Annotated in this window: 44 protein-coding genes, 1 tRNA gene and 1 pseudogene (2 of these 46 only partly in view); 22 read left to right on the top strand and 24 right to left on the bottom strand. The window is 73.1% G+C overall.

Annotation, left to right across the window (positions count from 1 at the left end; genetic code table 11):
• A protein-coding gene (locus IO29_RS05830) for an MBL fold metallo-hydrolase (RefSeq protein WP_051707310.1) crosses the window boundary here: on the bottom strand, positions 1–284 show its start. Its footprint begins 532 nt before the window's first position; only the first 284 of its 816 coding nucleotides appear in the window; it begins with the start codon at positions 282–284; its stop codon lies beyond the left edge, outside the window.
• An 81-nt stretch (positions 285–365) separates the two neighbouring features.
• On the opposite strand from IO29_RS05830, the gene IO29_RS05825 reads away from it, so the two are divergent.
• The 4 genes and pseudogenes from IO29_RS05825 to IO29_RS05810 all read left to right on the top strand — a co-directional run.
• Positions 366–812, top strand: coding sequence for an Rrf2 family transcriptional regulator (locus IO29_RS05825; protein ID WP_030377675.1), 447 nt, complete (start codon positions 366–368; stop codon positions 810–812).
• Between the two features lie 134 nt (positions 813–946).
• A complete protein-coding gene (locus IO29_RS05820) occupies positions 947–1162 on the top strand; it encodes a hypothetical protein (RefSeq protein WP_030377676.1) in 216 nt (71 codons plus the stop codon).
• A 10-nt stretch (positions 1163–1172) separates the two neighbouring features.
• Complete coding sequence (selA, locus tag IO29_RS05815) at positions 1173–2621, top strand: L-seryl-tRNA(Sec) selenium transferase (protein ID WP_106969702.1); 1449 nt, start codon at positions 1173–1175, stop codon at positions 2619–2621.
• A gap of 5 nt (positions 2622–2626) precedes the next feature.
• A pseudogene (locus IO29_RS05810) lies at positions 2627–4375 on the top strand (SelB C-terminal domain-containing protein); the annotation flags it as partial.
• A 53-nt stretch (positions 4376–4428) separates the two neighbouring features.
• Here IO29_RS05810 and IO29_RS38430 read toward each other — a convergent pair.
• Positions 4429–4521, bottom strand: a tRNA-Sec gene (locus IO29_RS38430).
• Positions 4522–4628: 107 nt separating this feature from the next.
• Between IO29_RS38430 and selD the strand changes: the two genes are divergently transcribed.
• On the top strand, positions 4629–5648 hold the full coding sequence (gene selD, locus IO29_RS05805; protein WP_030377679.1) for a selenide, water dikinase SelD: 1020 nt from the start codon (positions 4629–4631) through the stop codon (positions 5646–5648).
• 28 nt (positions 5649–5676) lie between these two features.
• Here selD and fdh read toward each other — a convergent pair whose 3' ends face one another.
• From fdh to IO29_RS05760, 9 genes are all read right to left on the bottom strand, one after another.
• Complete coding sequence (gene fdh, locus IO29_RS05800; RefSeq protein WP_199806834.1) at positions 5677–8937, bottom strand: formate dehydrogenase; 3261 nt, start codon at positions 8935–8937, stop codon at positions 5677–5679.
• Positions 8938–9021: 84 nt separating this feature from the next.
• Positions 9022–9855, bottom strand: a complete 834-nt coding sequence (locus tag IO29_RS38425) for a hemerythrin domain-containing protein (RefSeq protein ID WP_063738065.1) — start codon at positions 9853–9855, stop codon at positions 9022–9024.
• A 49-nt stretch (positions 9856–9904) separates the two neighbouring features.
• The gene (nrfD, locus tag IO29_RS05785; protein WP_199806835.1) at positions 9905–10948 is read right to left on the bottom strand and encodes an NrfD/PsrC family molybdoenzyme membrane anchor subunit; all 1044 of its coding nucleotides are present in this window, start codon (positions 10946–10948) and stop codon (positions 9905–9907) included.
• Positions 10945–11997, bottom strand: coding sequence for a 4Fe-4S dicluster domain-containing protein (locus tag IO29_RS05780; RefSeq protein ID WP_051707312.1), 1053 nt, complete (start codon positions 11995–11997; stop codon positions 10945–10947). Before IO29_RS05780 ends, nrfD begins: the two co-directional genes overlap by 4 nt.
• Before the next feature lie 126 nt (positions 11998–12123).
• The gene (locus tag IO29_RS05775; RefSeq protein ID WP_234307381.1) at positions 12124–13380 is read right to left on the bottom strand and encodes a ferritin-like domain-containing protein; all 1257 of its coding nucleotides are present in this window, start codon (positions 13378–13380) and stop codon (positions 12124–12126) included.
• Positions 13377–14246: a phosphate/phosphite/phosphonate ABC transporter substrate-binding protein gene (locus IO29_RS05770; protein ID WP_234307382.1), complete on the bottom strand. Its 870-nt coding sequence runs from the start codon at positions 14244–14246 to the stop codon at positions 13377–13379. Before IO29_RS05770 ends, IO29_RS05775 begins: the two co-directional genes overlap by 4 nt.
• Positions 14243–15403 carry an acyl-CoA dehydrogenase family protein gene (locus IO29_RS05765; RefSeq protein WP_051707314.1) on the bottom strand — a complete coding sequence of 387 codons (1161 nt, stop codon included), beginning with the start codon at positions 15401–15403 and terminating at the stop codon, positions 14243–14245. Before IO29_RS05765 ends, IO29_RS05770 begins: the two co-directional genes overlap by 4 nt.
• Before the next feature lie 130 nt (positions 15404–15533).
• The gene (locus IO29_RS38420) at positions 15534–15680 is read right to left on the bottom strand and encodes a TlpA family protein disulfide reductase (RefSeq protein ID WP_158709285.1); all 147 of its coding nucleotides are present in this window, start codon (positions 15678–15680) and stop codon (positions 15534–15536) included.
• Positions 15681–15798: 118 nt separating this feature from the next.
• Complete coding sequence (locus IO29_RS05760) at positions 15799–16647, bottom strand: acetate uptake transporter (RefSeq protein ID WP_078618076.1); 849 nt, start codon at positions 16645–16647, stop codon at positions 15799–15801.
• A gap of 230 nt (positions 16648–16877) precedes the next feature.
• Between IO29_RS05760 and IO29_RS05755 the strand changes: the two genes are divergently transcribed.
• Together IO29_RS05755 and IO29_RS05750 are read left to right on the top strand one after the other, a co-directional pair.
• Positions 16878–17762, top strand: a complete 885-nt coding sequence (locus tag IO29_RS05755; RefSeq protein WP_051707316.1) for a DMT family transporter — start codon at positions 16878–16880, stop codon at positions 17760–17762.
• Between the two features lie 87 nt (positions 17763–17849).
• On the top strand, positions 17850–18317 hold the full coding sequence (locus IO29_RS05750; protein WP_030377690.1) for an ATP-binding protein: 468 nt from the start codon (positions 17850–17852) through the stop codon (positions 18315–18317).
• A gap of 135 nt (positions 18318–18452) precedes the next feature.
• On the opposite strand, the gene IO29_RS05745 is transcribed toward IO29_RS05750, so the two are convergent.
• A complete protein-coding gene (locus IO29_RS05745) occupies positions 18453–19145 on the bottom strand; it encodes a haloacid dehalogenase type II (RefSeq protein ID WP_030377691.1) in 693 nt (230 codons plus the stop codon).
• A gap of 567 nt (positions 19146–19712) precedes the next feature.
• Between IO29_RS05745 and IO29_RS05740 the strand changes: the two genes are divergently transcribed.
• Together IO29_RS05740 and IO29_RS05735 are read left to right on the top strand one after the other, a co-directional pair.
• The gene (locus IO29_RS05740; protein ID WP_030377692.1) at positions 19713–21254 is read left to right on the top strand and encodes an NAD(P)-binding domain-containing protein; all 1542 of its coding nucleotides are present in this window, start codon (positions 19713–19715) and stop codon (positions 21252–21254) included.
• Positions 21247–22695 (top strand): class I adenylate-forming enzyme family protein, encoded by a 1449-nt coding sequence (locus IO29_RS05735; RefSeq protein WP_030377693.1) that lies wholly within the window; start codon positions 21247–21249, stop codon positions 22693–22695. Before IO29_RS05740 ends, IO29_RS05735 begins: the two co-directional genes overlap by 8 nt.
• A 60-nt stretch (positions 22696–22755) precedes the next feature.
• Here IO29_RS05735 and IO29_RS05730 read toward each other — a convergent pair whose 3' ends face one another.
• From IO29_RS05730 to IO29_RS05715, 4 genes are read right to left on the bottom strand one after another with little or no spacing between them, the layout of a single operon-like run.
• Complete coding sequence (locus IO29_RS05730; RefSeq protein ID WP_078618077.1) at positions 22756–24381, bottom strand: MFS transporter; 1626 nt, start codon at positions 24379–24381, stop codon at positions 22756–22758.
• A gap of 52 nt (positions 24382–24433) precedes the next feature.
• Positions 24434–25795, bottom strand: coding sequence for a cytochrome P450 (locus tag IO29_RS05725; protein WP_106969710.1), 1362 nt, complete (start codon positions 25793–25795; stop codon positions 24434–24436).
• Positions 25792–26862 carry an alpha-hydroxy acid oxidase gene (locus IO29_RS05720; protein ID WP_030377696.1) on the bottom strand — a complete coding sequence of 357 codons (1071 nt, stop codon included), beginning with the start codon at positions 26860–26862 and terminating at the stop codon, positions 25792–25794. The genes IO29_RS05725 and IO29_RS05720 overlap by 4 nt, the downstream gene beginning before the upstream one ends.
• Entirely contained in the window at positions 26859–28487 is a 1629-nt protein-coding gene (locus IO29_RS05715; protein ID WP_051707321.1) for an NAD(P)-binding domain-containing protein, read from the bottom strand. The genes IO29_RS05720 and IO29_RS05715 overlap by 4 nt, the downstream gene beginning before the upstream one ends.
• Before the next feature lie 62 nt (positions 28488–28549).
• Here IO29_RS05715 and IO29_RS05710 point away from each other — a divergent pair, with 62 nt between their 5' ends.
• Positions 28550–30085 (top strand): aromatic amino acid ammonia-lyase, encoded by a 1536-nt coding sequence (locus IO29_RS05710; protein WP_030377698.1) that lies wholly within the window; start codon positions 28550–28552, stop codon positions 30083–30085.
• Here IO29_RS05710 and IO29_RS05705 read toward each other — a convergent pair.
• The 3 genes from IO29_RS05705 to IO29_RS05695 form a co-directional block, all read right to left on the bottom strand.
• Positions 29976–31334 (bottom strand): sensor histidine kinase, encoded by a 1359-nt coding sequence (locus IO29_RS05705; protein ID WP_033224619.1) that lies wholly within the window; start codon positions 31332–31334, stop codon positions 29976–29978. The genes IO29_RS05710 and IO29_RS05705 overlap by 110 nt on opposite strands.
• Positions 31331–32002: a response regulator transcription factor gene (locus IO29_RS05700; protein WP_033224621.1), complete on the bottom strand. Its 672-nt coding sequence runs from the start codon at positions 32000–32002 to the stop codon at positions 31331–31333. Before IO29_RS05700 ends, IO29_RS05705 begins: the two co-directional genes overlap by 4 nt.
• 104 nt (positions 32003–32106) lie before the next feature.
• Positions 32107–32568, bottom strand: a complete 462-nt coding sequence (locus IO29_RS05695) for a MarR family winged helix-turn-helix transcriptional regulator (RefSeq protein WP_030377701.1) — start codon at positions 32566–32568, stop codon at positions 32107–32109.
• Between the two features lie 38 nt (positions 32569–32606).
• On the opposite strand from IO29_RS05695, the gene IO29_RS05690 reads away from it, so the two are divergent.
• The gene (locus IO29_RS05690; protein ID WP_234307383.1) at positions 32607–33668 is read left to right on the top strand and encodes an NAD-dependent epimerase/dehydratase family protein; all 1062 of its coding nucleotides are present in this window, start codon (positions 32607–32609) and stop codon (positions 33666–33668) included.
• On the opposite strand, the gene IO29_RS05685 is transcribed toward IO29_RS05690, so the two are convergent.
• Both IO29_RS05685 and IO29_RS05680 read right to left on the bottom strand, forming a co-directional pair.
• A complete protein-coding gene (locus tag IO29_RS05685) occupies positions 33633–35105 on the bottom strand; it encodes a sensor histidine kinase (protein ID WP_030377703.1) in 1473 nt (490 codons plus the stop codon). The two genes, IO29_RS05690 and IO29_RS05685, sit on opposite strands and share 36 nt — an antisense overlap.
• On the bottom strand, positions 35092–35772 hold the full coding sequence (locus IO29_RS05680; RefSeq protein ID WP_030377704.1) for a response regulator transcription factor: 681 nt from the start codon (positions 35770–35772) through the stop codon (positions 35092–35094). The genes IO29_RS05685 and IO29_RS05680 overlap by 14 nt, the downstream gene beginning before the upstream one ends.
• A 129-nt stretch (positions 35773–35901) precedes the next feature.
• On the opposite strand from IO29_RS05680, the gene IO29_RS05675 reads away from it, so the two are divergent.
• Together IO29_RS05675 and IO29_RS05670 are read left to right on the top strand one after the other, a co-directional pair.
• On the top strand, positions 35902–37554 hold the full coding sequence (locus tag IO29_RS05675; protein ID WP_106969703.1) for a glycosyltransferase family 39 protein: 1653 nt from the start codon (positions 35902–35904) through the stop codon (positions 37552–37554).
• On the top strand, positions 37481–38800 hold the full coding sequence (locus tag IO29_RS05670) for a hypothetical protein (protein ID WP_030377706.1): 1320 nt from the start codon (positions 37481–37483) through the stop codon (positions 38798–38800). Before IO29_RS05675 ends, IO29_RS05670 begins: the two co-directional genes overlap by 74 nt.
• Before the next feature lie 73 nt (positions 38801–38873).
• Here the strand turns inward: IO29_RS05670 and IO29_RS05665 are convergent, their stop codons facing one another.
• A complete protein-coding gene (locus IO29_RS05665) occupies positions 38874–40133 on the bottom strand; it encodes an MFS transporter (RefSeq protein ID WP_078618079.1) in 1260 nt (419 codons plus the stop codon).
• A gap of 72 nt (positions 40134–40205) precedes the next feature.
• Between IO29_RS05665 and IO29_RS05660 the strand changes: the two genes are divergently transcribed.
• From IO29_RS05660 to IO29_RS37605, 3 genes are all read left to right on the top strand, one after another.
• The gene (locus tag IO29_RS05660) at positions 40206–40553 is read left to right on the top strand and encodes an ArsR/SmtB family transcription factor (protein WP_030377708.1); all 348 of its coding nucleotides are present in this window, start codon (positions 40206–40208) and stop codon (positions 40551–40553) included.
• 273 nt (positions 40554–40826) lie between these two features.
• Positions 40827–41729 (top strand): amidohydrolase family protein, encoded by a 903-nt coding sequence (locus IO29_RS05655; RefSeq protein WP_030377709.1) that lies wholly within the window; start codon positions 40827–40829, stop codon positions 41727–41729.
• A gap of 59 nt (positions 41730–41788) precedes the next feature.
• Positions 41789–42061 carry a hypothetical protein gene (locus IO29_RS37605; RefSeq protein ID WP_030377710.1) on the top strand — a complete coding sequence of 91 codons (273 nt, stop codon included), beginning with the start codon at positions 41789–41791 and terminating at the stop codon, positions 42059–42061.
• A gap of 406 nt (positions 42062–42467) precedes the next feature.
• Here IO29_RS37605 and IO29_RS05645 read toward each other — a convergent pair whose 3' ends face one another.
• Positions 42468–43091, bottom strand: a complete 624-nt coding sequence (locus IO29_RS05645) for a TetR/AcrR family transcriptional regulator (protein ID WP_030377711.1) — start codon at positions 43089–43091, stop codon at positions 42468–42470.
• A gap of 617 nt (positions 43092–43708) precedes the next feature.
• Positions 43709–44746, bottom strand: a complete 1038-nt coding sequence (locus tag IO29_RS05640; RefSeq protein ID WP_030377712.1) for an amidohydrolase family protein — start codon at positions 44744–44746, stop codon at positions 43709–43711.
• A 937-nt stretch (positions 44747–45683) separates the two neighbouring features.
• Between IO29_RS05640 and IO29_RS05635 the strand changes: the two genes are divergently transcribed.
• The 6 genes from IO29_RS05635 to IO29_RS05610 form a co-directional block, all read left to right on the top strand.
• Positions 45684–49919 (top strand): GH92 family glycosyl hydrolase, encoded by a 4236-nt coding sequence (locus IO29_RS05635; RefSeq protein ID WP_063738067.1) that lies wholly within the window; start codon positions 45684–45686, stop codon positions 49917–49919.
• Between the two features lie 156 nt (positions 49920–50075).
• Positions 50076–53762: a discoidin domain-containing protein gene (locus IO29_RS05630; RefSeq protein ID WP_033224624.1), complete on the top strand. Its 3687-nt coding sequence runs from the start codon at positions 50076–50078 to the stop codon at positions 53760–53762.
• A 333-nt stretch (positions 53763–54095) separates the two neighbouring features.
• The gene (locus IO29_RS05625; protein ID WP_051707325.1) at positions 54096–54677 is read left to right on the top strand and encodes a hypothetical protein; all 582 of its coding nucleotides are present in this window, start codon (positions 54096–54098) and stop codon (positions 54675–54677) included.
• A 1-nt stretch (position 54678) separates the two neighbouring features.
• Positions 54679–56250, top strand: coding sequence for a molybdopterin-dependent oxidoreductase (locus IO29_RS05620; RefSeq protein WP_030377716.1), 1572 nt, complete (start codon positions 54679–54681; stop codon positions 56248–56250).
• Between the two features lie 105 nt (positions 56251–56355).
• The gene (locus tag IO29_RS05615) at positions 56356–56898 is read left to right on the top strand and encodes a COG4315 family predicted lipoprotein (protein WP_033224626.1); all 543 of its coding nucleotides are present in this window, start codon (positions 56356–56358) and stop codon (positions 56896–56898) included.
• Positions 56899–57204: 306 nt separating this feature from the next.
• Positions 57205–57671 carry the 5' portion of an aldo/keto reductase gene (locus IO29_RS05610; RefSeq protein ID WP_030377718.1) on the top strand. It continues 391 nt past the right edge of the window, so only the first 467 of its 858 coding nucleotides appear in the window; it begins with the start codon at positions 57205–57207; the stop codon falls past the right edge of the window.

Genomic DNA, 57671 nt, shown 5'->3' with positions numbered 1-57671 from the left:
GCCGGGGCGAGCGGTGCGTGGCATCCGACGGTGCCGGAGGCGGCGAGGCGCGTGATCAGCTCGCGGTCGTAGTGGTCGGGGTGCAGATGGGTGATCAGGGTGTGGGTTCCGGCGGACGCCTCGACGGGAGGCAACGGCCGCTTGGGCTTCCCGAGGACGGGCTCCAGGGGCTCGACGTTCTCCAGCGGATCGATCAGCACCCGGGTGCCGCTCAGTCGGACCTCCACCCCCGCCCAGCCCAGGCGGCGCAGGCGGAGTGTGTCGGTGGCGGTGTGCGTGGTCATGGGGAGCCTCTAACTGTAATCGTGTTGATTGCGATTTCGATAAGCGTAGCCACGGCGATTACGAAATGGCAAGATGACCCCATGGCCCGATCCACCAACACCCAGTTCGCCGTCGCCGTGCATGTGCTGACGTACCTGGCGGGCGTCACCGAGGGGCACGCGGTGAGCTCCGAGGAGCTCTCCAAGAGCGCCAACGTCAACCCCGTCTACGTGCGCCGCGTCCTCGGTCCGCTGCGCGAGGCGGGGCTCGTGCGCTCGCGCCCCGGCGTCCGCGGGGGCTGGGAACTGGCGGCGGACCCCTCCGCGATCACGCTCGAACGGATCTGGTCGCTGCTCCAGGGCGCCGACCCGGTGCTCGGACTGCACGGACCGGACCCGGACTGCGCGACCGGCCGTCATGTGCAGCGGAGCCTGACCGCGCTCGACCGGACGGTCGCCGACGCGGTGGCGGCCACGCTGCGCCGCTACACCGTCCGCGACGTCCTCACGGGCGCGCTGGGGGACGTGCGGCCCCTGCTCGGCGGCTGACGCCCGGGCACGGCGGCCGACGGGCCCGCCGCGGGGCAGGGGCCCGAATGGCTGTGCCGATTGGCGCCACCCTCGGGGTGCGGCTGGAGTGGACCACAGATCCGCTCTCCCCCGACGCGAAAGCGAGCACCGCTGTGATCGTCAAGAAGCTGCACGAGTCCGGGATCCGCTCCGAGCACGCCTACGCGGCCGGATTCGCCTCCATCGGCCTGACCGTCGTCTCGTGGAGTGTGTCGCTGCGCGTGGAGAAGAAGGGCGAGGAGCGGGCGGACCGCTGGGGGCTCTTCGTCGGGGAGTGGGCACCCACCTTCTTCGCTCTGGGCCTGGCGCTGGCCAACTACGAGAAATAACGGCGCCGGCGTGGACCAGCGGGGCGCGGGCCGGTGGACGCGAGAGGCATCCGGAGCGGGGAAGGGCGCCGGGGCGGGAGCGCCGGAAGCCCTCCGCGACCGCTCCGCACCGGGCCACCGCACCGCCGGACACAACCCGGACGGGAGCGACCGGAACGGGAGCGACGCGCGCCGGCGGATCCCGCGCACGGACGTCCTCCTCGACGACCCGCGGCTGGCGGCCGCGATCACCCGGCTGGGGCCGCGACCGGTGAAGACCGCGGTCCACCAGGCGCAGCGGCGCGCACGCCACGGCACCGTCGCCCCCGAGGAGGTCGCGGACACGGCGGTGGCCCTGCTGCCGCCCACGGCCGGCGGGCTCCGCCCGGTGATCAACGCCACCGGGGTGCTGCTGCACACCAACCTCGGCCGGGCCGCGCTGTCGGGCGCGGCCCGGCAGGCGGTGCGGGACGCCGCGGGCCCGACCGATGTCGAACTGGACCTGCGCACCGGCGTCCGCGCCCGTCGGGGCCGCTCCGCCCTGGCCGCGCTGTGCGGACGGGTGCCGTCCGCCGCCGCGGCGCACGTCGTCAACAACGGTGCCGCCGCCCTCGTCCTCGCCGCCACCGCGCTCGCCGCGGGCCGGGAGATCGTCATCGGCCGCGGCGAAATGGTGGAGATCGGGGACGGCTTCCGGCTGCCGGACCTGCTCGTCTCCACCGGGGCACGGCTCCGTGAGGTGGGTACCACCAACCGTACGAACGCCGCGGACTACGCCGACGCGATCGGCCCGGAGACCGCGTTCGTCCTGAAGGTCCACCCCTCCAACTTCCGTGTCACCGGCTTCACCCGCGCCGCCCCGACCCGTGAACTGGCGGGGCTCGGCGTGCCCGTCGTCGTCGACATCGGTTCCGGACTGCTCGGCCCGCACCCGCTGCTGCCCGACGAACCCGACGCGGAGACCGCACTGCGGGACGGCGCCGCGCTGGTCACCGCGAGCGGCGACAAACTGCTCGGCGGACCCCAGTGCGGACTCCTCCTCGGCGACGGCGGCCTCGTCCGCACCCTGGCCCGGCACCCCCTGGCCCGCGCCCTGCGGGTGGACAAGCTCACCCTGGCCGCCCTGGAGGCCACCCTCACGGGCCCCGAAACCCCGACCGCCCGGGCTCTGTCCGCCGACCCTCGCGCACTCACGCACCGCGCCGAGCGGCTCGCCGCCGAGCTGAGCACCACCGGCGTCGACGTCCGAGCCGTGACCTGCACCGCCACCGTCGGCGGCGGAGGCGCGCCGGGAGTGGAACTGCCCAGCGCGGCGCTGTCCCTGCCCGAGCCGTACGCCGCCGCACTGCGCACCGGCCCGGTCCCCGTGGTGGGCCGGCTGGAGGCGGGGCGCTGCCTGCTCGACCTGCGGGCGGTGGAACCGGAGGACGACGACCGGCTCGCCGAGGCGGTGCGGACGGCCGTACCGGGCGGGAGGTGAACGCCATGCGGGTGCTGGCCACCGCGGGCCACGTCGACCACGGCAAGTCCGCCCTGGTACGGGCGCTGACCGGCATGGAACCCGACCGTCACGAGGAGGAACGCCGCCGCGGGCTCACCCTCGACCTCGGCTTCGTATGGACACCCCCCGACGCCGACGGCGAGCACCTGGCCTTCGTGGACGTGCCCGGGCACGAGAAGTTCGTACCCACCATGCTCGCCGGGGCCGGCCCCGTCCCCGCCGTCCTCTTCGTCGTCGCCGCCGACCAGGGCTGGCAGCCCCAGTCACAGGAACACCTGGCGATCCTCGACGCCCTCGGGGTACGGCACGCCGTCCTCGCCGTCACCCGCAGCGATCTCGCCGACCCCGAACCCGTACGCGCGGACGCCCTGCGGCGGCTGGCCGGCACCTCCCTGGGCACCGTCCCGTCCGTCGCGGTGAGCGCGCCGACCGGCGCCGGACTGGACGACCTGCGCGGCGAGCTGAGCCGGCTGGCCCGCGCCCTGCCCGTGCCGCCCGCCGACGCCGACGTACGGCTGTGGCTGGACCGTGTCTTCACCGTCCGCGGGCACGGCACCGTCGTGACCGGCACCCTCGGCGCGGGCACCCTGCGCGTCGGCGACCGCCTGGTGACCGGGGACGGCCCGGCCGAACTCAGGGTGCGCGGACTGGAGTCCCTCCAGGAGCGGCGGACCTCCGTCAGCGGCGTGGCCCGGGTCGCGGTCAACGTCCACGGCACACCGGACGGCGCACTGCGGCGCGGCGCGGTGCTGCTGACCCCGGACCGCTGGCTGCGCACGGACCTCGCCGACGTCCGCGTCACCGGCGGACCGGCCGAGGAGCTGCCCCGGACGGTGACCCTGCACCTCGGTACGGCGGCCGTCCCGGTGACCGTCCGCCCCCTGGGCGAGGACACCGCCAGACTGACGCTCGGCCGGCGGCTGCCGCTGCGCGTCGGGGACCGCGCGGTCCTGCGCGAACCCGGCGGCGGGCGCCCGCCCTGCGCCGCGACCGTGCTCGACGTGCGCCCGCCACGCCTGGACCGCCGGGGCGCGGGGCGGGCCAGAGCGGCCGCCCTCGCCACGATGACGGGCCGTCCCGACGGCCCGGCCGAACTGCGCCGGCGCGGTCTCGTCCGCCGCTCGGAGCTGCTGGCGATGGGCGTGCCCGCGCCCGCCGAGCCCGTCACCGGCGACTGGCTGGCCGACGCCCGCCACTGGGCAGGGCTGCGCGAGCGGCTGGCCGCCGAGACCGCACGCCACGCGCGCCGGCACCCCATGGAGCCCGGCCTGCCCGCCGAAGCCGCCCGGAGACTGCTCGACCTGCCCGACCGGGCCCTGGTGGACGCCCTCGCCCGCACCCCCGGCACGGAGGAACTGCTGTGCCGCGAGGGCAGGCTGTACGGCCCCGACAGTGCCCGCCCCACCCTGCCGCCGTCGCTGCGGGCGGCCGTGGACGCCGTACGGCACGAACTGGAGAAGACGCCATTCCGCGCCCCCGAGGCCGATCGCCTCGCCCAACTGGGGCTCACCCGCAAGGCGTTGGCCGCCGCCGTGCGGGCCGGCGCGCTGCTGCGGATCGCCGAGGCCGTCGTGCTGCTGCCGGGGGCGGACGAACGGGCCGCCGCGGTACTGCGCCGGCTGCCGGGGCCCTTCACGCTCAGCGAGGCCCGCAAGGCCCTCGACACCACCCGCCGGGTCGCCGTGCCGCTCCTCGAGTTCCTCGACGCCCGCCGGCTCACCGAACGGGTGGACGACCAGCGCAGACGCTGCCGGCCGGAACGGGAGGCACGGGAGGAGAAGGCGGACGGAGGCGGACGGGAATCGAACCCGCCTGCCCGAGATCCTCGGGCACCTCGGTTTTGAAGACCGGGAGGGCCACCAGGCACCCACACGCCTCCACCGCCCGTCACGGTACCGGAAGGTCTTATTCGTGCCGGTATCGGTCGCCGCCCCGCGTGCCGCACCTCACCGGCCCCGCACGACCCGTCCCCCGAGGAGTCCCGGCATGACCACCACCCGCGAAACCCCCGTACGGCTCACCCAGTTCGCCCACGGCGGCGGCTGCGCCTGCAAGATCCCGCCCGGTGAACTGGAGGACATGCTCGGCGGGTTGTCCGTGCCGCTTCCGGCCGGGTCGCCCCTGCTGGTCGGGGCGGCCACCGGGGACGACGCCGCGGTCGTCCTCCTCCCCGCGCCCGGCGGCGGGCCCGCGCAGGCGATGGTGTCCACCGCCGACTTCTTCACCCCGGTCGTCGACGACCCCTACGACTGGGGGCGCATCGCCGCGGCCAACGCCCTGTCCGACGTGTACGCGATGGGCGGCCGCCCCGTCCTCGCCGTCAACCTCCTGGCCTGGCCGCGCGACGTGCTCCCGCTGGACCTGGCCCGCGAGGTGCTGCGCGGCGGTGCGGAGACCGCCGCGGAAGCCGGGTGCCACGTCGGCGGCGGGCACAGTGTGGACGACCCCGAACCCAAGTACGGGATGGCCGTCACCGGGCTCGCGGACCCCGCGCGGCTGCTGCGCAACGACGCCGGCCGGCCCGGCCTGCCGCTCTCCCTCACCAAGCCCCTCGGACTCGGTGTGCTGAACAACCGCCACAAGGCCACCGGTGAGCGGTTCGCGCAGGCCGTGGCCACCATGGTGGCCCTCAACCGGGAGGCGTCCGAGGCGGCCCTGGCCGCCGGGGCGGCCTGCGCCACGGACGTCACCGGGTTCGGGCTCCTCGGCCATCTGCACAAACTCGCGCGGGCGTCCGGCGTGAGCGCGGTGCTCGACACCGCCGCCGTGCCCTACCTGGACGGGGCGCGGGAGGCCGTCCGGGACGGCTATGTCAGCGGCGGCACCCGGCGGAACCTGGACTGGGTGGCGCCGTTCACCGACTTCGGCGGGACGGACGCCGGCACCCGGCTGCTGCTGGCCGACGCCCAGACCTCCGGGGGCCTGCTCGTCGCCGGGGAGATCCCGGGCGCCCCGGTGATCGGCGAACTCGTGCCGCGCGGGCCCCACTCGATCGTCCTGAAGTGAGGCCCACGCGCCGGGCGCCGCCCGCGGATCACGGCTCGGTACCCGTGTGTTCGTCGATGCCCGCCCGTGCCCGGTAGGAGCGGACCAGCTCCACCGAGGCCGGGCCCCGGGGGCGGCGGCCCGGGCGGATGTCCACCGCGAACGCCTTCGACTCCTGGATGTGGGTGTTGGGATCGAGGGACAGATGGGTCAGCTCGTTGGCCGCGTCACCCGTGGTGTAGCCGTTGGGCCCCCAGTGGTAGGGCAGACCCACCTGGTGCAGGGTGCGGCCGTGCACGGTCAGCGGTGCCATCCGGTCGGTGACCAGCACCCGCGCCTCCACCACGCCCCGGGCGCTGACGATCGTCGCCCAGCCGGTGTGCTCCAGACCCCGCTCGGTGGCCAGTTCCGGCGACACCTCGCAGAAGAACTCCGGCTGCAACTCCGCGAGATAGGGCTGCCAGCGCGTCATGCCGCCCGCCGTGTGGTGCTCGGTGAGCCGGTAGGTGGTGGCCACGTACGGGAACACCTCCGTGCCCGGCTCGCCCGCGCTGGGCTGGTAGCGGTTGTCCGGATGCGGCGGCATCAACTGCCGTACCGGGTTGCGCTGTTGCCCGTACAGCAGATTCGGGAACGGTGAGTCCTGCGGCTCGTAGTGGGTCGGCAGGGGGCCGTCGGTGAGCCCGGCGGGCACGTACAGCCAGGCCTTGCCGTCGGCCTGCATCACGAACGCGTCGGTGCCCGACAGGGCCTCGGCGGCCCTCGCGTCCGGCGGCGGCCGGTGGTAGGGGGACTTGTCCTTGGAGAAGTCGGCGATGTCGTGGCCGGTCCACTCCGCCTTCTCCTCGTCCCACCACACCAGGGCCTTGCGCGCGCTCCACGGTTTGCCGTCCGGGTCGGCCGAGGCGCGGTTGTACAGGATGCGCCGGTTGGCGGGCCACGCCCAGCCCCACTCGTTGGCCACCCAGTTCTGCTCCTTGCCGGGTCTGCGGCGGGCGGCCTGGTTGACGCCGTCGGTGTAGACGCCGCAGTAGATCCAGCAGCCGCACGCGGTGGAGCCGTCCGGGTCGAGCTGCTCGTAGGAGGTCAGCGGCCGGCCGTCGGCGTCGTAGCCGTTGATCTCGGCGAGCACCGTCTCGGCCTCCGGCTCCGCCTCCTCGCCCTTGGTGGGGTAGTCCCAGGTCAGGTCGAGCACCGGCCGGTCCATCGGGTCCGCCGACCCGGCGAGCTTCTGCCGGATCAGCCGGCCCAGGTGGTACGTGAACCACAGGTCGCTGCGCGCCTCGCCGGGCGGGTCGACGGCCTTGTGGTGCCATTGCAGCAGCCGCTGGGTGTTGGTGAAGCTGCCGTCCTTCTCGGTGTGCGCGGCGGCCGGCAGGAAGAACACCTCGGTGGCGATGTCCTCGGTGCGCAGCTCGCCGGTCTCGATCTCCGGGCCGTCCTTCCACCAGGTGGCCGACTCGATCAGGGAGAAGTCCCGTACGACCAGCCAGTCCAGGTTCGCCATGCCCAGCCGCTGCATCTTCGCGTTGGCCGAGCCGACCGCCGGGTTCTCGCCGATCAGGAAGTAGCCCTTGCACGTTCCCTCGATCTGGGCCATGACCGTCTCGTAGGTGGAGTGCGAGCCGGTCAGGCGTGGCAGGTAGTCGAAGCAGAAGTCGTTGTCCGGGCCGGCCGCGTCGCCCCAGTACGCCTTGAGCAGGCTGACCAGGTAGGAGCGCATGTCTCCCCAGAAGCCCTTCTCCGCGGCCTCCGCCCGCACGAAGCTGTCCAGGTCCTCCTGCTTGTGCGCGTGCGGCATCGGGATGTAGCCCGGCAGCAGGTTGAACAGGGTCGGGATGTCCGTGGAGCCCTGGATGGAGGCGTGTCCGCGCAGGGCGAGGATGCCGCCGCCGGGCCGGCCGATGTTGCCGAGCAGGGTCTGGAGCACGGCCGCGGCGCGGATGTACTGCACGCCCACCGTGTGCTGCGTCCAGCCGACCGCGTAGGCGAAGGCGGTGGTGCGCTCCCGGCCGGAGTTCTCCGTGACCAGCTCGCACACCTGCCGGAACAGCTCCCGCGGCACCCCGCAGATCTCCTCCACCATCTCCGGTGTGTAGCGGGCGTAGTGCCGCTTGAGCACCTGGAACACACAGCGCGGGTGCGTCATGCTCTCGTCGCGCTCGGGCTCGCCCTCGCCGAGGGAGGCGCCGCCGGAACCGTGCGACTCGCCGCCCGCCGCCTCCGACACGGAGGATCCGCCGCCGGTGCGCTCCTCGTACTCCTCGTCCCGCTGGCCGGAGGCGGCCTGCACCTCCATGCCCTCGTACTGCCAGGTGCCGTTGTCGTAGCTGCGGCCGTCCCGGTCGAGACCGGAGAACACGCCGTCGAGGTCTTCGGTGTCCTCGAACTCCTCGGTCAGCACGACGGGCCCGTTGGTGTACGCCACCACGTAGTCACGGAAGTACCTGTCGTTGCCCAGGACGTGGTTGATGATCCCGCCGAGGAAGGCGATGTCCGTGCCCGCGCGCAGCGGCACATGCAGATCGGCCAGCGCACTGGTCCGGGTGAACCGTGGGTCGACGTGGATCACCTTGGCGCCGCGCGCCTTGGCCTCCATCACCCACTGGAACCCGACCGGATGGCACTCGGCCATGTTCGAACCCTCGATGACGATGCAGTCGGAGTTCTGAAGGTCCTGCTGGAAGGTGGTCGCGCCGCCGCGGCCGAACGAGGTTCCCAGACTGGGAACGGTGGAGGAGTGTCAAACACGCGCCTGGTTCTCGATCTGCACGGCACCGAGCGCGGTGAACAACTTCTTGATGAGGTAGTTCTCCTCGTTGTCCAGCGTCGCCCCGCCCAGGCTGGCGACGCCCAGCGTGCGCCGGGTGCGGACGCCGTCGACCTCCCACTGCCAGCCGGCCCGGCGGGCCTTGACGACCCGGTCGGCGATCATGCCCATCGCCGTGTCCAGATCGAGCCGCTCCCACTCGGTGCCGTGCGGACGCCGGTACAGGACATGCTGCTCGCGCGCCCCGCCCGTGGTCAGCTGGAGACTCGCGGCGCCCTTGGGGCACAGCCGGCCGCGCGAGACGGGGGAGTCGGGGTCGCCCTCGATCTGGGTGACCCGGTCGTCCTCCACGTACACGTTCTGGCCGCAGCCCACGGCGCAGTACGGGCAGACCGACTTCACGACCCGTTCGGCCGAGGCCACCCGGGGGGTGAGCCGGGCGCTGGGCCCGCTCTTGGCGGCGGCCCCCCGGCCCAGCGGATCGGTGCCCTTGAGCTGCCGGTAGACCGGCCAGGAGTCGATCCATGTACGTACGCCCATGACGTGACCTTTCACGTTCGCGTGAGCACGCGCGGTGCTGTTCGGTCCTGCTCCTGTGCCGTGCCACCCTCTGGGGGCGGGCGTTCAGGATTCCTCCTGCCCGCCGTCCTCCTGCCGCCGCTCGCGGTCCTCGGCCCGCCAGGCCTCGACGATCCTGGCGCCCAGCCGCTCACGGTCGTCCTGGGAGAGAGTCTGGCGCAGCCGGGCGAAGACGGCATCCTCGAAGGCGACGTGCCGGCGCAACTGCCCCTCCAGCCGCTCGACGAGCCGGTCGAACTCCTCGCTGTGCGGGGAGGCGCGCTCCAGGTCCGTCAGCGTCCGGGTGCCCTCGGTCTCCTGCTCCAGCGCCTGACCGGCCAGCCGGTCGCCGTCGGCCAGCACCGCGCGCACGGTCGGCCACAGGTGCTGCTGCTCGGCCGGCTCGTGGCTCGCCAGTGTCCTGGCGATCAGACCGACGATCGACCGCCTGCGCAGCCGCTCGGACTCCGAGCCGCCCTTGGTGACGCCCGGCAGGGTCTTGAGCTGCTTCAGCAGCGCGGTGACCCGGTCGTGGTCCCGGGTCAGTACGTCGGTGAGCTCGTGCGTGTCACCGGGGGTTCGCTCGCTCCCCGGGGAGGCGTCCCGCGACTCGGCGGCCCGGCGCATCTCCCGGTCGGCGGCGGCCCGGCGCTTCAGCCACCGCAGGGTCTCGTCCTTGCCGGTGGGGTTCTCGGCGGACGGGTTCGACAGGTGCTGGGTGGACTCCCGCGGCATGCCGGGGCGGTGCTGTTCCGCGGTGGTGAGCGTGTCACCGCCGTCGGCCGGCAGACCGGTGGCGATCAGGAAGGCCTGCCCGGCGGGCACGCCGAGCCAGCGCCCGGCCTCCTCGTAGTCGAGGCCGTCCGCGAGCAGACGCCGTACCTGGCTGCGGCTGGGCATCAGCCTCGCCTCCTTCCCGTCCGGCGCCCGGTGGCCGGAAGCCGCGAGGTCATGCGTGGTGGGGGCGTGGAGAACCGCCGTCGCGGGCCGCCAGCCGTTCCCGCTGCGGGACCACGGTGTACTTGGGGTCCTCGGCCGAGTCGACCCCGGCGTGGAACACCGCGAACCGCAGCGCCGCCGAGCCCGCCAGCAGGGCCGCACCGGCCACCGCGGCCGGCGTCCGGCCGCGCCACCGGCCCGCGCAGGCCGCCAGCACCGCACCGCCGCCCGTGAGCAGCTCCGCGGCGCGCGACAGCCTGTGCGGCCTGCCCTGTTCGTACGGTTCGGCCGTCAGCCCCATCCGATGCCTCATCAGCTGGAAGGTGCCCAGCTCCAGCGCGGCCCCGCCGATGGCCATGCGGCGCGCGGGGCCCGCCTGCGCGGAGGGTGTGCAGAGGAGCGCCAGCCCGGCCGCCGCCGTCGCGCCGGAGCCGGCGAAGACGAACGGCAGCTCGCGGTAGCCCTCGTGCCAGGAGGGCACCGCCGTGTCGGAGAGCAGCACGGCGGTGTAGGTGGCGACCGCCGGGCCCAGGACGGCCGCGGCCGCCGTGGCGGCCGTGCCGACGAGACGGTGGCGGCCCGCGACATCGGCGGCCGCCGCGGCCATGGTCAGCGGCGCGTACCCGGCCAGCAGCCACGACCCCATGTTCATCGGCGAGGTGGGCTTGAAGACGCGGAGCATGTTGAGGAACCGCGCGGGCCGCCCCAGGTCGTGCACCAGCGCGCCCAGCGACAGGGTGATGGCGCCCGCCGCGCCGAGCTTCGCCACCCGCCCCAGCACCGGCCGCCCGGTGGCGTGCGCCCCCGCCGCGAGCAGTGAGGAGGCGCCCGCCAGACCGCCGAGGTAGAGATAGCCGGCGATGTCGAGGGGCTCCCAGGTCGGCTTGTTCAGGACCGGTTTGCCGTAGTACGACGAGAACTGGGCGTCGGGGACCATCGGCTGCTCGCCACGCCCGCGGCGCCGCCGGTGCCGCCCCGCCCGGGCACCCGTCGGCGCTTCGCGCCCCGGACGCGCCCCTTGAACACCCTCGCGGGTGACGTCCGACCCGCTCATCGCGGCCTCCCGACGAAACTGGCGAGGCCCAGCGCGGCGAGCGAGACGGCCGCGATCCCCGCCTGTCTCCACATCGCGGGCAGGTCCCGGGTGGTGACCACCGGGTCCGGCGGCAGGCCGTAGACCTCGGGTTCGTCGAGCAGCAGGAAGAACGCGCCGTCGCCGCCGACGCCGTCCTCCGGACTCTCCCCGTACAGCCGGGCGTCGGTGACACCGGCCGCGTGCAACCGCGCCACCCGGGCCGCCGCCCGCTCGCGCAGTTCGTCCAGCGGGCCGAACTGGATGGAGTCGGTGGGGCAGGACTTGGCGCAGGCCGGTTCCATGCCGACGCCGAGCCGGTCGTAGCAGAGCGTGCACTTCCAGACCCGGCCGTCCTCCTCGCGCTGGTCGATGACGCCGTACGGGCAGGCGGGCACGCAGTATCCGCAGCCGTTGCACACGTCCTCCTGCACCACGACCGTGCCGAACTCCGTGCGGAACAGCGCGCCCGTGGGGCACACGTCCAGGCAGGCGGCGTGTGTGCAGTGCTTGCACACGTCGGAGGCCATCAGCCAGCGCAACTCGGTCCGCCCGTCGGGCGAGAGCGGCGAGATCTCCCCGGCCGGCGCCCCGGCGGGGGCCGCCTCCGGCGCGGGAGCGGTGGCGCCGGGGCCGGGGGAGGAGGGGGAGCCGCCGAGGGCGCGGGCGGCCTCGAACACGTCGAAACCGCTGTGGTCGACGCCGGGTTCCTGACCGCCCAGCGGCTTGCGCTGCTCGATGAAGGCCACATGCCGCCAGGTGTCTGCGCCCAGCCCCTGGGTGTTGTCGTAGGACATGCCGGTCAGCTCCAGGCCGTCCTCCGGCACCGCGTTCCACTCCTTGCACGCCACCTCGCACGCCTTGCAGCCGATGCAGACGGAGGTGTCGGTGAAGAAGCCCATGCGCGGCGGTGTGTCGGGATAGCCGGCCGCCCGCGCCACGTTCGGCTGCGGCCCGGACAGCAGGTTGCCGGACGGGGGCGGCGGATCGCCGCCCGCCGTGGGCACCGCGGTCGTGTCGCCGTCGGCCATGCTCCGACCTCCTCGTCCGTTCCCACCCCTCTGTGCGCACCGCTGCCTCGACGAGCGTCGCACGGAACGTCGGACGGCGCGCGCCCGGAAGGGCGGGGGCGGCGGTCGTGCGGGGGACCGGCGGGATCACATGAAATTGCGGGTGTGCAGCGCCGACAGGCCGGCGGCCTCGCCGTCGGAGAAGCCCAGCCGGGACAGCCGGTGCCGGCGTCCCTCGTCCATGTCCGCCTGGAGCCGGCGCACCGCCCGCCAGCCGCGGGCGATCGCCTCCGGCGCCCACGACCCGGCGGCCAGCAGGACGAGCGCGTCGAACACGTCCCGGTTCAGGCCCGCCGTGTCGGCCAGTATGTCGTGACGGCGCTCCACGGCGGCCCGCAGCCGGCCGCGCAGCCGCGGTTCCGCTCCGGCGCGGTGCTCGAGGTGGCCGAGGCCGAAGGCGACGTGCCGGGCCTCGTCCTGGCGCACCAGATGGCAGATCCGGCGTGTCACCGGGTCCGGCGCGTGCCGTTCCAGGAACGTCAGCAGATTGAGGAAGCTGCCCTCGCCGAGCACCGACAGCAGGAAGGACGCGATCGAGAAGTCCGGTTCGGTGAGCAGCGTCGCCAGGGACGCCCGGCCGCCCGCCGAGGAGGTGCCCATCGCGCCGCCCCGCAGCAGCGCCCGCCGGGTGAAGACCTCCACGTGCCGGGCCTCGTCGGCGGCCTGGACGGCGAGCAGTTGGAGCACCTCGCGGAAGTGCGGGTGCACCTGGACCAGCAGCCGGGCGGGCACCACCAGGGCCGCCTGCTCGTTCTCCACCAGGTACGTCATGACCTGGACGACCGCTGCCTCCACCTCGTCCGGAAGGGTGAACGGGGTGTCCCACGCGATGGCGGCCACCGGGTCCCACTGGGCCGCGGCGGCCTGACGGTACAGCCGTGGCGCGAGAGCGCTCCAGGCCGTGTCCCGTTCGGTGACCGGGAACGGCACCTCGGGGCCGCCGGCCTCCACCAGCGCGCCGCGCGCCGCCAGTCCCCAGTGCAGCGGCGCCCGGTCGGCCACCCGCCCGGACCGGGGGTCCCCGGCCCGCTCCGCGCCCTGCCGGCGGGCCGCGCCGGCCGCGCCGCGCGTCACATGCGCCCGCACCGCGGCGCCCTCGGGCGTCGCGGGCGCCACGGTGTGTCCCTCGCGGCGGCACCAGGCGGCGAGGTGGGTGAGCAGCGCCGGATCGGTCCCGGTGACGGCGACCCGCTCGCCGGGTCCCACCTGGTGCAGCGCGCGGCGCAGCAGCAGATGGGCGCCCTCGTCGAAACCGAGCCCGGCCAGGTCCAGCAGCGGGACACCGGTCGGGGACCCGGGCGCGGAGTGTGGCGGGACGGCAGGCCGGGAGAGGCCCTGCGTCACGGCCGGTACCCGGCGGCCGTCACGCGGCCGTCGGCGTCGTAGAACCCCGCCTCGTCCACGGCGGCCGCGAGGTGGGCGTACCCGCTCTCCCGGCCGGGCAGCCACCGCGTGAGCCCTTCCAGGTCCAGCAGCCGGCGCACCTCGGGGTCGGCCGTGGACATCGACAGCAGCAGGGAGGTGAGCAGCTCGCCGAGGTCCGGGTCCAGGGACGGGCCCGCCGCCAGCACGCAGTGGTCGAAGGGGGCCGTGCGGGTCAGCAGCCGGGTGGCGCCCGGCAGGAGGGTGCCCTCCTGGCCGAACAGCAGATGGTTGGCGTCGGTCATGCAGGCCGCCGCGACCTCGCCGGACAGCAGGGCGCGCGCCGCCTCCCGCTCCCCGCCGATGTGGTCGCCGTGCAGGCCCACCCCGGTGTCGTGGCGCACGACCTCGAAGTCGGCGCCCGCCTGGAGGCCCTGCTCCCGCAGATGGTGCAGCGGCAGCAGGGTCGCCTGCGGGGAGTCGACCGCGCCGACGGCGACCGTGCGCCCCTTGAGGTCGGTGACGCCGGCCGGTCCGTCCGTCCGGACGACCACGACCGAGGTGAGGTCACGGTCGGTGTCGCGCATGACGAGCGGCCGCAGCTCCACCCCCGCTCCCCGCGCCAGCCTGCCGCTGCGCAGCCAGGCCAGCGGCGAGTGCCAGGCGACGTCGATCCGGCCGCGCACGAGGTCCTCGGCCTGCCGCTCGTAGTGGGCGTAGAGCACGAAGTCGAACGGCAGCCCGTGGCGCAGCAGCCAGGAGCGGAACCCGCTCCAGATGGTGACGACCTTCGGGTCGTAGGCGACGGCGCCCAGAAGCACCGTGCCCCTCGTCTCCTCCCGCTTCACCGGCTCTCCTCGAACAGCGGCAGCCCCAGTCCGGCCCGGCCGCAGAAGTCGTACAGGGCCTCGGTGGTCGGTGCCATCACCCGGGCCGCCAGCGCGTCCCGGAACCGCCGCTCCACGCCCAGTTCCCGGCGGAACGCCGACCCGCCGCACAGCCGCATGACGCCGTCCGCGACCTCGGCGGCGGTCTCGCCCGCCAGCGCCTTGACCTGGAGCACACGCAGCTGCGCGTCCGCGCGGCCGGCGGCCAGGGCGGTCAGCGTGTCGTCCAGGAACGACCGTACGGCGTCGGCCCGCAGCCGCAGCCGCGCGTACTGCTGCCGGGGCAGGGGCTGCTCGGCCAGGCTCTGGTCCAGATGCTCGAGCCGGGCGCCGCGCAGCTGCGCCGAGGCCAGGCCCAGCAGGGCCTCGGCCACGCCGAGGGAGAAGGCCGCGTTCAGGACGAGGAAGCGGGGGAGCACCAGGGACAGGGCCGCGTCCAGGCCCGTGCCGTCGGCGCCCAGCAGCGCGGTCCGCGGCACCGACACGCCCTTGGCGGTGACCGGGCTGGAGGCGTTGCCGCGCAGCCCGAAGCCGTCGTAGTCCCCCCGTACGTCCAGGCCGGCGCTGTCCGCCGGGACCAGCCACAGCGACATGGCGCCGTCGGCCCGCAGCGGCTTGCTCGACCACACATAGCTGTCGGCCTCTCCGGCCGAGGTGATCCACGACTTCTCCGCGTCCAGCCGCACCGTCTCCCGGCCCTCGGGGGAGGCGGTTCCGCGGGACGCCCAGAAGTGGCTGCGCGAGCCCTTCTCGGAGAAGGCCAGCGTGCTCAGGTGCCGGCCCCGCGCGATGTCCCGCCGTACCTCCGGCGGTCCGTGGCGGTCCACGACGGCGACGGCAGCGTAGTGCATCAGCAGCACCATCGCGGTGGAGCCGCAGGCCCCGGCCAGCCGCTCGACCACACCGGCGGCCTCCCGCAGGTCCGCGCCGGCGCCGCCGTGTCCGGGCGGGCTGAGCAGCCCGAGCAGCCCGGCGTCCGCGAGGGCGGCCACCCCCTCGCGGGGGAACCGGCCGGTGCGGTCCACCTCGTCGGCGAGCGGCCGCACGGTCTCGTGCAGCACCGTCTCGAACTTCGCGTTCCGTGCGGACGGCGGCGGGGCCTCGGTGGACGTGGGCATGCGGCTCCTTCACCACGGCGGTGGAAATGTCCGGTCGGACGGGACGGCCCAGCCAAGCAGCTGTGCCACCGTGTCCCCGGGAGCGCGCGCCGCCCGCGCCAAAGAATGATGATCGGCGCGGGGGACCGGTTCAGTCCCGCGCCGGCAGCGACCGTACGGCTGTGTGCAGTTCGGCGGGCGTGGTGCCGCCGACCGTCCGTACGATGCCGTCCGCGCCGACGAGGACATTGGTCGGTACGCCGCGGACGCCGAGGCGGTCGGCGTACTCGCCGTCCATGCATGGGGGGGGGTGAACCGATGGCCGACCGCCCGAACCGCCGGCGCCGGTTCACCCGCCGGGAAGTGCCGCGTCCACGGACCCGTCGGCGCGGGGCGGGTGCCGGCGGCCGTGGGCCCTACTGGCCGGCCTTGGCGCCGGGCAGGCCGCCCGGGTACTCGATGGGCCGGGTCTGCTTGTGCCCGGGCAGGTTGCCGCGCAGGCTCCACCGGCCCAGCGGCAGGATGACCCGGCCGCCGTAGGCCTGTTCCAGCATCATCGCGCCCGCCGTGTACCAGGCGGCGGCCGAGGCGGCGACCAGCACCCAGCCCGCCGCGACCACCAGGCTGTGCGTGGTGCCGAGGAGCCCGGCCGCGAGCAGCGCCGACCCGGCGGCGAGCAGGATCAGCACGAGGAACATGCCGAAGCTCTGTCCCAGCGAGGCGAGCGCCCCGAACAGCGTGGTCACGGCGAGCACGATCCACCAGAAGCCGAAGGCCTGGCTGAGCGGGGTGCTCAGGGGCAGCAGGCCGTTCGCGACCATGAGCTGCATCATCCCCCAGGCGAGCCAGAAGGCGCCCCAGGTGCCGTGCATGGCGGTGGCCACGCCGTCGCGCGCCCGGTAGGCCCACATGCCGGCCGCCAGCTGGGCGAGGCCGCCGAAGAAGATGACCAGGGGCGCGAGGAGGACCGGGGAGACGAGCGCGTCCCCCCACCACTCGGCCAGGTTGGACGCCACCATGAACGTCGAGGAGGCGAAGCCGAACAGCCCCAGGATCGACGGCGCGGCGATCGGGGTGAGCACCACACGGCTGCGGCCGAGCCAGGCATCGTAGCCCTCCGGCCCGTCCTCCGGCGCAGGCCCGTTCGGCGGGGGCCCGGACGGCGGCCGGGAACCCGGTTCCCGCCCGGGTATGGCCGATGATCCGGACGGCGGCTGCTGCCCCGGGTGACCGGACGGCGGCTGCTGTCCTGGGTGATCCGTCATGACAGTGACTCCTTCGTTCGGCCGGGCCCGGCAGGTGTGCCGACGACAGCCGCCGACGGCCCGGCCGCCCGGCACACGGGGAGCACAACGGGCCGGACACCGCACGGCCCGGTACACCCCCCAGAAAACACCGCGCGTACGATACGTGCACGCCGGTGCACTCACAGTGACGGGATGCCGTCACCGTCCCGCCGGGCGTACGCCCCTTCGCGGAGTGAGGAGCCCGGGCCGTGCTCAGCCCCTTCCTGGCGGTGCTGGCCGCCCTGGCCAATGCCCTGGCATCGGCGTTGCAGCGCAAGGCCGCCCGGGAGGAGTCCACCGAGGAGAACCTGAGCCCTCGCCTGGTCTGGCATCTGCTGCACCGGCCGGTGTGGCTCGGCGGGGTGCTGTCCCTGATCGCGGGCTTCCTGCTCCAGGCCGTCGCCCTGGGGTCCGGGCAGATCTCCGAGGTGCAGCCGCTGCTCGCGCTCGACCTGCCGGCCGCGCTGATCCTCTCCGGTCTCTTCTTCGGGAGCCGGCTGGGCCGTCGCGAGTGGGGGGCCTCGGTCGTCATGGCCGCGGGTGTGGCCGGACTGCTGCTCGCGCTGGGCCCCGGCGGTGGCACGCCCTCGTCGGTCTCCTGGGCCGGATGGCTCATCGGCGGGGGGATCAACGTGCTGCTGATCGCGGCCGGCGTCCTCTGGGCGAGGAGGGTGTCGGGCACCCGCCGGGCGGCCGTCCTCGGGGTGGCCACCGGCTGTGCCTTCGGCCTGACCGCCGCGCTGATCAAAGGGGTGACGACCCTTTACTCCGGAGGCCTGCCCGCCGTGTTCACCGGCTGGCAGCTGTGGGCCATGATCGCCGTCGGTGCCTGCGCGATGTTCCTGTTGCAGTCGGCGATGAACGCCGGCGGCCTGCTGGCCACCCAGCCGGGACTGACCATGACCGACCCGGTGATCGGCATCCTCTGGGGGGTGCTGGTCTTCCACGAGCAGGTCCGCGGTGGCCCCTTCCTCGCGGTGGCGGTCCTGTGCGCCGCGGCGGCCGCGGCAGCCGTGATGGTCCTCTCCCGTTCCCCGCTGCTCGGCGACGGGGGCGACGGCGAGCAGGGAGAAGGGAGAAGCGGACCGGGGTGATTAACCCGTTGGTGTGTAGGACCGCGGGGGAGTTCCCGGGATACTGGCGGTGGTGCGTGAGGGCGCTCGGGCAGTGAGGTGGCGCGTATGGAACCGACTGGGCAGGGCGAGGGCCGACGTCCGCTCATGGGGCCCTCGCGGTCGGCCTCCGCCGTCTTCGCCGGCGGCGGAGGGTTCGCCGAGGCGGGTGCGCTGGCCGGGGATCTGCTGACGTCGTTGCGGACCGTGCGCGGCGTTCCGGTGCCGGAACGCGTGAGAGCTCTCGTGCGGTCGCTGGCGGCCGAGTTGGTCACCGGCGCCTGCGCCCGCGCTCCGGGGCCGTGTCTGCTGACGCTGGAGATCCGTGCGGGGGCGGTCCGGGTCACCGTGTGGGACAGCAGCCTGACGGTGCCGGGCACGGAACCGCGGCGGATGGGCCGGCACACGCTGGAGTTCGTGATGGCCGCGTGCCGCAGCTTCGAGGTGTGCCGGGAGCCGGTGGGCAGGCGGATCACCGCCACCGTCGCGCTGGCCGAGGACCCGGACGGGGACGCGGTCGGCCGCGCGTCGAGGTGAGCCGGCGCGTCCCGCACCCGCGCCGTGCCGGCCCGGGAGGAGCGCCGCACCATCCGTACGGTGCCGGGGCGACCGAACGGGACGGCGGTGGCCGACGGCTGTGCGCACCGGTCGAGGCGGCCCGGTACGGGCGGCTCAGCAGGCCCGGTCCAGTGCCGGGAGCAGATCGGTGAGGGCGTCGGCCCGGCAGGTCGGCGGCCGCATCGCCCGGGGGTACGGGGCAGTGGACCCGCGGCTGATCCAGGTGGTGGAGAGTCCGGCGCGATCGGCGCCGTCGATGTCCCAGGGGTGCACCGAGACGAGCATCAGCCGTGCCGCCTCCACCCCGGCCCGCCCCACGGCGTACGCGTAGGAGGCACGGCCCGGTTTCCAGCAGCGCGGTCCCTCGACGTCCAGGTGGGCCTCGAAACACCCGGCCAGACCGGCCCGGCCGAGCGCGGCCTCGGTGGTGGAACGCGAGCCGTTGGTCAGGGTCAGCATGCGGTGCCCGGCGGAGCGCAGGGCACGGAGGCCGTCGGCGACGTCCGGGTGCGGTGGAAGTTCCGGCAGGCCGTCCAGGATCTGCCGGGCGGCAGCCGCGGGGTCGCCGCGCAGGCCGTCGAGCCCGGTCAGCAGCACGCGCAGTCCGTCCTCGGCGACCTCGCCGAACGAGGCATGCGCGCCGGCGGCGGTGAGGGCGAAACCGTCCCGCAGCACCCCCGCGAACCAGACCGGCAGCAGCTGCTCCGGAGCGCCGACGGCCCGGAAGCGGGGCCGCAGCGCGGTGAGGTCGAGCAGCGTTTCGTTGACGTCGAAGAGCAGTACGTGCCGTGCGTCGTCAGTGGCCATGGCCGGCCTCCGGAGTGGGTGCGCGGGTGCGGGTTTCTTGGTGTGCGGCCCAGTTTCCGGTACCGGCCGGGCATGGTCGAGGCGAGGGACGAGGCGGCCGTCCGCCGTCCGCCATGACGGTGCCGCACGGTCAGGACCCGCCGAGGCGGATCCTGTCGTTCGAGCGGGGCGCGCTCCAGGGACTCTCGCCGCGGGCCCCAGCGGGTCGGCGGACCGGCGGCCTGGCGGTTCCCCCGGCTCGTCGTCCGAACCGGGGGAACCTGAGCCGGCCCGGCCCCCGCGGGGAACGCCGCCGTTCCGGCCTGCGGCATCAGGTAACCCGCCTCGCTCCACTCATGCGGCAGCCGGACACCACGATGGGCGGGACGACCACCGTGCGCACGCCCCCCGGCCCGCCGCGAACCCGTCTCCCGAGGGGAGCACTGCCGAGGACCACCGTGTCGGACAGATCAGGGACGGCTCCCGGCGCATGCCGGCTCACCGGCCACCGGCTCACCGGCGGGGGAGGGGCCGGCGGCCCGTCGAATCTCAAAGCCCTCTGATTTCGCGGCACTAGCGTCCCGGCCCATGGTGCGCGACTACCTCATCGTCGGGGCCGGACCGGCCGGACTTCAACTTGCCGCTCTGCTGGAGCGCGACGGGCGCGACTACGTCGTCCTGGAGCGGGGAGGTGCGCCGGGGACGTCCTTCACCCGGTATCCCCGCCATCGGCAGCTGATCTCGAACAACAAGGTCAACACGGGTTTCACCGACCCGGAACTCAATCTGCGCATGGACTGGAACTCGCTGCTCAGCGACGATCCCGAACTGCTCTTCACCCGGTACAGCGAGCGCTACTTCCCGCCCGCGGACGACTTCGTGCGCTATCTGGGCGACTTCGCGGAACGCACCGGCGTACGCGTCGAGTACGGGACGGAGGTCGTGCGGATCTCCCGCGCGGACGGTGTCTTCACCCTCCTCGACGGCGACGGGCGCACCTGGCAGGCCAGGCGGCTCGTCATGGCGACCGGTGTCTCCCGGCTCTACGAGCCGCCCGTCCCGGGGTTCGAACTCGCCGAACGGTACGACACCTTCGACACCGACCCGGTGTCGTTCACCAACCAGCGGGTGCTTGTCATCGGCAAGGGGAACTCCGCGTTCGAGACCGCCGACAGTCTCATCGAGAAGGCCGCGGTCATCCACGTCGCCGGCCCTCACTCGGTCAAGCTCTCCTGGAAGACGCACTACCTCGGGCATCTGCGCGCGGTGAACAACAACTTCCTGGACACCTACCAGCTCAAGTCGCAGAACGCGGTCCTCGACGGCACCGTGGAGAGCATCGAGAAGGCCGACGGCGGCGGCTTCCGGGTGTTGCTGCGCTACACCCGCACCGCGGAACCCCTGCGTGAGCTGCACTACGACCGGATCATCGCGTGCACCGGCTTCCGCTTCGACGCCTCCGTCTTCGACGAGACCTGCCGCCCCGCCCTCGTCATCAAGGACCGGTTCCCCGAGCAGACCTCGTCCTTCGAGTCGGTCAACGTGCCGGACCTGTACTTCGCCGGCACCCTCATGCAGCAGCGGGACTTCAAGAAGTCCACCAACGGCTTCATCCACGGCTTCCGCTACGCGACGCGCGCCCTGCACCGCATCCTGAGCGCCCGCCACCGCGACACGCCCTGGCCGGCCCGGACGCTCGACGCGACCCCGGAGGCGATCGCCGACGCCGTCATCGGCCGCGTCAACCGCTCGTCCGGTCTGTGGCAGCAGTTCGCCTTCCTCGGCGACGTGGTCGGCGTGGACGGCGACCGGGCCGTCCACCAGGAGGAGGTCCCGCTCGACTACGTCGCCGACGGCGGCCTCGGGCCCGCCCCGCACCGGTTCGTCGTCGACCTGGAGTACGGCGAACACGACGAGGCCGACCCGTTCGACGTGAATGTCCCGCGCGTCCTCGAGAACGACGTCGACCACGCCGGTGAGTCCACGTACCTCCACCCCGTCGTCCGCCACTACCGGGACGGCGTGCTCGCCGGGACCCACCACCTGGCGGAGAACCTGGAGAACGAGTGGAACCTGCCGACGGTCCACCGGACACCGCTCGTCGCCTTCGTGAGGAAGAGCCTTGGCTGAGCAGTTTCCCGGTCCCGTGCTCGACCTCCTGGACGCGGCGGGCGACCGTACGGTGTTCGAACACGCCGGCCGGGAGGTCTCGGGGGCCCGGCTCCTCGGCATGGTGCGGCGTGCGGCGCACGGCCTGCGGCGCCGCGGTGTGGGGCCCGGTGACGGCGTCGCCATGCTGCTGGGCGTCGGTCCCGGGGCGTTCGCCGCGATCCTCGCCGCCCATGTCGTCGGGGCGCGTGTCGTGGGCGTGCGGCCCGGGCTGACGGAGCGCCAGCGGGAGCATCTGCTGCGGGACGTCGACGTGCGGGTCACCGACCGGCCCGACGGCGCCGGCTCCCCGGGGGCCGGGCCCGTCCTGGCGCTCGACGAGCTGCTGTCGGCACCGGACGACGGCGTCCGGCCGCACGTCTCGGCCCGGCCCGGGGACGTCGCCCGGCTGCTGCACACCAGCGGCAGCACCGGCGTGCCCAAGGCGTGCGCCCAGACCTACGCGTCGATGACCGCGGGCTGGGCGCACCGGCCGGACGCCTGGCCGCCCGTCGTCCGCGAACTCGCCGGACGCCTGGACCGGTTCCTGGTCTTCGGCACCCTGGCCAGCCAGGTGATGATGGAGTACGGGCTGCTGGCGCTCGCCGCCGGCGGCACCCTCGTCACCGCCGACCCGCCGGACTTCCCCGGCGCCCTGGTGCGGCACCGGGCGACCGCGAGTGTCATCACCGTCGCCCGGCTGACCAAGCTCGTGGCGGACCAGCGTGCGTCGCCGGCGGACCTCGGCGGACTGCGCGCGCTGATGGTGTCCGGGTCGCCGCTGGAGCCGGGGCGGCTGCGGGAGGCCGCCGAGGTGCTCGGCCCGGTCGTCTTCCACGGCTACGGGCAGACGGAGACCGGCATGATCTCCATGGCCGGCCCGGACGAGCCGCCCGGCTCCCTCGGGGTGCCGCCCGTCGACGTGGAGGTCCGCGACCCCTCCGGCCGCCCGGTCCCGCCCGGCACCGACGGCGAGCTGTTCGTCCGCACCCCGTCGCAGAGCTCCGGCTACTGGAGGGAACCCGCCCTCACCGCCGAGGTGTTCACCGGCGGGTGGGTGCGCACCCGCGACCTCGGGCGGTTCGACGCGTCGGGCCGGCTGTGGCTCACGGGACGGGTCCGGGACGTGATCATCGTCAACGCCAACGTGTACTACGCCGGGCCCGTCGAGCGGCTGCTCGCCGGCCATCCCTCGGTGGCGGAGGCGTACGTCGTCGCCGTGCCCGACGACGCCACGGGCGAGGCCGTCCACGCCTTCGTCGTCCCCGCGCACGGTCATGTCCCGGACCTCGGCGAACTGCGCGCCCTGGTGACGGCGGACCTGGGGGAGGCCTGCGCGCCGACCCGGCTCACCGTCATCGGCGAGGTCCCGCTCACGGCGGCCGGGAAGCCGGACAAACGGCGCCTGGTGGCCGGGAGGTAGGTCCGGTGGTGAGGGTCCCGTCCGCCCGAAGGGCACCGGACGGGACCCTCGCCACGGCCGTCAGCGGGCCGGGCCGCCTCCCGGGGCGTCCTCCGTTCCCGGTGCGGGCGGTGCGGGCGAGGCCGCGCCGCCCGGTGCCGCCGCGTTCCTCTCGGCCGCCACCGCCTCGTCCCGCACCAGCTCGTCGAGCTCGGCGTCCAGCCGGACCGTGACGTCCTCGGGCCCCGGGCCGGCGGCCCGCGGGTCGCTTCCGCGCAGGGCGACGGCGGTTCCGGCCAGGGCCATGGGGAGCGCGACGAGCACCGCGGCGGTGCGCATGCCGCCCGGTGCGGAGAGGACCAGCGCGACGAGCGGGGGACCGAAGGCCCCGCCGGACTTCCCGACCGCCGCCGCCCAGCCGCCGGCGGTGCCCCGGATGGCCAGGGGGTAGATCTCGGCCGTGTAGGGGCCGATGAGCGCGATGACCCCGGCGGTCCCGGCGAACAGCAGCATCACGGCGGTCAGCAGCACGGTCCGGCCGCCGTTCATCCCCACGGCGGCCAGCGCGAGCAGGGAAGCGACGGTGAGCGCCGCGTAGAGCACCATGGTGCCCCGCGCCGACCAGCGCATGTAGAGCCACGCGGCCACCACACACGTGGGGATGGACAGCAGCGAGGACAGGAACAGCAGGGTGGCGGCGGACATGCCGTGCTTGTGCGAGGCCTCCAACTGGCTGGGCAGGAAGGTGATGAACCCCCAGTAGACGAGGCCCCAGGCGAGCGCGTAGCCGCCGACGACCAGCGTCTTGGCCGTCTGCGGGGGCCTGAACAGGGTGGCGGCGGGGACGCGTCCGGGCCGGGACCGCTGGGCGGTGAAGGCGGCCGACTCCGGTATCCACCGGTTCAGTCCGATCAGGATCAGGACCAGCGGGAGCTGGGCGAACCACGCGATGCGCCACCCGGTGAGCGGGATGAGCACCGCGGCCAGTCCGGCGGCCGCCATGTAGCCGCCGGTGGTGGTGAGTCCGGCCTGGAGCACCATGATGGCGGCGCGCCGGCCGGGCGGCAGGCTCTCGGTCATCAGGGCGTAGACGACGGGCAGCATGCCGCCCGCCGCCATCCCCATCAGCGCACACATGACCAGGACCCCGGCGAAGGTCGGCATGGCGCCGCACACCGTCGTCCCCAGGAACAGCAGGGACGCGATGAGGATGGTGGCCCTGCGCCCGATCCGGTCCGCGGCGCGGCCCCCGGCGAGCGAGCCGAGCACCGTGCCGCTGAGCGCCACGGTGGGCAGCCAGGCGATCTCGGCGGCGCCGAGGCCGAACTCGGCGCGCATGCCGGGCTGGATGAAGGCGAGGGTGGCGGGTTTCATCTGGTCCACCATCAGCGCGAAGCTCAGCACGCCGATGAGCCGGCGCCGGCTCGCCAGGCTCACCTCCGCCGGAGCGGGGGCGGGGACGGCCGCCGGGCCCGTGCCGGGCGGCTGCACGACGGAGTATCCGGAGATCACCACGCCCACGACGATGGCGGCCATGCCGAGCCACATCACCCACGACATCCCCATCATCGCCATGTGGAAGTCCATGGACGCGGAGTCGACGAACATCCACACGTGCTGGCCGACGCCCGCGCAGGTCAGGGCGACTCCGGTCCAGAACATCAGCGGCCGGGGGATCAGCGCGACCGGCTGCGCGGGCACGGTCACCGGCCCGCCCCGGGGACCGTCACGGCGTACGTGGGGCCGAACTCCGCGGGGGTCATGCGTTCCCTCTTTCCGGGTGGGGGACCGGGCAGCCGCCGGCCCGCTGTTCGTCGAAGTACCGTGCCGCCGGGCGCAGTCGGCGGGCGTGCAGCACCATGACCGTGCCGAGCACCAGCTGGCGTACGCCCCGGGTGACGTCCTCCACCCCGTCCCGCAGCCGGACGAAGCCGCGCAGGGCGGTCAGGCCGCGGGGCCGGGCGGGCAGGCCGCGCGGGATGAGCAGACAGGGCGCCCGGTGCGGGATGGAGCGGGTGTGCGAGGCCGTCGAGTCCAGCCGGAACCGGCCGAGCACCTCGCGGACCGCGGCGCGCAGCACGAGCGGCGAGAGCCGCCACGCCGGGCAGGGGCGGTTCTTCGCCACGCCGTACGGGATGTGGTGCGCCTCCTTGGAGGCCGGCCGGGTCCAGCGGTCGGGGTCGAACTCGTCGGGCCGTTCGTAGCCGGTGGCGTGGTAGTCGGGGTAGCTGAAGCACACCACGGAGCCGGCCGGCAGCACCGTCTCGTCGTCGAGGGGGATCTCGCCGGTGGTGATGCGGTGGGCGATGCCGAACAGCGGGTAGCGCCGCATCGTCTCGTCGAGCACCTGTGTCAGATACCGGTCGTCCGCCGGGTTCGCCGCGACGCGTTCCTGCACGTGCGGGTGGTGGGCGAGGGCGAGCAGGACGTGCGCGGTGGCCTCGGAGAGCTGTACGACGGCCGTGTTGAAGAAGGTCCCCTGGAGGTAGTGCACCTGCTCGGGGAGCGACAGGGAGGCCGGGAGGCGGTGCGGCACGTCGCCGGCCGCGACCCGCTCGCGCAGATACGCCGTCAGCCGGGCCCGGCGGCGCGGGTGGCGCAGTCCGGTGCACTTCAGGGCGGTGATCACGTCGTCGGCGTGCGCGACGATCAGTTCGCGGGCGTGCGGCGGGCACGGCTCCTGGAAGACCAGCTCGTAGGCGAAGGCGGCCCACGCGGGCATCACCAGGTCCCGCAGCCGTACGAGGCTGACACGTGTGTCCGGCAGGGTGTCCAGGACCCCGGCGACGGCCCGGGCGGCGGCCGCCGTGAGGTCGGCCGCGCTTCCGGCGACGATGCGCCGGGTCGTCGCGGCGACGTCCTCGTAGCGCTCGCCGGGCTCCAGGTGCTCCTGGTGCACCTCGGGGCCCGGCGCCAGCCAGTACCAGAACAGGTCGGAGAGCCCCGCCCCCTCGCTGCGCCCGCCCGCGGCCGGGTGGGCGTAGACCCGCTCGAACACCTCCGGGCCGTGGGTGGCGTTGGGCAGGGTCACCGCCCGGTCGCCGTTGACCTTCTCGAAGATGCGGACGCGCAGGTCCACCACCGTGCGCGGCAGCCACCACGTCTCCGTCCGGCCGCTCACCACGCCCCGCCCTTCCGCACGACCATGCCGGCCGTCAGATCGGTGTTCCGGTGCCCGCCGCACAGGGCGAGCGTGTGGTCGTACTCGTCGCGCAGCGTCGCGAGGACCCGCCGCACCCCCGCCTCCCCCTCGGCGGCCAGGCCCCACACCACGGGGCGTCCGACGCCGACGGCGCTCGCGCCCAGGGCGAGTGCCACCGCGACGTCGCTGCCACGCCGGACCCCGCCGTCGAGCAGGACGGGCACCCGGCCCGCGACCGCGCCGGCGATCGCGGGCAGGCAGTCCAGGGCCGCCGGGACGGCGTCGCACTGGCGGCCCCCGTGGTTGGACACGATCACCCCGGCCGCGCCGTGCTCGACGGCGAGCAGGGCGTCGTCCGGGTGCAGAACTCCCTTGACCAGTACGGGCAGTGAGGTGCCGCGCACCGTCTCCGCCAGATCCTGCCAGCGCGGCTCCGGGGACATGGGGATGTCGGTGAGGCCGCCCGGCGGGGCGCCGGGCAGGTCGCGCATGTTCTCGGCGGCGTAGCCGGGCGGCAGATCGGTGAACCCGTTCCGCAGGTCCCTGGCGTGCCGGCCGAACACCGGCGAGTCGACGGTGACCACCAGCGCCGTGCAGCCGGCGTCCTCGGCGCGCCGGACGAGGGCGGCGGTGACCTCCGCGCGAGGGTGCGGATGGAGCTGGAACCACACGGCCGGATCCGGGGCCGCCTCGCGCGCCGCGGCGACGACGTCGGCGACGGAGGTGGTCGCGGCCGTCCCCGTCACCAGGACGGCGCCCTCGGCCGCGGCGGCACGGGCGGTGGCCCGCTCGCCGCCCGGGTGCACCAGCCGGTGGAAGGCGGTGGGCGCGACGAACACCGGTGCCGTCCGCGGGGCGCCGGGCAGGCCGACGGCGGTGTCCCGCGCGCCGCCGCCGCGCAGCACCCTCGGCAGCAGCGCGTACCGGTCGAACGCCCGCTCGTTGTCGGCGAGGACGCGCTCCTCGCCGGCGCCGCCCGCCACGTAGTCGTAGACGACCGGATCCAGCGTCTTCCGTGCGCGGTCGTGCAGTTCGCGGAGGGTCACGGCGCCACCGGGGCGGCCGGACCGCGGTGCGCGGTGAGGAAGGCGCGCAGCGGGGCGCGGTGGACCTCCTCGCTGTCCCACTCGTTCTCCAGGTTCTCGGTGAGATGGTGCTCGGCGACGAACTCCCCGTCCCGGTACCAGCGCACGACCGGATGCAGATAGCGGCCGTCCAGACCCGACACGTCCTGCTGGGACTTGCGGCCCGCGGAGACGTCGAAGGGGTCCACCCGGTCGTGGTCCTCGCCGTACTCCAGGGTGATCACCGCGTGGGCGGCCACCTCGCCGAAGTCCCCGGCGCGCACGGCGCCGGGCACATGGGCGACGGGCATCTCCTCGGCGTAGCGCAGCGTGCCGTCCGGGCCGAGCAGCAGCAGGTCGCCGAGGACGGCGAACTGCTGCCACAGCGCGGAGGACCGGTTGACGCGGGTGATCACCGCGTCGACGGCGCGCTCGGTGTCGTCCCCGAGCACCGTCGTCGGCCACGGCACCCCGTCGTGGCGCTGCCGCAGCCCGCGGTGCAGGGCCCGCACCGTGTAGCGGAAGCCGTGGATGAAGCCGGTCGTGGCCTTGCGGAAGTCACGGCCCTGCATCAGCGTCCCCGCGAAGTACAGCCCGGGCACGTTGACCGACTCGCCGAGCGGCGTCAGCGCCGGGAAGCGGTCGTCGACGACGAGGTCGGGGGCGCAGGTGTCGTCGAAGATCGAGCCGTCGAAGCGGAAGCCGGTCGCGACGATCACGCGGTCGTAGCGGATCTCCTTGACGACTTCGTCGACCCGTTCGAAGGAGACCTGGACGCGGTAGCCGTCCGGCCCCCGTTCGATCCCGAGCACCCGGCCGTCCAGCAGGGCGTTCTGCGACTTGAGCTGATAGCTGTCCAGGAAGTTGTTGTAGACCGCGCGCAGATGGCCCACGTAATGCGTCCGCCAGGCCATCTTCAGCGAGCCCGAGCCGACGACATGGATGACCGCCGCGGTCTCCATGAGATTCTCGGCCGTCTCGAAGGCGGAGTTGCCGCGGCCGATGATGAGCACCCGCTGATCGGTGAAGGACGCCGGGTCGGTGTCGATCGTGTCGTAGCGTTCGGCCAGTTCGATGCCCGGCACCGACGGCAGGTTCGGCACGGGCATCCCGGTGGCGACCACCAGGTGCCGGGCCCGCCGGGCCGTGCCGGTGTGGTCGGTGACGGTGAAGCCCCCGGCGTCGCGGGTGACGTGTGCGACGGCGGTGTCGTACCGCACGCGGACCCCGGTGCGGGAGGCGAAGTCGGTCAGATAGCGCACCAGGTCGTCGGCCGGCGGGAAGTAGCGGGGGCTGTACCGGGTGAAGACCAGTTCGGGGTCGTCGCTGAGCAGGGAGTTCCAGTCCATCCGCAGCCGCAGCTCCGGGTCGTCGTACCCCGTGTGCACCTTGTTGTTCGAGATCAGATAGCGGTGGCGGGGGAACCGCGTGAAGAACGTACCCGGACCACTGCCACGCTCCAGGACGACGTAGTCCGCGCCGTCCCGCTCCAGGAGGGCGGCGAGCTGCAACCCGGCGGGGCCCGCGCCGATGATCAGATAGTCATGGGTCGTCAGGTGGTCGGATGTCGTCGGACGGCCATGATTCGTCAGCTGGTCATGGGTCATGTTCCGGAAGCTAGCCAGCGGTTTTCAGAGCGCTCTGAGATTCCCCGCCTACGTTTCGTCACGTGCTCACCACCATGGACACCGTCTCCCTCACCGGCCCCCCGGACTCCGCCGTCCTGCGCCGCGCGGCGGCCCCGCTCACCGTCACCGTGGACGACGAGGCCCGGGCGCGCCTGGACCGCGGCCGCCGCTTCTTCCACGACCTGCGGCACGGCGACGGCGAGACCCGGCACATCTACGGCGCCACCACCGGCTTCGGCGCCCTCGTGGGGTACGCCGGCCGCTCCGACGAGGCCGACCAGTGCGACAACACCCTGGCCCACCTCGGCGCGGGCCAGGGCCCGGACCTGCCGCACGAGATCTGCCGCGCCGCCCTGCTGCTGCGCACCTGGTCCCTCGCCCAGGGCTTCTCCGGCGTCTCCGCCGAGGTCGTCGACCGGCTCGCCGCGATGTTCGCCACGACGTTCTCGCCCGCCGTCCCCCGCTACGGCTCCGTCGGCGCGAGCGGCGACCTCATCCCGCTCGCCTACGCCACCCAGGCACTACGCGGCCGGGGACACGCCTACCTCGACGGCCGCCGGATGCCGGCCGGTGAGGCCCTCGCCGCCGCCGGGCTGCGCCCGCTCACCCTTGACGGCCGCGACGCGCTCGCCCTCGTCAACGGCACCTCCGTCACCACCGCGGCCACCGCACTGGCCCGCGACGCCGTCCGCTCGGCACACCGCTCACTGGCGGCCCTCACCTGCCTGCTGGCCGACCTCCTCGGCTGCGACCCCGGCTTCCTCGACGCGGACCTGCTGCGCGCTTACGGCCACCCCGGCGCGGGCGACGTCGGCGCGCGCATGCGCAAGACGCTCACCGGCCTCACCCCCTCCGGCACCCGGCCGCTCCAGGAGCCGTACAGCATCCGGTGCGCCCCGCAGCTCCTCGGCGCCGCCGAGGACGCGCTGCGGTACGTCGACGGTGTGGTCGCCGCGGACCTCGGCGGCATCAGCGACAACCCGCTGTTCTTCCCCGACGACGACATGCGGACGCCGCGGAAGGGGAAGGTGGTGCACGGCGGGAACTTCTTCGGGCAGCCCGCCGCCTTCGCCGCCGACCTCCTCGCCTCCGTCACCGCCCAGCTCGGCAACCTCGCCGAACGCCAGCTCGACCTGCTGACGGACCCGGCACGCAACGGCGGGCTGCCGCCGATGCTCGCCACCACGCCGGGGTTGCAGCACGGACTCCAGGGCGTGCAGCTCGCCGGCACCGCGTTCGTGGCGGAGATCCGCCGCAACGCGACACCGGCGAGCATGCAGAGCCTGCCGACGAACCTGCACAACCAGGACGTCGTCCCGTTCGGCACCCAGGCCGCCCTGCGCTCCTACGACATGGCCGAACTCCTCGGCCTGCTGTGCGGATCGCTCGCGCTCGGGCTGCGCCAGGCGGTCCACGTCGGTGCCCGCCGGCCCACCGCGCCCCGGTGCGCGGACCTCCTCGACGCCCTCATCGAGACGATCCCCCCGGTCGAGCCGGACCGTCCGCTGGACGCGGACGTCCGCGCCGCTGCCCGGCTGCTCGCCACGCGTGAGCCGCCGCGAGCGGACGTGCCGTGAGCGGACGTGCCGTGGCCGCATGCGCCGGCTCCGGGCCGGCGGGTACGTGCTCCGGCAGCCGGAGGGTGAACCGGGCGCCGCGCCCCGGACGGCCCGCGGCGGCGACCGTGCCGCCGTGCCGCGTGACGACCTCGCGCAGCAGCGCGAGCCCCAGCCCGTACCGCCCGCCGTCGCCGCTGCCCCGGTGGAACCGCTGGAACAGCTGGTCGACCGCGGCCGGGTCGAAGCCGGGCCCGGTGTCCGTGACGGCCAGCTGCACCATGCCGGCCGAGCGCGACAGGACCACCTCGATCCGGCCCCCGGCCGGGGTGTGGCTGATCGCGTTGGACAGCACCTCGCCGACGGCGCGGCGCAGCGCGGACTCGATGCCGTCGACGACGAGGGGACGCGGCGGTCCGTCCACGGCGACGGTGAGACGGCGGGCCCGAATCCGGTCCGCCTCCTCGGCCACCACCGACCGGGCCAGCGCGGCCAGATCGACCGGCCGGCGCTCCGAGGGCCGCGCCGGGTCCGCCGCGAGGCTCGCCGACAGCAGCAGGTCGTCCAGCACCTCGCCCAGCCGGCCGGCCGACGCGGCCAGCCGGGCCAGCCCGTCGCGGTGCGGGTCCGGCATCTCCTGGGCGGCCGCCTGCCGGGCCAGCACCTGCGCCCGCGTGTACACCTGGGTGATCGGCGTGCGCAGCTCATGACTGGCGTCCGTCACGAACCGCTCCTGCCGGGTCAGGGCCTCCGCCAGAGGGGCCACGGCGCGCCGCCCCAGCACCACCCCGGTGACGGCCGCGGCGAGCAGTCCCACCAGTTCGGCGACGGCCAGCGCGAACCACAGATGGCCGCGGTCGGCCAGCTGGAAGCGCGTGTCGAACACCGCCTGCACCACGGTCCCGTCCGTGCGGACCTGCGTACGCACCACGTAGACCGTGCCGTTGCGCCGCACCGTGCGCTCCACGGCCCGGTGCGTGCCGTCGACCCGGCCCACGTCGGCGCGCAACGGGAAGCCGCGCGGGGCGTTGGCCAGGGGCGTCACGCCGGACGCGTACAGCCAGGTGCACACCGGGGGACTGGTCAGGTCGCCGTACTCGGCGTTGTAGCGGACCTCGCGCCACACCTGGTCGTCCTGTGCGTGCACCATCACCGTGTGCGCGACGACGCCGACGACCGTGACCAGCAGCGTGATGATCGCCCCGGTGATCACGGCGATCCGCAGCCGCGCCCGGCGCACCGCCGCCCACTCGGCGGACGACGTCCTCACAGCGCCCCCAGGCGGTAACCGAGCCCGCGGACCGTGCACACGACCTGTCGGCCCAGCTTGCGCCGCAGGTAGTACACATAGGTGTCGACGATGGACGAGGCCGGCGCCTCCTGGAACACCAGCCGGCGCAGCTGTGCCCGCGAGTGCACGGCGTCGGGGCGCGAGGCGAGCACCCACAGCAGGGCGAACTCCCGGGCGGCCAGGGCGATCTGCTCGCCGTTGGCCAACTCGACCTCGCGACGGCCGACGAACAGGCAGCCCGAGCCGATCCGGAGCACTTCGGCGGCGTCGAGGCCTCTTCGGCACAACGCCCGCAGCCGGGCGCTCAGTTCGTCGAGGTCGAACGGTTTGACCAGATAGTCGTCGGCGCCGGCGTCCAGCCCGTCGACCCGGTCGTGCACGGTACCCATCGCGGTCAGCAGCAGTACCGGCGTACGGACGGCGTGGGACCGTAATCGGCCCAGCAGATCGAGGCCGTCGAGCGCCGGGAGGCGCCGGTCGACGACGAGTACGTCGTACTGCCGGGACAGGCCGAGGTGCAGGCCCCGCTGACCGTCGGTCGCGACATCGACCGCGTACCCCTCGTCGCGCAGTATCCCCGAGAGCATGTCGACCAGCTCCCGGTCGTCCTCGACGAGTAGTAGTCGTTGAGGATCTCGCGTGTTCACTCGTGTCACAGTGCCACTCCCCTCGCCCCTGCCCGCAACTCCTGTCAACGCCCTTGCGGAGGAAGGGGTTCCCGAAGAGGGAGACGGCCGGCGGGGGAGTCGCCCTACTGCCGCGGCCGCATCTTGGTCAGCAGCGCCAGCAGGGTGCGCTGTTCCTCCGCGTCGAGGCCGGTGAAGAGGCCGGAGGCGTGCAGCCGCGTCCTGAGCGCCTCCCACAGTTCGTGCCCGCGGTCCGTCAGGACCAGGGTGCGTTTGCGGCCGTCGGAGGGGTGGGGCCGGCGGGCGATGAGCCCCACGCCCTGGAGTTTGTCGGCGGCGAGGCTGACCGTGGAGGGGTCGCAGCGGAGCCGGGCCGCCACCTCCCGCATCGTCGGCGGCTCGGTCCCCGGCGCCAGGGCCCACAGCGTGCCGGTGACGGAGGCCGGCACCCCGAACTCCCCGAGCACCTGGGCCACGACGGCGTCCGCGGAGTGTCCCACGTCGACGAGGACACGGACGATCTCGGCCTTGCGCTCGGCGTCCGCCCGGTCGGCCGGCGGTGTCGTCGCATCACGGTCGGCAGTCATGGAGCCATGGTACGCTCCGAATATCAATGAGAAACTCAATGATTATGGAGATGTACATGGGGCGCGGCAACAGCGGTGAGACGGTGCTCGTCACGGGCGGAACGGGCTACCTGGCGGGCTGGGTGATCGAGGGACTGCTCCGGCGCGGCCACCGCGTGCGCACCACCGTGCGCAGCCCCGGCAAGGCGGAACAGGTGCGCGAAGCCGTCGGCGGACGCGCGGGCCGGGAGGCGGCCGACGGCCTCGAGTTCGCCGTCGCCGATCTCCTCGGCGACGAGGGCTGGGACCGGGCCTTCGAGGGCGTCCACTATGTGCTGCACACCGCGTCACCGATGCCCTTCGACGCCGGCGCGGACCTCATCAGGACCGCCCGGGAGGGCACCCGCCGCGTCCTGGGCGCCGCCGCCCGCGCCGGAGTGAGGCGTGCCGTGCTCACCTCTTCCGGCCACACGGCCGGCGCGGGCGACCCGGGCACGCCCGTCACCGAGGCGACGTACGCCGAGCCCGCCGGCACCCCGCAGCGCGTGTACCCGGACTCCAAGATCCTCGCCGAGCGCGACGCATGGGAGCTCGCCGAGGCGACCGGGCTCCAACTGACCGCCGTCCTGCCGACGTTCATGCAAGGACCCCCGCCGGGGCCGCGGCACGGGACGGGAACGACCGTGATCATCCGCCGTCTGCTCGCCCGCGAGATGCCCGCCGTCCCGCGCATCGGCTGGAACGTCGTCGACGTCCGCGACGTCGCCGAACTGCACCTGCTCGCCATGACGAACCCCGCCGCCGCGGGGCAGCGTTACCTCGCTTCGGGCACCTTCCTGTGGTACCGCGACATCGCCCGCATCCTGCGCGACAGGCTCCCGGACCAGGCCGCCAGGGTGCCCACGCGCACCATGCCCGACGTCGTCGTCAGACTGATGGCCGCGGTGAACCCGCAGCTGGCGATGGTGCGCTCCGAACTCGGCCGCGAGCGGCTCGTCGACAGCGGCAAGGCACGCGCGCTCGGCTGGCGGCCCCGCCCCACCGAACAGACCATTGTCGACACCGCCACCGCGCTCACCGGCACGTCACCCCTGGGCGGCGGGGGCGCGGGGCAGGCGTAGCTCGAAGCACGCCCCCAGGGTCCGGGGGGTGAGGGTGAGGGTGCCGCCGTGACGGTGGGCGAGATCGCGGGCGATGGCGAGGCCCAGACCGGTGCCGCCCTGGTCGCGGGAGCGGGCGTCGTCGAGCCGGACGAACCGTTCGAAGATCCGCTCGGCGTCCTCCGGGGGTACACCGGGACCGTCGTCGTGCACGGTCAGGACGACCCGGTCGTCCTGGTTCCGGAGGGTGACCTGGACGCGGTGGGCGGCATGGCGGGCGGCGTTGTCGAGGAGGTTGCGCAGCAGCCTCTCGCAGGCGTCGGAATCCCCGCGGACGTACGCGGGGGCGTCGCTGTCGCAGGCCAGGGTCAACGGCCTGCCGTTGAGCGGGTACTGCTCGGTCAGCCGGGAGGCGAGGGCCGTCAGGTCGACGGTCCCGTGATCGGCCACGGGGGCGCGGGTGTCCAGGCGGGCGAGGAGCAGCAGATCCTCGGCGAGGGCCTGGAGCCGGCGGGTCTGCCGGGCGGCGGTGGTGGCCGCGGCGGGCCAGTCGGTGCGTTCCGGGTAGGCGAGCGCGACCTCCAGGCTGGCCAGCAGCGTGGTGAGGGGACTGCGCAGTTCGTGGGCGGCGTCCGCGACGAAGCGGCGCTGCCGGGCGGCGGCGTCGTCCAGACGCTGGAGCGTGGCGTTGAGGGTCGTGGCCAGGGCGGCGATCTCGTGCCCCGTGGCGGGGACGGTGACGCGTTCGCGGGGGTCGTCGGGGGTGACCGAGGCGGTGAGGCGGCGGATGGCCTCGACCGGCCGCAGTACGAGGAGGACGGCGACGTAGACGATGGCGGCGGTCAGGACGAGGGTGAGGAGCCCGGCCCGCAGCAGCAGGGGGTTGGTGACCTCGGTGAGGGTGTCGGCGGTGCGGGGGAGCACCACCACGTACACCCGGACCCGGGCGTCGGTGGTGAGACCCAGCGAGGCGGCCTTCCCGCGGCCGAGCCGGCCGGCGCCGACATCGGTGTACATCACCATGTAGGTGTGGCCGGCCATGCCGAGCCGGTCTCCGGTGCTGTCGCGGCGCACCGGTATGCGCAGGGGCCGGGTCGCCAGGACGCCGGAATACAGCGCGTCGGTGGGGGCGGGCAGCACATGGCGGATGCCGGGACGGAACTCCTCCATGCCTCCGCCGTAGGAGAGGGCGGCGCGCCGGCCCGTGGCGACGACCTCGTACGGCGCGCCGGCCCCCTTGCTCAGCGGGACGACCCCCTGGTCCAGCTGGTCGGCGAGGGACCTCAGCTGAGTCTCGGCCTTCTCCTCGGCGATCCGCATGCCTTCCTGGTGGACGTCGCGATGCACCCACCAGCCGACGCCGGTCAGGGCGACCGCGGTCACCGAGGCGGCGGCCAGGGCCGCACGGGCCCGTACCGACCGCGGCCACCAACGGCGCCGCCGCTCAGTCGCGTTCACGGTCGTCCACCAGCCGGTAACCGGTGCCGCGCACCGTTTGCAGGGACTGCCGCCGGAACGCGGCGTCCACCTTCTTGCGCAGCGCGCTGACGCGCGCCTCCACCAGATTGGGGTCCTCGGCCTCGTCGGGCCACGCGTGATACAGCAGATCCGCCTTGGAGACCGCCTGGCCCGCCCGGCGGGCCAGCAGCTCCAGCACGGCGAACTCCCGGGGGGTGAGGTCTATCCGGGTCCCGGCCCGGCGGCAGACCCGCGCGGCGACGTCCAGCGAGAGATCACCCACGGCGAGGACGGGCGGGGCCAGGGTGGCGGCCCGCCTGACCAGCGCCCGCAGCCGGGCGACGAGCACCAGATAGGAGAAGGGCTTGGCCAGGTAGTCGTCGGCCCCCGTGTCCAGGGCCTCCGCCTGGTCCCAGTCCCCGTCCTTGGCGGTCAGCACCAGGATGGGCGTCGTGATGCCCTCCCGGCGCAACTGCGCGCACACCTTGTAGCCGTTGAGCCCGGGCAGCATCAAGTCCAGGACGACCACGGCGTATTCACCGGTGCGGGCCATCCACAGCCCCTGCCGGCCGTCATGGGCGAGGTCGACGCTGTAGCCCTCGGCGGTCAGGCCGGTGTGCAGGGTGTGGGCGAGGTCCACTTCGTCCTCGACGACCAGGATGCGCATGGGGTGCAGCCTCGCACAGCGCCGGGCCGCGTTCCTGATCGGCCGGTCAGGTCGGATCAGCGTCCGGTCACCATGGCCCGGGCAGGCTGGCGGGGTTTCCCCGCCGCCGCCGGAAGGGCCCTGCCACCGATGTCCCTCGATGAACGTGCCTCCGCCGTCGCCGGGGCGCTCCCGCCTCCGGCGACCGCCCGCCGGCAGGCACCGGACCGGACGAGCGGGGCCGTCGTCGTCCTCGCACCCTCGCTGCTGGCCCTCACCATGGGGCTCTGGGGCATCCGCAGACAGAACACCATGTGGGGGGACGAGGCCGTCACGCACCAAGTCGCGCAACGCGACTGGTCGCAGATATGGCGCACCGTCCAGCATGTGGATCTGGTCCACGCCCTCTACTACGCCGTGATGCACGAGATCTTCGCCCTCTTCGGCACGGGACTGCCGGCCCTGCGACTGCCGTCGGTGGTGGCGACGGCCGTGGCGGCGGCCGGGGTCGGGATGCTGGGGCTGCGGCTGGCGGGCGCCCGGGCCGGACTGCTGGCCGGGCTGGTGTTCCCGCTCCTTCCCCAGGTGCAGAAGTACGCACAGGAGGGCCGCTCCTACGCCATGGTCTGCGCCCTCGTCACCTGGGCCGGCTACGCCCTTGTCGTCGGCGTCCGGCGCCGTGCGCGGTGGCGGTGGGCGGTCTACGGCTGCGTCATGCTCCTGGCCTGTCTCCTCCATGAGTTCGCGGTCCTCGCCCTGGTCGCCCACGGCGTCACCCTGGTCGTCTCCCGTGTGCCGCGACCGGTGCTGAGGGCATGGGGCGTCACGGCCGCGGGCGTGGTGGCCGGCCTGTCGCCGCTGGCCCTGTACAGCACGGGGCAGTCGGGGCAGGTGTCGTGGATCGAGTCGCCGGTGCGGCTGCCCGGATTCCTGGCCATGGCGGCCGCGGGCGTGGTCTGCGCCCTGGCGCCCGTGCCTGCGAGGGGGCCCGTACGGCTTCGCGCGCTGGCCGTGCCGATGACCGTGCTCCCGTGCTGTCTGCTGCTGACCGTCTCCCTGGTCAAGCCCCTCTTCGTCGACCGGTACGTGCTCTACAGCAACCTCGGCATCGCCCTGCTGCTGGGCGCCTGCATGGACTGGGTCCACCGGCTGTGGCGCTCCTCCCGAAGCGCGTGGATCCCGGTCGTCGCCGTGCTGGCCGCGGGCGCCGTGCTGACCGCGCTCGTCCCGGCGAGCCTGTCGCTGAGGACGCCGCGCAGCCGGACCAACGACGTCACCGCCCTCGCCACCGCCGTCCGCGAGGCGGGCCGCCCCGGCGACGGACTGCTCTTCCTCTCCGGCAAGCACCGCCTGTGGACCGCCGCCTACCCCGAGGACACCCGCTCCCTGACCGACCTCGCCCTGGCCCGGGACCCCGTCTCCTCCCACACGCTCACGGGCGTCGAGCTCCCCGCCCGGGCCATCGCGGCACGCATGCTGCGCTTCCACCGGATCGTCGTCGTCCGCGACCCGGCGGGCGCACCCGTCCCGTCCGGCCCGCGCCGGCAAGCGAAGACGGACACCCTGCGCTGCCACTTCCGGGCGCGGGCGACGACCGGCGTCAGCGGGGCACGCGTCACCGTCTACGTCCGGCACACGCCTCTCCGGCGCTGCGGGTGGCGAGGCCACAACACGGCTGGGGAAACAATGCGGTTGAGGGGGAGATCCCTGATCGGTGAGGATCTTCGGCATGTTCTCGCGCAGAAGTCGCCGTCCGAAGAATCCCGAACTCCTCAAGGCGTGGTCGGCCCTCGACGAGGGTGACATCCCCGGTGTCCTGCGTCAGTTGCGGCAGGGCACCGACGACCTGCCGCTCGACGAGCTGGCCCTCGTGGTCGCCCGGGCGGCCGGGAGCGCCGGCTTCGACGATCTGCGCACCGCCGCCGACGCCTTGAACGCCCGCCCCGGACAGACCCGCGCGCTCTACGACTTCGGATACGCCTGCGTCGAGCGGGGCGTGCCCTACCTGGCGGTACCCGCCCTGCGCACGGCGCTGCGGCAGGAGCCGGACTCCGAGGGGATCCTGCGGGAACTGGTGTCGGCGTACGAGCGCGAGGGCCGGCACCGCGAGGCCGTCGAGGTGCTCACCGCGCACGAGAGCGGGCTCGCCGACTGGCCGGACCGCTATCTGCTGGTTTTCAACGCCGTCATGGCCGGGGACCTCGCCCTGGCCCGCCGTCACGACGCGCGGCTGCCGGACCCGCGGGACGAGGTGTGGCTGCCCGCGCGGGCCCGCCAGCGCGCGATGCTGGAGCGGGCGGCCCGGGCCGGGGAGGTGAGTCCGCTGGACGCCGGCGATCTGCGGGGCTGGCAGTACGTCATCGGCGGCACCGTCCTCACCACCCTGTCCCCGTTCGGGTTCGACGCGGGGATGAGCGGGCGGTTCGCCTGGCTCCAGGACAGCCACGACCAGTGCCTGCGCGGACTGACGCGGCTGAAGGCGGTCCTCGACGCCGCCGGGGCGCGCCCCACGTCGGTGTCCCTGCTGCCCGACCGCGGCAGCCGCGTCCTCGGCCTCGTGGCGGCCCGGCTGCTGGACCTGCCGGCGGAGCCCTTCGCGCCCGACCGCGAGGACACCGTCGTCGTCGCCTACGACCTGAACGAGGTGGCCGGTGCGGAGCGGGGCCCGGAGATCCTCGGCCGGCTCCTCGAACGGACGCCGGGCCAGATCCTGCACGAGCACGCGAGCAACTGGACCGACCCGCCGGTGGTCACCGCCGACATCGTCACCGTGCTGCACCAGTCGGTGACGGCGCCCTGGGAGGCGCGCATGCGCGTCGGCGAGAACGGTGAGGTGGAGCGCGGCGCGCCCGACGGCAGGCCGGAGGAGGAGATCGCCGCGGACATCCTGGGCGCCGACGACACGCCCGACGAGGGGGACGGCGCGACACCCGCCGACCCGCTCGAAGGGCTCACCGGCTTCGTCTCAGCGGTCCGCGACACCTGGCTGCGGGGCGACAGGGCGGGCCTGTCGTCGGCGGGTCCGGTGCCGAGTGCGCGCTTTCTGTGACGTCCTCACCGGTGACTGTCAGGGCTGTGCCGTGCCCCTGTCCCCCCGCCGGCTCCGCTGAGGGCGGCCGTTCTCAGCCGACGACATCCGCCTCACCTCCGTCTCCCTCTCGGACGGACGCGCGGTCCGGTTCCGGCGCGCGCACCGTGCGTGCCTCCTGACCGGCGTCGTGGACGGGCCGGCGTTCCGGTGCCGTGGCCCACAGGAACGCCAGCGCGACGACGGCCGCGCCGGCGGCGACGAGGGGCACGGCGGCGGCCCCGGCCGTGGCGACGACTCCGCCGCCGAGTGCCGCGCCGCCTCCGCTGCCGACGTAGATCATCGAGCCGTTCAGCCCGAGTGCCACGGTGGCCGCCGTACCGCCGGCCGCGAAGACCCGGGTCTGCTGCGGCGTTATCTGGAAGGAGCCGACCAGGCCGAGCACGGCCAGTGCGGCGATCGCCGGGACGAGATCCAGCCGGAGGATCCAGAGCGCGACCAGCGCCAGTGCGCTGACGGTCAGCCCCACGGTGATCACCCGGAGCCCGCCCCACCGGTCGGCGAGGTGGCCGACGAGGCGGTTGCCGAGGAAGAGGGCGGCACCGAAGACGACCAGCGCGACGAGTACCGGGGTGTCCGTCTGCCCCTTCGCACCGATGACGGGGGCCACATAGCTGATGACGGCGTACAGCGGCACGAGTTGGAGCGCGGTGCCGCAGAGCAGCAGGAGCATGCGGGGGCTGGTGAAGACGCCGACCCTTTCGCGCAGCGACGCGGTGGGCAGCCGGATGCCGGGCAGGGTCAGGCACAGGGCGCCGGCCACGGCCGCCGCGACGGTGATCGCCCACAGTGCCGCGCGCCAGCCGATCTGCTGACCGAGCAGCACGCCGAGGGGCACTCCAATGACCGTGGCCAGACTGGTACCGGCACCCACCATGGCCAGTGAGCGCGCACGCCGCTCGGGCGGCGAGAGGAACCCGGCGACCGCGTAGGCGTTGGCCTGGAACGCGGCCGCGCCCAGCGCGGCCAGGATCCGTCCGGCCAGCACCGTCGCGTAGGTCGGGCCGAGGGCCTGGCCGACCATGCCGAGCAGGAAGACCGCCATGCCGCCGCCGAGCACCACGCGCCGGTCGAGCCGGCCCGTGGCGGTCGCGATCAGCGGTGAGCCGATCGCGTAGGCGAGGGCGAAGGCGGTGGTCAGCTGCCCGGCCCGGGCGAGGCTGACATGCAGGTCGTGGGCGACGTCGGGCAGCAGCCCGGCGAGTACGAAGCTGTCGATGCCGAGCACGAACGTGCCGACGGCGAGCAGCACCAACCGTGATGACGGGTCGGACTTCGACGCTGATCGAATCATGGCGGCAACGGTAGACTGACATTCGACGCCCGTCAAAGTATGGCGGCGTCCGTCCCGAGCGAAGGAGGCACGATGTCGCGGCAGTTGCCGGAGCCGTCGATCGACGAACTGGACCTGACGGCGGTACTCGGCGCCCTGGTCGACCCGGCCCGCCGGGCGATCATGACCGTGATGTACCGGGGGCCGGAACCGTTCGATTGCAGCGCCAGCACGTGGTGCGCCAACCTCGGGGTGACCCCGCCGACCATCTCGCACCACTTCCGCACACTGCGCGAGGCCGGCCTGACCCGCACCGTCGTCGACGGCCGCACACGCACCGTCCGGGTGCGCAAGGAGGACGTGGAGAAGCGCTTCCCCGGCCTCCTGGACGCCGTACTGGGCCAGGAGGACGACACCGCGGGCCCGGCCGCCACCGCGTGAGGCCGGTGTCGCCGCTGCGGCGGTCGGCCGCTGGTGCTGCTCGTGGCCGACGGGGCACCCACCACGCCCTCCGGCCGCACGCGGGGACGGGCGGCCGGAGGCACTGGTGGGCGCCCGGCGGTGGTCGCGCAGGCGAGCTGTCCGTCGTAGAGCCGTTGTCGGCAGGCGGCGAGGCCGGCGGTGGCGGCCCGCCCCGTGCACGGAGAACGAAAAGCGGGCAGGCTTCATCGATCACGAACGTTCGCGGGCCGTACCGGTGGGAGGCAGTACCCGATGAGCACCACCCCGTGCGAGGCCGGGCCAGGCGAGGCCCGCGGAATCCGCGGCTTCTGGACCGGGCTGGGGCTGCCCGGGCTGATCGACGTCCACACCCACTTCATGCCCGAACGGGTCCTGCACAAGGTCTGGGACTACTTCGACACCAGCGGCCCTCTGATCGGCGGTCTCGCCTGGCCCATCACCTACCGGCGAGCGGAAGCCGAACGCGCCGCGCTGCTGCGCGACTTCGGTGTGCGGGCCTTCACCTCCATGCTCTATCCGCACAAACCCGGCATGGCCCGGTGGCTGAACGGCTGGGCGGCAGACTTCGCCCGCCGCACTCCCGACTGCCTGCACACGGCCACCCTGTATCCCGAGTCCGACACCGCCGCCTACGTCCAGGAGGCCCTCGGGGCCGGCGCCCGGATCTTCAAGGCCCACGTGCAGGTGGGCGGTTACGACCCGGCCGACGAACGCCTCCGGACGGCATGGGGACTGCTGGCCGAGGCCGGGACTCCCGTGGTGATCCACTGCGGCTCCGGACCCGCACCCGGCAAGCACACCGGCCCCGGACCCGTCGCCCGCGTCCTCGCCCGCCATCCCCGACTGCGCCTGATCGTCGCGCACATGGGCATGCCCGAGTACGAGGACTTCCTCGACCTCGCCGAACGCCACGACCAGGTTCGCCTCGACACGACGATGGCCTTCACCGACTTCACCGAGGGCTTCATGCCCTTCCCCCGCAGAGCCCTGCCCCGCCTCGCCGCCCTCGGCGACCGCATCCTGCTCGGCACCGACTTCCCCAACATCCCCTACCCCTACCTCCACCAACTCCGGTCCCTGGAACGGCTGGACCTCGGCGACGACTGGCTACGGGCCGTGTGCCACGACAACGCGGCCGCCCTGTTCGACCTCTGACAGGGACCGCCGCGCGGCCCTCAGGGTTCGCCCGGCGGGGCGACACCGCGGGTTCCGGGGTGTCCGGTCGTCCGGTCCGGTGCGGCACCGATGCCCTGCGACTGCGCGACGGCCGCCGCGGGGCGACCCCCAGGTCGGCCGGCCGCACCCGGCCGGCTCCGGTACGTGGATGGTCGGCGGGCAGCGCCGCCACATGCGGCTCGACGACGCAGGTCACCGTCGAGGCGGCGGTGATCAACCCGCTGGACACCGCCATCGCGTCCGGTGCCCTGGAATGGCTCGGGGAGTACCGGTTCCCGCTCACGCTCGGCCTGGACGGTGCCGGCCCGTGACGGCGATCGGTGAGGACGTGACGCGATTCCGCGTCGGAGACCGTGTCGTCGGCCAGTTCTGGAGCCGGCCACTGCGGTGCGGGACCTTCGCCGAGGTGCGCGTCGTCCAGGCGGTGCCCGCACTCGGCGCGCTGGCCACCATCCCCACCGGGATGCCGAGCCACGTGGCCGCCGCGCTGCCGACCGCCGGCATGACCGCGCTCGGCGCGATCGAGCACACACAGGCGCCCGAGGGCGGCACGCGGTGTACTGCTGTCGACCGCTTCAGACCGTGCTACAGATCGGCTGAGCCAGGACCCGGACCGACCCGGACCAGGACCCGGATCGACGACGACCGACCGGGACCAGGACCCGGACAACGACACCGGGCGCTCACCGAAGCCGATGACCACGGCCGGTGGGGCCGTCAGTCCCGCGCCGCAGGGGCCGCCGCGTTCGTGAGTTCGGGGATGGTGCGGGCCTTGATGATGCCTTCGACGCCGTGCAGGAAGGTGTCGGAGATGAGCTTCGGGTCGAAGAGGCAGCCGGCGGCCATGGCGCCGTCGCGCAGCATGACGAAGTGACGGCCGGCGGCGTCGGCCGTCGCCTCGCCGGTCCGGGCCAGCAGTTCGGTGACGGTGTCGAGGAACCACTGCCGGTGGGCGAGGACGGCCTGGTGGATCGGGTGGGCGGGGTCGGAGTATTCGGCGGCCGCGTTGAGGAAGGCGCAGCCGCGGAATCCGGTGGACTGGATGCCGTCGGTGATCACCTTGGCCACGGCCCGTACCTGGTCGGTCGGCGACGTACTGCTCGCCCGAGCGGCCTCGACCTGCCCCCGCATGGCCCGGTCGGCCTGGTCGAGGTAGGCCAGGACGAGGTCTTCCTTGCTCGCGAAGTGCCGGTAGAGGGTGGCCCGGGTCACCTTCGCCTCGGCGACGATCCGGTCGATGCCGACGGAGTGGATGCCCTCGGCGTAGAAGATCCGGGTTGCCGTGTTCAGCAGCCGCGTCCGCGCCTCGGACACGGTGCCGCCTTCAGTGCTCCGACTCATGCCCGCCACTTTACCAAACGGTAGAACGTTCAGTCTTGGCGGCGTCTCCGCAGCGGGCGGTGGGGCACCGCCTGCGGGCGGCTTCAAGCGGCGCCCGGCGTCGTCCCGGGGGCGGTACCCGCGCACCTCCCCCAGGCCGTACGGCCGGCGGCGATGCGGCCGGTGACCGTGGACACGATGTGCATGACGTGCGAGTACCGCTGTCCTCGACGGCCTGCCGGAAGTCGGGGCCGCCCCACCGCGCGGTGTACTCGGACAGTTCGGAGCGCGGCAGCGCGGCGGGCGGCTGCGCGACCGGCCGGGGAGAGGGCTGACGGTCTCCGGGCCGCGGCACGGCTGTGTCCTCCCTGCCGAACGGATGACCTGGGGCGTGCCCCCGGCCTCGAGGGTGCCGTCGGAGGCCGCTGATGGGGGTGGGTGTGACCTCCGCCTGGCCGGGCGCAATGCCCGGTCGTTCGCGGCGGCAGGTCTGCATGACGTGGATGCGCGAGAACGGCCCCGAGTCCCATTGATGCCCTGCCGCTGGCCGTCCCCCGCGACGTGGGCTGCCAGGGTGTCTACCTGGCGGCGGGCCCGCCGGAGGGCGTGGTGGCATTCCGGTCCATGTGGGTAGCGCTTCAGGCGGACGGGCGCTTGGCGCGGGCGGTGAGGCGTTCCCAGTTGCGGTGGCCGATGTCGGCCTTCTGCTCGTCGGTGAAGGGCGAGTTCTCCAGGAAGGAGCGGGCTTCGCCGTTGCTGGTGTCGACGTAGGGGAAGCCGCCCGGGCGGAAGCCGTAGGTGAAGGGGTAGTCGGTGGAGTACAACATCCGGTCGGTTCCCATCACTTCGGCGGTCCAGCGCAGGTAGCGGGGGCTGTTGGTGCCGCTGCCCGCGACCCAGAAGTTCTGCTTGAAGTAGTCGGCGAGGGGCTGGCGCAGGCGGCCTGCCTCGCCGAAAAAGCCGGTGTGGTCGAGGTAGAACATCACGACCTCGCCCCAGTGCCCGGCGATCACCTGTAGGTCGGGGAACCGGTCGAAGACCCCCGAGAAGATCATGCGGAGGTACTGGACACCGAGGTCGTAGTACCAGCCGAGGCCGGCTCCGGCCAGCACCGGGCCCATGGGGGCCGGAAGGTTGGAGTAGTAGGCGTCGATGACGGGCTGAGCCGGCGTTTGCGGGTGGAAGTGCAGCGGCACGGCGAGGCGCTCGGCCATCGCGTACAGCTCGTCGTTGTCCGGGTGGTCAGCCAGCTTGTCCCCGGTGCGGCCGTAGAGCATGGCGCCGGGGAAGCCCAGCTCGACCACCACGCGCTCCAACTCCGCCGCGGCCGCGGCCGGTGACTGGGTGGGGATCGCGGCGAACGCCTGGAAGCGGTCGGGTCGGGAAGCGACGATCTCGGCGAGCTGGTCGTTGGCCTCGCGGGCCACCGCGACGGCGTCGGTCTTCGGCAGGTCCTGCACGCCCGGAGACGACAGGGACAGCACGGCGACGTCGATGCCCTGATCGTCCATGTGGGCCAGCCGCTGTTCACCGACCACGTGCAGATTCTTTGCAACCGGACTGTCCCCGAAGCCGCGCGCGGGGATCCGGGGCGACCCCACCCGCTCGTACGCCTCGTAGACAGCCGGCACGACGACGGTTTCTTCCACTCCGACAATGCGCAAACGGTCGAGCATGACGGTTCTCCTCACACTGTGTTTCCGGCAGAACCATTCAGACGTTACCATCGATACTGGCGACGAAATCAAATTTCCGATAACAGTGATACTACTGTGAATGTGATAGCGCTGGCTCTGGCCTGGCTCTGGCCTGGCCTGGCCGCATGGCCCATGGACCTCGGGCAGGCGAAGTTGTCCGCCTGGTCACGGTCGGCGCACCGCAGTCGGGGTTCATGGAAGGTGCCGTCGCGGAGCATCGCGAAGAGCACGTTGATCCGTTGTCGGGCCGGCACCGCCGAGCCGACCGTGCTGGGTGGGCTTCGAGCAGGACTTCGCGGCCGAGGACCTCGGCGGTCAGTTCCAGCGAGCGCGGAGTGTGCGGCATGGTGCGGGCTGCGTCGGCGATCACAGCGTTCGGGAGGGCGTCCAGAAAATGGTTGTTGACCTGCTGGTATGCCACGTTCCTCGTGTGCGACATGCCTGATGACGCATCATGTGGAGTGCGTGGCGATCCTGAAACCAGCCGCGAGGGTGCCGGGAATCCCGGTCTCCCCATGACTTGGCTTCGGGTCGGCAAGGTCCAGAAACCTGGTACGTCTTCGCAGCTGTGTCGCTACTCGTGGATGACACGGACGGCGGGGTCCCGGCCTCGGTGTTGTGCGTAGGTCCATGGCCGCCCGGGCGGGCCGGGGCGCGGCTCGGTCGACGCCCTGGCGGTCACCTGCGCACCGGCAACCCGCACAGAGTGCAACGTGAGCGGCCGCATCCGGCTCCCGGCGCCACCGGCCAGGACCACCGCTGACGCCTCTCGATTCCTCGCCGACGGTGCCCCGTTGTGCCCGCACAACTCTTGACTTCCGTTCACCTCGGTGTGAACACTGGTCGTCATCTAGTTTGACAACGTTGTCACGCGCGCTGAGCCGGTGTTCCTGGGGGGGCTCTCATGTCATCACGCATGTATCGAAGAAAGTGGCGCCACGGTCGTTCCGGATGGACGATCGGCCTCCTCGGTCTGGCACTCCTGGCCGGTCCCGCGGTCGGTGGCGCGAACGCCGCCGCGCACCCGCCGGGCAAACCGGCCAAGCCGGCCGCCGACTGGCACAGTTCGTTCGAGACGAACGATCCGCAGCCGGACGGCAGACCGGCCACCGGACCGGACGGCGAGCCCGACGTCTTCGGCGTGGTCCAGCCCGGCTCCGGCGAGCGCGGACTGCGCACCGTCGTGGACGACGGACCGGACCGGACCTACGCCGCGAAGGCCGACGTGGGTTTCACCGGTCTCCACGCGCTCCACTACTCGGCGCGCCACGAGGCCGACGGCGCCGCCCACGCCACCACGGTCGTGGCCGACGTCAACGTGCGGGTCGGCCCGCACACCGAGTTGTCGTACCTGCTCTTCCCCGACTTCGACGAGAAGAAGGCCGACTACGCGAGCACCTATGCCGCCGTCGACCTGGAGTTCACGGACGGCTCGCGGCTCAGCGGCCTGAACGCCCGCGACCGATACGGCGACCGGTTGGCCGCCCGCGCCCAGGGGGACGCCAAGACCGTCCTCCCCTTGCAGTGGAACCGCCGTGCGGCGGACCTCGGCCACGTCGCGAAGGGCCGTACCGTCGACCGGATCCTGCTCACCTACGACGGTCCGAAGGGCCCGTCGGACGTCGGCGGCTGGATCGACGACATATCCCTCGACGGCCACCCGAGCACGCCCCACCGCACCTCCCCGGCCGACTGGGTCGTCACCACCCGCGGAACCCAGTCCAGTGGTGACTACTCGCGCGGCAACAACTTCCCCGCCACGGCGGTCCCGAACGGCTTCAACTTCTGGACGCCGGAGACCGACGCCGGCTCCCTGGGCACCCTCTACAGCTACAACCAGCAGAACAACGCCCAGAACCTGCCGGAGATCCAGGCGTTCGCCGCCAGCCACGAGACCAGCATCTGGATGGGCGACCGGCAGACGTTCCAGGTCATGCCCTCCACCGCCGAGGGAGCCCCGGACCCCGGCCGCGAGGCCCGCGCGCTGGCGTTCCGGCACGAGGACGAGACGGCGCTTCCGTACCACTACGGCGTCACCTTCACCAACGGTCTGCGCGCCGACATGGCACCGACCGACCACGCGGCCGTCCTCCGCTTCACCTTCCCGGATCACGGCGGACGGAAGCTCGTCTTCGACAACGTCGACGACCGCGCCGGTCTCACGATCGACGCCAAGTCCGGCACCGTGTCCGGCTGGTCCGAGACCCGTACCATCTCCGCGGGCATGAGCCGTATGTACATGTACGGCACCTTCGACAAGTCCGTGACGGGCAGCGGCATGCTGACCCAGGGCAACCGGCCCTCGACCGGCTATGTGTCCTTCGACGGAGACTCGGGCAGGAACGGCGACACCGTCACCCTGCGCATCGCCACCTCCCTCATCGGCGTCGACCAGGCCAGGAAGAACCTGGAACTGGAGATCGGTGCCAAGGACACCCTGGAGAAGGTCGCCGCGCGGGCCAAGGCGGCCTGGAACGCACGGCTCGGCGTCGTCGAGGTCAAGGGCGGCTCGGACGACGAGCTCACCACGCTCTACTCGAACCTGTACCGGATGAACCTCTACCCGAACTCGGCGTACGAGAACACCGGTACGGCGTCCAGGCCGGAGTACCGGCACGCCGTGCAGTCCTCGGGCTCCTGGACTCCTCCGGCAAGCAGCCCCACGCGGACCGGTGCCGAGATCGCCGACGGCAAGGTCTTCGTCAACACCGGTTTCTGGGACACCTTCCGGACCGCATGGCCCGCGTACTCCCTGCTGTGGCCGCGGACGGCCGGCGAGTTGGCGGACGGCTTCGTGCAGCAGTACCGCGACGGCGGCTGGATATCCCCCTGGTCCTCGCCCGGCTACGCCCGCGTGATGACCGGCACCAACTCCGACGCGGCCCTCGCCGACGCCTACACCAAGGGCGTTCCGGGGATCGATGCCGAGGACACGTACGACGCGGCCCTGAAGAACGCCACCGTCCGTCCCCCGGACAGCAGCGTCGGCCGGGACGGCCTGGAGCGCTCGACGTTCCTCGGCTACGTCCCCAACGACGTCTCCGCTGGCTACTCCTGGTCCATCGACGGCTACGTCAACGACTCCGCGATCGCCGCGATGGCCGAGAAGAGGGCGCGGCAGCCCGGTACATCGGCCAAGGACCGCCGGCGCCTGAGCGAGGAGGCGGAGTACTTCCGCGACCGCTCCGCCGGCTACGCCGACCTCTACGATCCCGCCACCGGGTTCTTCCAGGGCAGGTCGGCGGACGGCACCAGCACCACCTCCGCCGACCGCTACGACCCGAAGGTCTGGGGCAACAGCCACGACTACACCGAGGCCGACGGCTGGACCGAGGCGTTCCCGGCCCCCGAGGACGGTGAAGGCCTGGCCGGGCTGTACGGCGGCCGCAAGGCGCTCGCCGACAAGCTGGACGCGTACTTCGCCACCCCGGAGAAGGCCGACCTGCCGGGGACGTACGGCAGTGCCATCCACGAGATGCGCGAGACGCGGGACCTGAGGCTGGGTCAGTGGAGCATCCCCAACCAGGTCTCGTACCACATCCCGTACATGTACGACTACACCCAACAGCCGTACAAGGCGCAGAAGACGGTCCGCGAGGCGTTGGACCGCGGCTGGCTCGGCTCCGACATCGGGCAGGGCTACCCCGGCGACGAGGACAACGGCGCCACTTCCTCCTGGTGGGTCCTCAGCTCGCTGGGCCTGTACCCGTTGCAGACGTCGAGCGGTGACTACGTCATCGGCTCCCCGCTGTTCGAGAGGGCGACCCTGCATCTGCCCGGCGGCGACGTGGTGATCGACGCCCCGAACACCAGCAAGGGCGACATCTACGTGCGGAACCTGACCGTCGACGGCAAGCGCCACACCTCCACGGCGATCTCGCACAAGGAGCTGGCGAACGGCGCCCACCTGCGCTTCACCATGGGCGCGAAGCCGTCCTCGTGGGGCACCGGCAGATACGACGTGCCCCTCTCGCCGACGAAGACCGGACAGGTTCCGCGTCCGCTGCACGACGTGACGGGCAAGGACCGGGGTTACGCGTCGTCCGCCTCCGGCCAGGACATGGCCCCGCTCTTCGACAACACCTCCAAGACGTCCCTGTCTCTGACCGGCACCGACCCCGAGGTCGCCTACCAGGTCAACGGGGGCGGCAGGACCGAGGTGACGTACTACACGCTCACCTCCTCCGACGGCGCCCCCGACCAGGACCCGGGAACCTGGGTACTGGAAGGGTCCGACGACGGTGAGCACTGGAAAACGCTGGACCGCCGCAGCGGGGAGCGGTTCCGCTGGCGCGGCCAGACCCGGCCCTTCCGGATCGCGCACCCGGCGAGCACGGAGCGGTACCGGCTGCGGTTCACCAGCGCCGACGAGCAGCAGAAGATATCGCTGGCCGAGGTGGAGCTGCTGACCAAGGACACCATTCCCACCGCGCCGGTGAAGGTGAGCGTCGCCGACGTGGCCCTGCGCCCGGGAACGACGGCGTCCGTCGAGGCCGAGCTGACCAACGCCGGTGACAGCACGCTCTCGCCGGACCTGGCGGTCGCCCTGCCCGCCGGCTGGACCGCCGACCCCGCCCACACCCGGGTCGAGAACCTCGCCCCGGGCACGGCTAAGACGGTCACCCTCGCGGTCACCGCAGCCGCCGACGCCACCCCCGGCACCCAGCACATCGGGGTGACCGCGAGCTGGACGGGCTGGACGGTGAGCGGCCAGGGCAACGCCCAGGTGGTCGGTGATGTCACCGAGATCGAACCGAACACCGACTCCGAACACGACGTCCTCGTCGCGGACGACGGCTCGCAGACCACCGGTGACGGCGCCGGCGGCTGGGCCCGCTACACCGACAACGACACGTCGTTCACGTACCGTTTGCCCGTTCCCGCGGGCAGCCGGGGCAAGGTGACACTCGACATCGCCAACCAGTTCCAGGTCGAGGCGTCCACGGACGGCACACACTGGACCACCGTCCTGCGTGAGCCCGACCCCGTGATGTTCCAGTCCAACCGCGACCGGCGCACGCTGGACATCGCCGACCTGCGCCGGCAGGCGGGCGGCGACGGCAGCGGCCTGTCCTTGCGTTTCTCCGACAGCCGTCCCGAGGACGGCTGGGGCGGCTGGCTGGCCGGCGTCCGCGTGGAGACCGCCGGCTGACCGCACCAGTGGGCGGGTGGCTCACCGGCACGGTGAGCCACCCGCCCCCCACCACAGTGCCCGGCGGCCCACGCCACACCGGCTGTCGGTCATTCCCCCTTCTTCCCTTCTCCTCACCCGCAGCGAACCACAGCGAACCACATCAAGGAGTAGCCCATGCGCGACGACCACACAGGCGCCGCCGCCTCCGACACGCACCAGTCGCGCCGGACGTTCCTCACCGCATCGGCCACCGTGCTCGCGAGCGTGAGCCTCGTCGGCGCGCTGCCCGACCGGGCCGCCGCCGCGCCCGCGGCCGCGGCCCCCGCGACGGAGGGCAAGGCGGCCGGTGCCGACCTCGCACTCTACCGCCCCGTCGAGGTCTCCTCGACCGCGTACGCGCCCACACCCGCCGGCTTCGTCACCGACCGCCTGGGGCGGGCCGGTGTCACCGGCAGCGGGTGGCGGGCCGCCGGCACCGACGACCCCCAGTGGGTCGCCGTCGACCTGGAAGGCGACTGCCGTGTCACCTCCGTGGTTCTCGTCTTCGAGGCCACCGAGGGCGACACCGTGTACGCGCCGCACAGCGGCGACAATCCCCGCGCGGGCACCACCGGCTGGGAGGTGCTGTCCAGCTACGCCACGCACTTCCGCATCGAGGCCTCCCGGGACGGCAAGGCCTGGCAGAAGGTGTACGAAGGCTCCACCGACAAGGGCGGCACGGTCGAGATCACCCTTGACGAGCCGGTGACCGCCCGCTGGATCCGTATGGTCGGCACCGGACTGTCCAACGACAACCCGCTCGGCCTCAACGGCCTCCAGGTGTACGGCACCGCTCCGGGCAGACGGCCGAAGGCGACGGGCTGGACCGAGTGGACCAGCGGCGCCCGCCCGGCCCCGGCGCTGAAGGTCGCGGCGGACGGCACGGTGCCGCTGGAGTCGGGGTGGAACGTCACGCTGGAGGAGTTCGCCGGCACCGACGACGGGGCCCGGCTGTCCGCGTCCGGCATCGACACCTCCCGCTGGCTGCGCGCCCAGGTGCCGGGCACGATCCTCGCCTCCCTCGTCGCCGAGGGACACCTGCCCGACCCGGTGAAGGGCATGAACAACCTGCACATCCCCGAGGCGCTCGGCAAGGCGTCCTGGTGGTACCGGCGCTCCTTCTCCGTCCCGCACGGGCTCACCTCCCACGGCCGGCACCGCGTCTGGCTCGAACTGGACGGCATCAATCACAAGGCGGAGATCTGGCTCGACGGCACCAAGGTGGGCGAGCTGGACCATCCCACCGCCCGCGGCGCGTTCGACGTGACCGACAAGCTCTCCGCCAGGGGCGAGCACGTCCTGGCCGTGCGCATCGACCCGATGCCCTATCCCGGCAGCCCGGGCGACCGGGGCTCCAACGGCGTGTCCTACGCCGACGCCGGCTCGGACACGATGATGCGCAACGGCCCGACCTACCTGGCGGTGACCGGCTGGGACTGGATGCCTGCCGTGCGCGACCGGGTGATGGGCATCTGGAACCACGTCCGGCTGCGCGCGACCGGCGACGCCGTCGTCGCCGACCCGGCCGTGAACACGGTGCTGCCCGGCCTGCCGGACCGCTCCCGGGCCGAGGTCACCCTCACCGTGCCCGTGCGCAACGCGGCCGCGTCGGCCCGGACCGTGACGGTCAAGGCCCGGCTCGGTGGCGTGCGGGTCAGCAAGGACGTGCGGGTCGACGGCGGCGCGAGCACCGACGTGGTCTTCGCGCCGAAGGACTTCCCCGCCCTGCGGCTGAAGAACCCCGAGCTGTGGTGGCCCAACGGCTACGGCGATCCCACCCTGCACGACCTGGAGGTCACCGCCTCGGTCGGCCGGACGGAGAGCGACGGGCGCACCGTCCGGGTCGGCCTGCGCCAGTACGACTACTTCTCCGAGAACCCGGTCGCCTTCGAGCCCGGCTCCAACCGCTTCGAGCAGAAGGTGGACATCGGCCGGCAGCACGCCCGCTGGGTCCGGATCCTCGCCGGCCGCCGGGCCACCGGCTATGGCGCCTCCCTGTGGCAGCTGTCCGTCCTCGACAGTGACAAGCCGGACACCGACCTCGCGCTGCACGCTCCCGCGTCGGCCTCCTCCACCGACAACGCGGCCAATACCGCCGCGGCGGCCGTCGACGGCGATCCGAACACCCGCTGGTCCTCGAACTACTCCGACAACCAGTGGATCCGCGTCGACCTCGGCGAGGCCAAGGACTTCGACCGGATCACCCTGGTGTGGGAGACGGCGTACGCGCTGACCTTCACCGTTCAGGTCTCCGACGACGGGGAGAAGTGGACGGACGCGAAGGCGGTGGACAACCAGCCGGTCCAGCTCCAGATCAGCGTCAACGGCGTGAAGGTGATGTGCCGGGGCGGCAACTGGGGCTGGGACGAACTCCTGCGCCGCATGGGCGACGGACGCATGGAGGCCGTCGTCGGGATGCACCGCGACATGAACTTCACGATGATCCGCAACTGGATCGGCAGCAGCAACCGCGAGGAGTTCTACGCCCGCTGCGACGAGAACGGGCTGCTGGTGTGGAACGACTTCTGGAACGCCTGGTTCCTGGACCCGCCGAACCACGCCCTCTACCTCGACCAGGTGCGCGACACCATCCGCCGCTACCGCTCGCACCCGTCCATCGTCGTGTGGTGCGGAGCCAACGAGGGCACCCCGTCGGGCGAGATCGACCAGGGCTCCCGGACCGCCGTGGCCGAGGAGCACCCCGGCGTGACCTACCTCAGCAACTCGGCGGCCGGCATCGCCAGCGGCAGCGGTCCCTACGCCTGGGTCGACCCCAAGCGGTACTTCTCTCCCGACCTCTACGCGCACGGAACCTTCGGTTTCCACACCGAGATCGGCATCCCGACGGTCTCCGTCGCCGAGAGCATGCGCCATCTCGTCGACGGTGAGAAGGAGTGGCCCATCGGCCTGGTGTGGAACCACCACGACTGGCTGGAGCGCGGCGGCCAGAATCCGCAGAGCTACAAGGCGGCCATCGACGAGCGCCTGGGTGCGTCCTCCTCCCTGGAGGAGTTCTGCGCCAAGGCGCAATTCGTCAACTACGAGTCCATGCGGGCCATCTTCGAGGCATGGAACGCCAACCTGTGGAAGGACGCGAGCGGACTGCTGCTGTGGATGTCCAACCCGGCCTGGCACAGCACCGTGTGGCAGACCTACGACTACGACCTGGACGTCAACGGCAGTTACTACGGATCGCGTTCGGGCTGCGAGGCGCATCACGTGCAGGCCGACCCGCGGGACTGGAAGGTCATCGCGGTCAACCACACGCCCGAGACGCTGCGCCACGCGGTGGTCGAGGCCGAGCTCCTGGACCTGTCCGGGAAGCGGCTGGCCGCCCCCCAGCGGCAGACGGTCGACCTTCCCGCCTCCTCGACGGCACCGGCCTTCACGGTGACCGAACCCGACGGCGACCACCCCCTGCACCTGCTGCGGCTGCGCCTGACCCGCGCCGACGGCCGGACGCTGTCGGAGAACACGTACTGGCGCTACGACCAGCCCAAGGACATGCAGGCGCTCAACGGCCTGTCCGGGGCCAGGCTCGAGGTGTCGCGGGGCCGGACCACGCGGCACGCCGGGCACGCCTCCGTCACCGTGACGGTACGCAACAAGGGCCGTGCCGTGGCGCCGATGGTCCGGCTGTCGCTGCGCGACCGCCACACGGGCCACCGGGTGCTGCCCGCGCGCTACTCCGACAACTACGTGTGGCTGCTGCCCGGTGAGGAGCGCGAGGTGGTGATCTCCTGTCCGCTCGACGCCCGGCACACGGGCGACCTGGCGGTGACGGCACAGGGGTACGGCACGTCACTGGTGTCGAGCCACTGACGAGAGGCACCAGCCCGCCGGCCGCCGGGAAACCCCGGCGGCCGGTGGCCGACGTCGACGGCGGCCGTCCGGAGCGGCGCGGTCACCCGGGCGGCGCGGGCGCCGCAGGGCTGCTCGACGACAGGACAGGACAGGACAGGGCAGGGCAGGGGAGGGGAGAACGTTCGGTCTTGACAGGTGAGGGGTGATCCGTGATGCTGAGTCAAGACAGAACGTTCAGTATCGCTACGGGCGGCGCGGCTCCACGTACGCGCCTTCCCGCAGCGGGAGTCGACGGCGCCGCCGTCGGCCGAGCGTCCTGTCCTCCCTCCGTCACAGCCCGAAAGGATCATCGTGACCCCCTTGGACGTGCCGGCCGCCGGCTCCGCCGCGGCCGTCGGCAGCTTCGCGCCGGCCCTGCGCCGGCTCTACCTCGTGCGGTTCGGCTTCGCCGTCGTCTGGGCGGCCCTGCTGTTCGCCGACCAGTCGCACCTCGGCGCCCTCGGCATCACCCTGCTCGTTCTCTACCCCCTGTTCGACGTCGCCGCGGCGATCGTCGACGCCCGCTCGTCCGGCGCCACCGGAACGCTCCGCGGCTTGCAGACGAACATCGCGATCAGCACCGTCGCCGCGGCCGGCCTCGCCGTCGCCGGTGCCTCGGGGGTGCCCGCGGTCCTGCGCGTCTGGGGCGCCTGGGCCGTCGTCTCCGGAGCCGTCCAGCTGTTCGTCGGTCTCGGCCGCCGCAAGCGCCGGATGAGCGGCCAGTGGCCGATGATGCTCAGCGGCGGCATCTCCGTGCTGGCCGGGACACAGTTCTTCCTGGGCGCCTCCGCCTCGGATCCGGAGCTGACCAACCTGGCTGGCTACGCCGTCCTCGGCGGCATCTTCTTCCTCGTCTCGGCGCTGCGCCTCGGCCGCGTCCGCCAGGCGGACTGACATGGGCGGCGCATCGCCCGACCTCCGGGCCGGGACGCGCCCGGCCGGCCGCATCGGGCGGATCGCGCGAGGCGCGCTGGTCGGTCTCCTGGCCGGCGGCGCCGGCCTGGCGATCGGTGAACTGGTCGCGGTGGCCACGGGAGAGGCGTCCGCGCCGGTGACGGCGGCCGGGAACTGGGCCATCAGCATCACGCCCACCTGGCTCGAGCAGGTCGCGATCCGCACCTTCGGCAGCAACGACAAGACGGTGCTGCTGACCGGCGTCTACACGACGATCGGCATGGGGGCGGCCGCCATCGGCGTGCTCGCCCGCGCCCGGCCGGCTCTCGCGAGCCTGCTGACCGCCGCGTTCGGCGTCGTCGGCGCGATCGCCGCCGTCACCCGGCCGACGGCGGGCACCGACTGGCTGTTCCCCTCACTGTCCGCCGGAATCGCCGCGGCGCTGGTGCTGTGGCGGCTGACCGTCCTGTCGCTCAAGGAGTCGCAGCCGTCCGCGGAGTCGGGCGAGAGGCGCCGCTTCGTGATCGGCGCACTCGGTACGACGGCGGGCGCGCTGGTGGCCGGATACGGCGGCGAGAAGTGGATCGCGCGGCGTTACGACGTCGCGAAGGCGCGCGCGAAGGTGGTACTGCCCACGCCGGCCACCGCGCTGCCCGAACCGCCCGCCTCGGCACACGCGAAGGTCCGCGGCCTCGGTCCGTTCTTCACCCCGACCTCGGAGTTCTACCGGGTGGACACGGCACTCGTCGTCCCGCGTGTGGACCCGGGGGACTGGAAGCTGAAGATCCACGGCATGGTGGACCGCCCGTTCGAGATCACCTTCGACGAACTGCTCTCCTACCGGTTCGAAGAACACGACATGACCCTGACCTGCGTGTCGAACCCGGTCGGCGGACCGTACGTCGGCAACGCGCGCTGGCTCGGCACGCCCCTGGCACCCCTGCTGCGCCGTGCCGGTGTCCACCGCGGGGCGGACATGATCCTGTCCACCTCCGCCGACGGGATGACGATCGGCTCGCCGGTCGAAGCGGTGCTCGACGGCCGGCAGGCGATGCTGGCGATCGCGATGAACGGCGAGGCGCTGCCGACCCGGCACGGCTTCCCGTGCCGGATGCTGATCCCCGGTCTGTACGGATACGTGTCGGCCACCAAGTGGCTGACCGATCTGAACCTCACCACCTTCGCCGCCTCCGACGCGTACTGGACACCGCGCGGCTACTCGCCGCAGGCCCCGGTCAAGACCGCGTCCCGGATCGACGTGCCGCGGAGCGAGGCGACGGTCCCGGCCGGGACCGTGACGCTCGCCGGCACGGCCTGGGCCACCCACCGCGGCGTCGCCGCCGTGGAGGTGCAGATCGACGACGGACCCTGGCGAGAGGCGACGCTGACGGCGGCGGACACCCCGGACACCTGGCGGCAGTGGTCGTACGAGTGGACGAACGCGCCGAAGGGCTCGCACAAGGTCAGGGTGCGCGCGACCGACGCCACTGGCGCCGTGCAGACCTCCGCCGTCCAGGGCGTGGTGCCGAACGGCGCCACCGGCCACCACACCCTCACCGTCAAGGTCTCCTGACGGCAGCGACCGGCGGCGTGCCTCCGCATCCGCGAGCCGGTCCACCTCACCACCACACCTCGCACCACGGCACATGCCGCGTTGCACTCATACACAAGGACGGTCATGCTCCGTACGACTTCACTGCGCACGCTCGGCCTCGGCCTCTCCCTCGCCGCCCTGGCGACATTCGCGGCAGCATGCGGTGACTCCTCCGACGACTCGTCGTCCACCGGTTCGAAGACGGCGTCCACGGCGCCGGACTCGGCGGACGCGGACGCGGGCGCGAAGTCGGACCCGGGAGCCAAGCTGGTCCTGAAGACCGCGAAGGGCAGCGCCGGCATCTGGCTCACCGACACGGCCGGGCGCACGCTGTACCTGAACACCGACGACAAGAAGACGGCGTCCCACTGCTACGACGCGTGCGCCAAGAAGTGGCCGCCGCTCACGACGACCAAGCCGGTGACCGTGACCGGCAAGTACACCGTGCCGGGCAACCTGGGCACCATCGAGCGGACCGACGGCACGAAGCAGGTCACCTACGGAGGCCATCCGCTGTACTACTACACGGGCGACACCGAGCCCCACCAGATCAAGGGTCAGGGCGTCGACAACAAGTGGTTCCTCATCGGACCGATCGCCAACATCATGAACGGCTCCAAGCCGTAACAACCGCCCGTGTGCGCAGGGACGTTCCTCCGGGCCCGCTGGTGAACCCCATCAGCGGGCCCATGGCGCGGACGGTGGGGTGCTCACCCCTGTTCCGCCTGAGGAGTGAGGTGTGCCGGGCGCGGACGGGCCGGTGGGCCGCCCGGCGGGCTCCTTTCACATCTCGAATTTCTGAATGCCAGCACCAGTAGCTGTTGGATTTCTGGATCAGTGATTTCTAGAGTGAGCGGGCGACGTCGCACGGCACCGTCTCCGCGCGAAGACGTCCAGGAGAACACGCACAGGGATGTCCAGGAGGAGAAGACCATGCGACAGCGCACCATCGGTGAGCGGACCGTCTCCGCGATCGGCCTCGGCGGGATGCCGATGTCGATCGAGGGCCGCCCGGACGCACAGCGTTCGGTCGCCACGATCCACGCCGCGCTCGACGCCGGCGTCACCCTGATCGACACGGCCGACGCCTACCACCGCGACGCGCACGAGGTCGGCCACAACGAGGAGCTCATCGCCCGGGCGCTGCGCGAGTACGGCGCGGGCGCCGCCGACGTGCTCGTGGCGACGAAGGGCGGGCACCTGCGTCCCGGCGACGGTTCGTGGACGCGCAACGGGGACCCGCAGTACCTCAAGCGCGCGGCGAAGGAGTCCGCCCGCCGGCTCGGCGTCGACGCGATCGGCCTCTACCAGTTCCACCGTCCCGACCCCGCCGTGCCCTACGCCGACTCCGTCGGTGCGCTCCGCGAGCTGCTGGAGGAGGGCGTGATCCTTATGGCCGG

This window comes from Streptomyces sp. NRRL F-6676 (genome assembly GCF_000725625.1).
Taxonomy (GTDB): domain Bacteria; phylum Actinomycetota; class Actinomycetes; order Streptomycetales; family Streptomycetaceae; genus Streptomyces.
Note: the sequence above shows the minus strand (reverse complement) of the source record. Positions and strands in the feature narration are given on the sequence as shown.

What these genes read in the sequence shown, in the direction of transcription:
- IO29_RS05825 (WP_030377675.1), top strand. Translation starts at nt 366, where the DNA reads ATGGCCCGATCCACCAACACCCAGTTCGCCGTCGCCGTGCATGTGCTG.
- selD (WP_030377679.1), top strand. Translation starts at nt 4,629, where the DNA reads ATGACCACCACCCGCGAAACCCCCGTACGGCTCACCCAGTTCGCCCAC.
- IO29_RS38425 (WP_063738065.1), bottom strand. Translation starts at nt 9,855, where the DNA reads ATGCCCAGCCGCAGCCAGGTACGGCGTCTGCTCGCGGACGGCCTCGAC.
- nrfD (WP_199806835.1), bottom strand. Translation starts at nt 10,948, where the DNA reads ATGAGCGGGTCGGACGTCACCCGCGAGGGTGTTCAAGGGGCGCGTCCG.
- IO29_RS05780 (WP_051707312.1), bottom strand. Translation starts at nt 11,997, where the DNA reads ATGGCCGACGGCGACACGACCGCGGTGCCCACGGCGGGCGGCGATCCG.
- IO29_RS05765 (WP_051707314.1), bottom strand. Translation starts at nt 15,403, where the DNA reads ATGCCCACGTCCACCGAGGCCCCGCCGCCGTCCGCACGGAACGCGAAG.
- IO29_RS38420 (WP_158709285.1), bottom strand. Translation starts at nt 15,680, where the DNA reads ATGGACGGCGAGTACGCCGACCGCCTCGGCGTCCGCGGCGTACCGACC.
- IO29_RS05760 (WP_078618076.1), bottom strand. Translation starts at nt 16,647, where the DNA reads ATGACGGATCACCCAGGACAGCAGCCGCCGTCCGGTCACCCGGGGCAG.
- IO29_RS05750 (WP_030377690.1), top strand. Translation starts at nt 17,850, where the DNA reads ATGGAACCGACTGGGCAGGGCGAGGGCCGACGTCCGCTCATGGGGCCC.
- IO29_RS05745 (WP_030377691.1), bottom strand. Translation starts at nt 19,145, where the DNA reads ATGGCCACTGACGACGCACGGCACGTACTGCTCTTCGACGTCAACGAA.
- IO29_RS05740 (WP_030377692.1), top strand. Translation starts at nt 19,713, where the DNA reads ATGGTGCGCGACTACCTCATCGTCGGGGCCGGACCGGCCGGACTTCAA.
- IO29_RS05715 (WP_051707321.1), bottom strand. Translation starts at nt 28,487, where the DNA reads ATGACCCATGACCAGCTGACGAATCATGGCCGTCCGACGACATCCGAC.
- IO29_RS05695 (WP_030377701.1), bottom strand. Translation starts at nt 32,568, where the DNA reads ATGACTGCCGACCGTGATGCGACGACACCGCCGGCCGACCGGGCGGAC.
- IO29_RS05690 (WP_234307383.1), top strand. Translation starts at nt 32,607, where the DNA reads ATGATTATGGAGATGTACATGGGGCGCGGCAACAGCGGTGAGACGGTG.
- IO29_RS05680 (WP_030377704.1), bottom strand. Translation starts at nt 35,772, where the DNA reads ATGCGCATCCTGGTCGTCGAGGACGAAGTGGACCTCGCCCACACCCTG.
- IO29_RS05675 (WP_106969703.1), top strand. Translation starts at nt 35,902, where the DNA reads ATGTCCCTCGATGAACGTGCCTCCGCCGTCGCCGGGGCGCTCCCGCCT.
- IO29_RS05670 (WP_030377706.1), top strand. Translation starts at nt 37,481, where the DNA reads ATGTTCTCGCGCAGAAGTCGCCGTCCGAAGAATCCCGAACTCCTCAAG.
- IO29_RS05665 (WP_078618079.1), bottom strand. Translation starts at nt 40,133, where the DNA reads ATGATTCGATCAGCGTCGAAGTCCGACCCGTCATCACGGTTGGTGCTG.
- IO29_RS05660 (WP_030377708.1), top strand. Translation starts at nt 40,206, where the DNA reads ATGTCGCGGCAGTTGCCGGAGCCGTCGATCGACGAACTGGACCTGACG.
- IO29_RS05655 (WP_030377709.1), top strand. Translation starts at nt 40,827, where the DNA reads ATGAGCACCACCCCGTGCGAGGCCGGGCCAGGCGAGGCCCGCGGAATC.
- IO29_RS05645 (WP_030377711.1), bottom strand. Translation starts at nt 43,091, where the DNA reads ATGAGTCGGAGCACTGAAGGCGGCACCGTGTCCGAGGCGCGGACGCGG.
- IO29_RS05640 (WP_030377712.1), bottom strand. Translation starts at nt 44,746, where the DNA reads ATGCTCGACCGTTTGCGCATTGTCGGAGTGGAAGAAACCGTCGTCGTG.
- IO29_RS05635 (WP_063738067.1), top strand. Translation starts at nt 45,684, where the DNA reads ATGTATCGAAGAAAGTGGCGCCACGGTCGTTCCGGATGGACGATCGGC.
- IO29_RS05630 (WP_033224624.1), top strand. Translation starts at nt 50,076, where the DNA reads ATGCGCGACGACCACACAGGCGCCGCCGCCTCCGACACGCACCAGTCG.
- IO29_RS05620 (WP_030377716.1), top strand. Translation starts at nt 54,679, where the DNA reads ATGGGCGGCGCATCGCCCGACCTCCGGGCCGGGACGCGCCCGGCCGGC.
- IO29_RS05615 (WP_033224626.1), top strand. Translation starts at nt 56,356, where the DNA reads ATGCTCCGTACGACTTCACTGCGCACGCTCGGCCTCGGCCTCTCCCTC.